Origin of the sequence: Candidatus Methanocrinis alkalitolerans, assembly GCF_029167205.1 — an archaeon.
Lineage (GTDB): Archaea > Halobacteriota > Methanosarcinia > Methanotrichales > Methanotrichaceae > Methanocrinis > Methanocrinis alkalitolerans.
In genome coordinates this window covers 1-56,434 of sequence record NZ_JARFPL010000007.1, presented here as the reverse complement: position 1 = coordinate 56,434, position 56,434 = coordinate 1, and the positions used below count along the sequence as shown (strand labels likewise).

Below are 56,434 nucleotides of genomic sequence, written 5' to 3'. Positions count from 1 at the left end.
CCTCCATCAATTCATCGGGGGCGGCCCGTATCCTCCGACCGCACGTTTCCGGATGGCGATAAAAACCCACATATAGCGGTCTTTCGGATCGGGCCGAGTTGAACGACCGATCATTCGGCGGGGGCGGCTCCCAGAAGCTCCTCCACCGGTTTGGCGCCCCGTTCGGTGATCTTGGCGTTGATTTGACCGACGTCAGCAGATATGTCCCGACCGTGAACGGTCTTCCTCTTCCTCTTCCCCTGCTCGGAAGGGTGGTAGCCGGTACCGCCAGTGATGAGGATCTTCCTCCTCTTGGACCCGGGCAGGTCGCGGCGGAGGGGGAACCCTTCTCGATCGCTTCCGCCGGTGATCTCTATCGAATAGCCGGGCATCCCCACGGCGTCGCCGTCGATGACGTCGCCGATCTTTCGGCCGAGGAACTTGTTGGCGGCGGCGTCCTTCGCCTCCACCTGGTAAGCTTTCCCGCTCTTGGGATCTGAAATAACAACTCTAAAGTCCATTCTTTTTCTCTCCGCAACTGAAACAGGGGCACACTACGCCCCATCAATATATAAAACCTTATCCGGGACCCTAGGGGCTGGTCTATCGTGCCCTTTATCCTTCGGCGGACTTCTGCTGCCTTTCCCTTCCCGTCACGGGCCCCACCTCGGATATCGCCCGGTGGGAGGGTACCTCGTCGAGGTAATCGCCCTCCTTCAGGGGCCTGTCCACCACCACGGCGTAGATCCGATAGATCATCCCCCCATCGACATCGCATCGGGTGGACCAGCGACCGTCGCGGTTCGGCACCACCCTCTTTCTCACCTGGAGCTGGTCGTCGTCGTACCTCACCAGGACGTAGACGTGCCTCTTGGTCCCCAGGAGGCTGTTGGACCGCCCTTCGATGAGACCCCCCCACCGATCCTCTCCGTCCCTGGGGAAGCTGATCTTGACGGACGTTGTGAGCCGCGCCCGCGCCCAGGCGGCGATGCTCCCCGATCCGATGAGAAAAGAGAGGAGGGCGACGACGATGAGAAGCTTCCTGTAGTTCTCCTCCCAGAAGTCGTCCCCTTGAGCCGATGGCGTCGTGACGTTCGCGAGGTAGCTCGCGGGGCCGTCCGCCTCGACGGAAGGGCCATCCCCCGCGGGATCTGAGACGTCCTGGCCGGCCTGCGCCTCGGCCGTCGCGACGGTCGCCGCCCCTCTGGGGGTGAGGGTGACGGCAACGCTCCTGGTGGCATCAGAGAAGTCGACGACGTTGAACCAGTTCCAGTACCCCTGGAGATGGACCTCTACCAGATGGCTCTTGGGCTCCACCGTGGCGAGGAGAGGAGTGACCCCATAGTAGATCCCGTCGATGTAGACCTCGGCCCCAGAAGGGTCGGAGAGGACGGGGACCCTGACGTAGGAGGGGGTTACGTATCCGTCCCGGACCCTCGACCCCCCGGTCCCGTCGAGGGCGACCCTCTCCTCGGGGGCGTCTTGGGAGTATGCCCCCAATCCGGCCTCGGAGGTGGGTGCGGAAGAGGGCGCCTCCCGGATAGGAGAGGCCTGCGCCGACGACGGATCGGCGGCGCTATCCTCCTGCGCCGAGGAGGTCGAACTCCTCTGAGCCTGCTCGATCAGCTCGTCGATGTCGACGGGGCCGTCGCTGGAGTAACCTATCCTGTAGATGGGTCGCGGTCCTGATCCGAGGTTGATGGCGTCGCGACTTTCGGCCTCGAGGCCGTCCGCGACGCCGACAAATACAGGACCGAAGACCGCATAAAGGGCCAAGAGCAAGATCAGAAGGCGAGCTTCGCGAATCAACGTCCCCACATCCGAACCCTATGCACAGAAGATCTTATACTCTATGGTTGGATTCACCGCAGCTCTCTCATCCTGCCGTAATCCTGGAGAGACGAGATGGGCATCGTCGTGATCTCGGCCCCCAGCTCTTCGGCCGCCACCACGGCGTTGACCCCGCCGCAGAGGGCGAGCCCCATCTTCCCGGCGCCGACGGGGCATCCCATATTCGGCTCCCCCGGACCGCTCATCCTCATCAGCCCCCCGATCCCGGCCCCCTTCGCCCGGTCCAGAAGATCCCGGACCTCGTCGACGGCGGCCACCGGGATCTCCCTCAGGTTCGCCAAAATTGAGCCGCTGCCGGTGGTCGCGGCTTCGCTGACCCTGGAGGTCTTCCGGGAGATGAAGACCCTCATGGGATCAAGAGACGAGCCGGCGTAAGCTATCAGGTCTGTGAACTCGGAGAGGTCTCCATCCTTCACCTCCACGAAGCCGGCGAAGGTGGTATTGACGGGGATGCCCCGGGAGAGGAGCATCCCGTCCACGGTGATGCTGCAGACCGTGGAGATGCCCAAAAAGCCCCGGGGGATCGAGACTGTGCCCATCTCCTCCCCCTCATCCTGGATGAGGACCCTTCTGCTGACGGCGAAACCTGCGTCGAATACCCGGATCATCGTCTCCAGGGCCAACTCGTAATCCCTCTTATGCAAGAGGCTCTCGTTTACCACCACCATCTTCCCGTCGGCCTTCCAGTCGGCCTTCACGCCGGAGTCAGGGTCGAAGCTCGACCGGTACATGTACTCCTCGATCCGGGTGTTGACGAAGCCGATCCTGTCGTCGACGAGGGCGTCGGAGAGCTCCCTTCGTCCCAGAGAGGTGAGGGTCCGGCCGCTGTAACCCTCCTTCTTTGTGAACCCCAGTTCGTCCATGATCTTGAGGTTGTACCGGACGGCCCGTTCCCCGACGTCGTAGCCCCTGTTGGAGAGCTCGTCGGAGATCGCCCTCGCTCCGATGGGCTTATCCGACGCGTTTATCACCCTCAGGATCTCGATGAGCCTTCGCTGGCTGGCGTGGGGCTTGGGGAGGAGCTTCATATCTAATCTCTTGACCCCTGGCGGGGAAGCGGATATATACCTTATGCGGATAGACCTCCAGGCCGTGGGTGAGGGACGAGGGCGGCCCGGAAGTCCCGTGGGGTAGTGGTCAATCCTGCAGGCCTTTGGAGCCTGGGACGGTGGTTCGAATCCGCCCGGGACTATTTTTCGCCCTCGGACCTCCCGCCAACTCCCGCCAACGGCCTCTCGCGGGGGCGCCGGCCCGAAGGCTGCTGAAGGAGGGCGAAGGCAGGCCAAGGCGACGGCGGAGGAGGAGGAGAAGGAGGCGTACAAAACGTACATATAGGGGGGCCTAGTCTGATGTTGTTGATGGGAGCGCTCCGGTAGTGTAGTCCGGCCAATCATTCCGGCCTTTCGAGCCGAAGACCCGGGTTCAAATCCCGGCCGGAGCATGGTGCCTTTTTTCCTCCGCCACATCTGCGGATTTCAGCGCACTAATTTCAGAGCACCTCCTCGGTCAGGCAGTTATTTGGCCGAAAGACTTATCTCTTTCAATTAGAAGTTTCCTACTACGGACGTCTGTCTATTTACTTATGAGAACAGACTGACGAACACGCAGAACAACAGGAGGGAATTCCCATAAAGAGAGAACTAGCGGTGTTGTTGGTCCTCGGCATGGCCCTGGTGGGCATGGCGGGCGCGGCCAACTACATGTACGAGAAAGCGAACATAAAAGGGGTCGGCTACAAGAACGTGGAGATCATCATCCAGACCCAGACCGGCCTCAACGGGAACAAGCTGGTGGAGAAGGAGTCCGGCAGCGGTAACGTCATCACCCAGAGGATGGAGCTGGAGGCCCAGAGGGATCCATTCAACACAGACGTGCTGGAACTTGTAGAGTGTTGTCCCGACTACATCAACTTCACCAAGGAGGCGGAGTTCGAGTACATGCCTGTGAGCTACCAGACCGGCACCTACGACCAGAAGTGGATCGAGAAGCTCTGCGTCCAGAACTACTACATCGGAGCCGTTGTGGTAGAGATGTACACCCACGCCGAGCACCTCCAGAAGAACACCGAGGTCAAGACCAGGAAGCAGTGCTGTGATAATTCCACAGGCGACCTTAGCTACGGAGCTGGCGAAGAAGATGGGTGCGGCTGCTGCACCGGCGCCCTCGAGGCGAACTTCAACTCCAACGTCATCGGCGTTGCTCACCTCGGATGGCTCTCCAAGGACCCCATGGTCAACTCCAAGGGCAGGCACGACGAGTACGGCCGGTCTGTTGAGGACCTGACGGGTGTCTTCTCCATCGAGAAGTTCATCCAGCTCTGGGGCAACGAGACCTGCGGCGCCGTCCAGGTCGACTGGCTCCCCTGCATCTGAGCAGAATCTGAGGGCGATAGTTCCCGCCCCCGCTTCTATTTTTTTTTCTGGTAATTTTTCCTCAGAGGGATACCTGCAACCAAGCTGGAACCTCCGTCTTCTGCACGGCAACGTCTCCCCCCTGCGGGCGGATCAAAACCGGGATCTTCGATCGGAATTGCCCGATTTTCGACGAAAAAGCTTAACTACCTATAGGACTGCTTAAGGCAACATCGCATGCTCAGAACGGCGTTAGCCCTTCTGCAGTGTGAGATCTCAGCGGCCTATGTCGCCGGCGAAGAGCAACGCCGGGAGAGATGCGCCGCAATTTATCGATCAACTGTATAGGTGGGAGAACAACGAGGAGAGAACTAGCTATTTTGTTGGTAGCCTGCATCGCCCTGGTGGGGATGGCCGGTGCTGCCAACTACATGTACGAGAAGGCCAACGTCAAGGGCGTCGGCTACAAGAACGTAGAGATCATCATCCAGACCCAGACGGGCCTCAACGGAAACAAGCTCGTCGAGAAGGAGTCTGGAAGCGGAAACGTCATCACCCAGAGGATGGAGCTGGAGGCCCAGAGGGATCCATTCAATACGGCTCCAACCGGTGAAGAAGATTGCTGTCCTGACTACATCAACTTTACCAAGGAGGCCGAGTTTGAGTACATGCCCGTGAGCTACCAGACTGGCACCTACGACCAGAAGTGGATCGAGAAGCTCTGCGTACAGAACTACTACATCGGAGCGGTAGTCGTCGAGATGTACACCCACGCCGAGCACCTCCAGAAGAACACCGAGGTCAAGACCAGGAAAGACTGCGTTGAAGGCGGAGATTGCGGCAACTGTACCGGCGCTCTTGAGGCGAACTTCAACTCCAACGTCATCGGTGTAGCTCACCTCGGGTGGCTCTCCAAAGACGTGAACGTCAACTCCAAGGGCAGGCACGACGAGTACGGCCGGTCCGTTGAGGACCTCACGGGCGTCTTCTCCATCGAGAAGTTCATCCAGCTCTGGGGCAACGACACCTGCGGCGCCGTCCAGGTCGACTGGCTCCCCTGCATCTGAGAGCGGAAGTTCCCGCTTCCTCTTTTTTTTCCGGCGTCGATATCCTGACTTGCTCCGCAGGCCGCGTATTTCTCGGTTCTTTCGCTGAAAGTTACGTTGGAACATGGGAATCGAGCCGAAAAGATTTAAAAACCCTCGGATCGGATTTTTATCCGCAAAACCGACTTTATTTTGAGAAAAATCCCTTAAAAGTTCCGAATATCCTCGATAGATTTATATGCGAGGAAATTCAAGGAGATATCGCCCCGGGCAAAGTGCCCGGAGACGGATCAAAACCAGGCGCTGGGCGAAGAGCTCTCAACGGGGGTTGTGAGGCTTTCTGCCGGATGCGTCCCGGTTTGTTCAAACCCGCAACGTCAGCCTTCCGCAGGCGGCTCGCAGTCAGGAACCATTGAGAACCTCACCAGAGGAGCGGAGCCTTGATCTGCAAAACGGCCGCCATAATCGGGGGCCAGCGGTGCTGGGATATGAACGAGGGTATAGAACGAAGTTCGGAGGTGGGATTGTAATATGAAAAGACTACTAGCTATTCTGTTGGCGGCCTCCATCGCCCTGATGGGGATGGCAACAGCTGCCAACTACATGTACGAGAAGTCGAACATCAAAGGCGTCGGCTACAAGAACTCAGAGATCATCATCCAGACTCAGACCGGCCTTGCCGGAAACAAGCTCGTCCAGAAGGAGTCTGGGTCCGGGAACGTCATCACCCACAGGATGGAGCTGGAGGCCCAGAGGGACCCCTTCAACACGCGCCCCCAGGACGGGCCGTGCTGTCCAGACTACATCAACTTCACCAAAGAGTCGGAGCTGGAGTACATGCCCGTCAGCTACCAGACCGGCACCTACGACCAGAAGTGGATCGATAAGCTCTGCGTCCAGAACTACTACATCGGAGCGGTGGTAGTCGAGATGTACACCCACGCCGAGCACCTCCAGAAGAACACCGAGGTCAAGACCAGGAAAGACTGCGATGACAGTCTCGTGGGAACCCCTGACTGCGGAACCTGCACCGGAGCTCTCGAGGCGAACTTCAACTCCAACGTCATCGGTGTAGCTCACCTCGGATGGCTCTCCAAGGACCCCAAGGCCAACTCCAAGGGCAGGCACGACGAGTACGGCCGGTCCGTCGAGGACCTCACGGGCGTCTTCTCCATCGAGAAGTTCATCCAGCTCTGGGGCAACGACACCTGCGGCGCCGTATCCGTAGACTGGCTCCCCTGCATCTGAGGGAGGAAGCCCCCGCTTCCTCATCTATTTTTTGATTCTTTTTCCAGATCGGTCAGCTCTTCTCAACTCTGATCATCAAACCGCTGAACCTTCTCCCGGATGGCGAAGAATCTCGGGATTATCTGTCCCAGGCCCTGCATAAATTGTTCGTCAATAACGGATTTCATTATCATGAGAGGGCGAAAGAACCCGTTGCCTCCTCGATAGATTTATATGCCATCAACCTGAAGATGAGTTTGTGCCTGGCCAGAAGAACTCAGACACGGTTCGAGTCGTTGGTGCAGGCTGCAAGCTCCTTGGGGGGGGTAATGCAGCTTCTGCTTGTATATCCCTGCTTGGCGGACTTGGATTAGTCCCGTCTTGCCTTTTCTGGTGGGACCAGACGAATCCGGGCGAGCCCTGCGTCCATGAGGAGCAAAGTTCCGCCACATCGAGATGCCGCCGCACTTTGCGGTCGGCGATGTGGGCAGTTGAACGAGGGTATAGAGTTAAGAACGGAGGTGGGAACTGAATGAAGAGAGAACTAGCTATTTTGTTGGTGGCTTGTATCGCCCTGGTGGGGATGGCAGGCGCAGCCAACTACATGTACGAGAAGGCCAACGTCAAGGGCGTCGGCTACAAGAACGTAGAGATCATCATTCAGACTCAGACGGGCCTCAACGGAAACAAGCTCGTCGAGAAGGAGTCTGGAAGCGGTAACGTCATCACCCAGAGGATGGAGCTGGAGGCCCAGAGGGACCCATTCAAGACACCAATATCGGATTATACTGAATGTTGTCCCGACTACATCAACTTCACCAAGGAGGCCGAGTTTGAGTACATGCCCGTGAGCTACCAGACCGGCACCTACGACCAGAAGTGGATCGAGAAGCTCTGCGTCCAGAACTACTACATCGGAGCGGTAGTCGTCGAGATGTACACCCACGCCGAGCACCTCCAGAAGAACACCGAGGTCAAGACCAGAAAGCACTGCTGTGACGAGGAGGAGTTAGAAGGAATTATAACCGAGCAGGGTCAGGAGGGCAGTGCAGCCGGCAAGTGCGGATGCTGCTCCGGCGCTCTTGAGGCGAACTTCAACTCCAACGTCATCGGTGTAGCTCACCTCGGGTGGCTCTCCAAAGACGTGAACGTCAACTCCAAGGGCAGGCACGACGAGTATGGCCGGTCCGTTGAGGACCTCACGGGCGTCTTCTCCATCGAGAAGTTCATCCAGCTCTGGGGCAACGACACCTGCGGCGCCGTCCAGGTCGACTGGCTCCCCTGCATCTGAGCGTAACATCTTGGGATTCGGATGCGCCTCGCATCTGAATCAACCCCGCTTTTTTTATTTGCCATTTCCTTTGGGCCGTCTCCGGACCAAAACACTGAAATATGAGCCCTGTATTAAATAGATAAAGAGTTCGTCTCGCTGAAAAGAGAGACAAACGACTTAAACTCAGAAAAGGAAGGGGGTGTAAGTAAATGAAGGGAGTATTAGCAATATTGGTAGCTCTAGCATTGGCTTGCGTACCTGCAGTGGCCAACCCGCCACTCGAGGAGCCAACTCAGTACCAGCAGTTTTGTGAGCGCCAACTGGTCAGCGGGACCGGTTACATCGACGTGGCCACCTCCATCGTCGACAAGAGGATAGCCCTTGAGTACTACGACATGATGACAGGTGACGGCACCATCGAGATGGACGCCGTCCACGTCTACTCGCAGGAACCGAACCGTCTTATAAGAAAGGTGCCCAACTACGCCTATGATTGGGAGGACCCCGACAACAAGACCAACGCGACCAGAGACGCGAAGTTGAACTTCTATGAGAACACCAAGATGACCTACGACGCGAAGAACGCGCCCCTCCAGGGCGGCAAGTTCGTCAACTCCAAGGCCTTCTACGGTGGCATAGGTGCCAACATCCAGGAGATGTTCAGCGTCAACCAGATGGAGAAGGACCAGACGGTCTTCTTCGGCTCCACCAACAACTCGACCATCACCCACACCGTCGGGCTTAGCACTCTGAACAGCTTCAACGGTACCTGGGGGACCGACTCCAGCATGCACAAGATCTTCTACAAGGACATAAAGAGCCATGAGCTCTTCAGCGGCGAGTTCGAGGTCCAGAAGGAGATCAAGTTCCACGAGAACCCGGTGCCTGAAGACAAGTTCTTTAGACCATGCGCGGGAGTAGACTGCTAAACGGCAGTCTATCCTCTTTTCTTATTTTCGCGACATAAGAAGGGTCGAACGCCGATTCGGACGGGGCGCCTTCGTCGCAAAGAACTCGTCATGGGGGTTAAAGAGTGAGAAAATATCTGATGATCCTGCTGATCCTGCTCCTTCTCGCGGCCCAAACCGCCTCTGCCACCGTAGAAGAGACGAGGCTGGGACCGGAGTCGACTTGGAGCCAGCAGCCCACCCCGCAGTCCACCGCCCCAGGGTCGGTCTGGCCCTCGGTGCCGCCGGCAACGGGCGAGCTGCGGGTTTCAGTCGACCTCGTCGGCCCGAAGTCCGGACAGGCGCCCACTTACTCCACGCCAGGAAAGGCGCTGGAGTACATCGTCACCGTGGAAAATCTGGGATGCTCAGAAGTCGATGCAAAGCTCACGGTGAACCCCAAGAGCTGCAGACCAGGATGGTTCGGATGGGACGAGACGGTCCTCACCATTCCACCTGGAGGCATCGGAACTGAGCAGCTCCTGGTGACGCCGGCTATGACCGCCTCTCCAGGATCTTACGAATTCGCGGTCGTGGCCACGGCCGCCAACTCCAAGTCCGGATCTGACGAGGCCGGGTTCAAGCTTCAGGACTACGACTACGTCTCAGAGACCTCCATCAGCGGGACCGGCCAGTTCACCATGAACAAAGACGTCAGGTCCATGAACACCGGGGTCAAGTCGAACAAAGACGTATACTTCAGCGGCAGCGTGGACACTTTGATGAAGAACGAGTACCTGGTGGAGAGGGCTAAGGGCTCAAACCCCAACTTTCAGGGGTTCGACGCTGTGGAGAACTACGTAGCAGATAACCCCGGCGACGCCCTGATGGGAACCGAGGTTGTCAAAAGCTCCCTCGTCTTCGGTGGGGTCGGCGCCAAAGTCCAGGAGAGCTACAACCTCCAGGGAATGGAGTACGAGGTCCAGAAGATCGACCTCCACCACACCGGACCCGACAGGAGGGCTGAGTTCCAGACCGTCGACAACTTCACCGGATATTTGGCCATCGACGCCAGGCAGTCGATACCGGGCCAGAGGTCCACCAGAGAGCGCGAAGAGTTCCTGGGGGCCTTCGAGATCCAGAGAAGGCTGATATTCAAGGACGAACCGGGCCCCGCCTTCAGCTGCCTTGACGGCTCATGCTTCAACTTCGCCGAGAGGTTCAATGCCCTCTCGCGTTGGGCATGAGCACGTATTTTATTTTTATTATAAAAGTAGCGCCGAGGGAGGGATTCGAACCCTCGAGTCCCGAAGGGACACAGGTTTAGCAAACCTGCGCCATACCAGGCTTGGCTACCTCGACCTGGCCTCCCCTTGATCCTCTCGATATTTAAATTCTACGTCGGGGGCGGCCCATTTTCCCATCGGCCGAGGGATTCCTCACATCGTTTCAGAATCATCGGCTTCTCCATGGGGAGATCCGTCTCCGGCTTTGGGACCCCCTACACAACGGAGAAGATCTTTGCTGGTTATTATCCCCACAAGAGCGCCACATTCGACGACCGGGAGCCTCCTTATGTGGTGCTCCAGCATCATCTCGGCCGCCTTCCTGGTGGTGGCGTTGGGGCCGATGGTTACCAGAGGCGCCGGGGTCATTATCTCCCAGATCATCACGTCTCTGGGATCGATCCCTTTGGCGAAGACCTGCTTGAACATCCCCCGGGTTGTGACGATCCCCACCACCTGCTTCAGGAGACCGCCCTCTACCACGAGGACGCTTCCCTTGTTCTCCCGAACCATCATCTGTATAGCCTCGAAGACGGTGGTCTCTATACCCACCGAGAGGATCGGGTAAGTCATCAGATCCCGGACTTTCATGAGGGCACCCAACCTTCCACCAACGTTGAATTTCTTTTGCAGCTTATATTAAACTTGTTGAGGGAGGGCTGCCTCGGGATTGATAGGGGGGACGGCGGCGAGGGTTTAGTCCCGGGGGCCGGGACGGATCCGCCCCTCTTTGAGGGGATGGACCCGTTACACCGGATCGACCGCATCCCTCCTGCAGACCTGAGATCGGGACCTAGTTCATCTCTGAGGCCAGAGGCGGTCCCATCTCACCTCCAGCCCTACGGCGGGCTGGTCGAGGCCGAAGCTCCGCAGAACCTGAGGGTGGAACTCGCCGAAGGACCCGACCCTCACCCCACCCACCAGAAGGTCTCCCCTCCTACCCTCAAGGAAGGCCCCGTCTCCGGAGACGGCTATCTCGGCCTCGAGGGCCAGCTCTCCGAAGAGGGCGTCGACGACGGACCTCACCTCCGCGAAGTCGGCGCCGCCGTGGATGGAGGCCGCCGCCAGATCCTGCCTGGTCCGTCCGCCTTCGAGGACGTCTCCAACGGCGAAGATCCTCTGAGGGAGGGGATGGTGCTGGTTTATTGCGAAAATCTCGAGGAGGCTTGGGAGGATCGATGTCCTGACCATGGTGTGAAGCTCGCTTATGGGGTGAAGAACCCTCGTCGCCTCCAGGTCCAGTATCGGCCGCCTCATCTTCTCGAAGTTCGCCATCTCCGAGGTGAGGGTGAATGGCATCGTCTCCAGGTAGCCGAGGCCCACCATGATCTCCCGGAGATCGGACTTTCTCGCCTCCAGGGGGTGGGGCTCGCCGACGGTGACGGTCTTTGGCAGTTTCGCAGCCAGCCTGTCGTAGCCGTATCCCTTGGCCGCATCCTCGAAGATGTCCCAGGAGTGCATTATGTCCGCCCTGTAGGCAGGGACAGATACCTCCAGGACCCCCCGGCTCCTGACCCGGACCCCGAACCTCATCTTCTCAAGGCAGGCCGCCAGCTCCTCTGCCGAGAGGTCGAAGCCGATGAGGCCGTTGGCGTCATCGACTCTGACATCCCAGATCGCGGCAGAGAGGTCCGGAAGGATGAGATCGCCTTCGGGCCTCTCCACCCTGACCGACTCGATACGCCCTCCCCTCTCTGCGAGGGCGGTTACGACTATGTTCAGAGCCTTGTATACGACGGGATCAGTCCCGGTGACGTCGATGAAGAGGTCCCTGGTGTCGTCCTTCACCCTCGTCAGCTCGCCGTTTATGATCGGCGGGAAGGATAGGACGTCACCCTTAGCGTCCACTATGAGGGGGTATCGGTCGAACCCCTCAAGGATCGAGGCGTAGCTGACCCCCTTGGGGTGGCGCTTCAGGATCTCCTCCATGGAGAGGCTCTCGTCGAAGTCCAGGGGGACGAACTCGAAGGAGGGGTCGGCGGCGAAGTAGGTGAAGGGGGAAACGACCCGGGAGATGTCGTGGACCCCTATGGCCACCTTCCTCCTGTTCCTGCCCAGGCCCCAGTGGAGGTCCTCCTGCAGGTCCATCAGGGACTCTATGGCGGGGTCGCTGAACTGGAGGCCCCTCACCACGGCGCAGCCTATGAGGGGCCTTACCTTCTCGACGGAGGGGTCGACTTTGACGGAGATGTCGCCTGGTTGGACCCCATACTCCGGAAGTCCCCCCTCCAAATCCAGGAAACCCCGGAGGGCTCTTGCCACCCCCTCGGAGCTGTAGAGGTCGGGCCTGTCGGGGAAGAACTCGACGTCGACGTACTCCAATTCGTTGCTCTTTCCTATATCTGCGCCCATCATGGCCATCCTCGCCATGAAGAGATCCCTGGAGGCTCCCACCATCTCCTCCAGATCCTCATAATACAATCTCACTACCGGCACGATCCATCACATCCTCGCCGAGAGGGGCGTCTCCCTCAGCCATCCGACGTCCGATTGGTAGAGGAGACGAAGATCCTTCAACCCCAGCCTGAGCATGGCGAGCCGCCCCACCCCAAGCCCCCATGCCAGTACCGGATGGTCTATCCCGAAGGGGGCGGTCACCTCCCTCCTAAAGACCCCGGCGCCCCCCAGCTCCACCCAGCCGAGCCCCTCTATGTAGACTTCGGGCTCGACGGACGGCTCGGTGTAGGGGAAGTAGCCGGGGCGAAACCTCACCTCATCGAAGCCCATCTTTCCGTAGAACTCCTTTAACACTCCCAGGAGGTTTGCGAAGGAGAGGTCTTCGTCCATAATAACCCCCTCCAGCTGCTCGAACTCGGGAGTGTGGGTCGGGTCGATCGCCTCCCTCCTATAGACCCGGTCTATCGAGAAGGCCTTCACCGGGGGTTTCGGATGGTCCGCCAGATACTTTATCGTCACCGAAGTGGTATGGGTACGCAGAACCTCCCGGCGGGCAACCTCCGGGTCCCAGACCCCGCCCCAGCCGGTGGAGCCCACGTCCCCGCCTCTCTCGTGCATCTCCTTGACGGAGGCGTAGTCGGGGATGTTTGCCCTGGTGTCGAGGTAGAAGGTGTCCTGCATCTCCCTCGCCGGATGGTCCTGGGGCTGGAAGAGGGCATCGAAGTTCCAGAAGCTCGACTGGACGATCTCCCCCTTGATCTCGGTGAACCCCATCTCCAGCATGATCTCCCTCATCCTGGTGAGGAGCCGCTGGTAGGGGTGGACCTTCCCGGGGTATACCCGCTCCGCGGGGAGGGCGACGTCGTAGGGGCGGACCTCGTATCGAGCCCCCTTATAATCTACATATTTCCCTTGCCAGACCCCGCTTTTTATCATGTCCGGGGTTATCTGATTTATATGAGAGATTATGTCGTAAGAATCTTCGAGGCTCACTCCAACCTGAATGTCGTATGAGTCTTTGAGGCTCGTTCCAACCTTCGTTTTGAGAACAGATACTCCTTCATTGGTGGCCCCGAAGGACCACGACTTCTGGGCCCTCGACTCCACAAGCCTCCTGCTCTTCAAAACCTTGAGGGCATCCTCATCCAGGGCCGAGCCGCTCGTCTCCCCCTGGAAGGATAGGGCCGCCAGGATCTCCTCGTCCTTTCCTGGGGGCGCATCTTTCTTCGGCGTTATCTTCCCCGCCTCGACGTTCGCCCAGCCCTTCTTTTTGAGCCAGCCGATCCCCACCTTCAGGGCGGGGTCCTTGATCTCGGATAAGAAAACCCCCTCCGCCCCGGCGATCTCCAGGAGCCTCCTTTCAGGAAGGCCGATCTCGGCGTACCGGGCCCCCTCCTCCGTCAGGGTGTAGACCTCCTCGACCCTTTTATCGAGGCTGACGAGCCCCATCTCGGCGAGCCCCTCAGCCGAGGAGATGACGGAGACCTCCTTTATTCCCAGCCTCTCGGCGATCCTTTTGGGATCACTGAGCCCCTCGTGTATCTCTCTCAAAACCTGCCTATCCCTGGGAGACAGTCTGGACAGCTTATCCTCTTGCGATGGCATGATGTTCATCCCGTGAAATCGTGATCTTCAAGGGTAGGCAGATGCGGGAACCATATATTAAACCTGCCCGCCCCGAGGAATCGAATTTGATGGAGGGAGGAGGGGCATGAAGGTGCCCGATGAAAACGACGGAAGGATGAAAAAAAGAGGACGAGAAAGTTCAGGGGGATGGATAGTTCTCCAGCTCCTCCAGGGCATCCAGCACCCCCAAGACTGACATCTCCATGAACCTCTCCCCTTTCTCTTTGGTCGCCTTGGAGGGGTCGCCCATCACCCCGTTGCCCATCAGGTGCCTCACGTCCTTCATGATCAGATACTTCGGCCTCGGCGGAAAATGCTTATCAGGAAGACCTCCCACCAGGTCTTCCCGGATGACCAGCATCCTCGAGGTCTCGATCTCCCCGGCATGGCCGTCCCCTGGGGTCTCGACCTGGGAGGCGTCGATGAGGTCGAAGTCGGAGACGAGGCTCACCCGGAGGTCTTTGGCGGCGACGGCCCCCTCGGCAGCCTCCTTGAGGGCTGCAAGGTGCTGGCCTCCGGCGTGGCCCGTCAGGATGAGTACCCTCTCGAACCCCGAATCTGAGAAGGCGAGGAGGAGGTCGAAGGTGAGGGCCCTCAGCGCCCCGGGGCTGATGGAGATCGTCCCCGGAAAGCCCCGGGTCGACCTGCAGACCCCGTAGTGGACGGGAGGGGCGACGAATACGGGCCTTCGGCGGGAGACCTCTTTTGCCACCTCCAGGGCCTGGATCGTATCGGTGAAGGTGGGGAGGTGAGGGCCGTGCTCCTCGGTCGCCCCCACCGGCAGGATCACCGTCCTCGTCTCCTCAAGCCCGGCCTCGATCTGTGTCCAGGTCATCTCCTCCATGAGCATCATATCTCGATCGAACTCCCGACGATGACGGCCCCTTCAGGGACCCGGACGTCGTACCGGACAGCTCCAACCTGGAGGGTATAGGGCCCAGCAGGTCCGGTCTCGAAGTTGGTGGACCAATCTTCTGGACCTTCCGTGGAGTAGGGGACGACGAGGGAGAACTCGCCATCAGAGTCCGCGACTGTAGACTGCTTGTAGACGAAGCTTCTCCCGCGGTTGGTGGTGATGGGAACGGAGATGACCGCTTCCGTACCGGGGGAGGCCTCCCCGGAGATCGTCGCTCCAGGAACGTGCTCGAAGATCTTGACGTACTTCTGGCCGCTGGTGGTGACGGAGGACTGGGACTCGTAGACGAGCCTGTAATGGCTGAGGGCCTCCAGGGGGACTGAGGTCATGATGGGGCTTTGGGAGACGACCTCCGCCGCAGCGTACCCCCGCTGGAGGCTCTCGTCGACGCTATCGAGGAGCTCCTGGTAGTCTCGAGATCTCTTCTGAGGCTCGACGGAGATGCCCCCCGCGCCGTCAGAGCGGAAGGCTACGGTCCACCCCTCCTGAACTTCAGCCTCGGTCCCGTCGAAGAAGTGGAGCCTGGCCACCATACTTCGGAAGTAGGGGGTCCTGTATATGGTGATCGGCTGGCCGTCCTGCCAGTAGCTGAACTGGAACTCGCCTGGATATATGTTGGACCAGGCAGCCATGGCGTGGAACTTGCCCATGGCCATCTCGACGTCGGTGACCACGTACCGTGCGTTGGAGTAGGGGGACATGTCGACGTCAAGGGCGGCCAGGACCGCCTCGGCCTCGGCCTCGGTCTGGGCGAGGAAGAAGGGGGACGATCCGGGTCTCTCGGTCTCTCTATTCCCTATCCCTTGCTGGAAGGGGTTAGAGTTCGGCAACCGGTGGCCGATGGTCTCGATCCAGTGGCCGTAGTCCCACCAGGAGATGGTCCCATAGGCAGAATCGGGGTAAGCAAACCTCTCGCCCGCCGGGGGCCTTTCATAGATGGCGTAGAGATCCATCCCCGGATAGGGGGTGTTCTCTCGGAGCCATACCAGGGAATCGTACCAATCGGATCCGATGGGATTGACATGCCGCTCCGATTGGAAGCTCCCGATCGAAACCCCCTGGACCGCCCCGAACATGGCTGGATAGACGAAGAGGGCTGCCACGATGACGACGGCTCCTGCGTTCATCAGAAGACGGTTCCGGTCTAACTCCTCCTTCGACGACCCTCTCGCCATCCTGACGATGGCGCACTCCACCTCCGAAAATCGGGTCTTCTCCAGAAGGACCGATCCCAGGTACCCGGTGAGGAAGGCTACGTTGACGGCGTAGTAGTATGCGAACCGGTTCTGAGCCAGGGTGAGGGAGAGCATCATCACCGTCCAGACCAAGATGAGCATATCTCCGCTCCTACCTTCATCTCGGAGGTATCGACGGAGGAGGAGGGGCAGGGCCAGAAGGGTGAGCCACATGGGAGAAAGGATGGATATTAACCCGGGGAAGTTCCTCTGGACCCCGTACCTCTCCAGTATCGTGGAGGCCTCTGATATGGTGGCCGCTCCTCCCGTATAGGGCTGGAATATCTTCAAGCCCGACATGAGGGTTCCCGTGAACTGAGGGACCGCCACTGCGAGGACCACAAAGACGACGGCGATGGACCCGATTATGACCAACGGGAAGTAGCGCCTCTCCATCCGCCTCTTGCCCAGCTCCGTCGAGACGAAGGAGAGGAAGAGCACGAATAATATCCCCATGATCAGGATCACCGGCTGAAATAGGGAGTAATAGACGGGACTGAACCCGTTCTGCACCCTGACGAAGGGAAGGACCAAAATGAGGGCGATCAAGAAGGCGATCGCCGTCACGATCGCGAGATGATCCACGTTCCTCCCCCTCAGATGGTCGACTGTGCTCTGGATGGCGACGAAGGCGAGGATGAAACCCACGAAGACATGACCCGCCGCCCAGGAGTCTATGTAAAGCCCCAGGAAGAGGCCCGCCAGAATAGCATAGAGGAGCGGCCGTTTTACTTCTGCGAGATCCCGGCCTCGGAGGGTGGCAAAGGTGAGTTTGCCTGAGCCAGACCTGACCGCCAGGATGAAGAACAGGATCGCCGTGGCGCTGAAGAGGACCTCTGCAACGTGGTGGTCGGTGAACCCGATCACCGATCGAGAGAGGAGCTGGCCCGGCAGAACGGCGATCATGACCGCTGCTATCAATCCAGCCGCCCGACCCCCCAGCTCCCGCCCTAAGAAGTAGACGGGGAAGACGAGAAGGGCCCCCAGGATGGCGGGGAAGACCGCACCCACCACCTCGACGGTGTGCATGCTGGGGTTTCCGAGCCCTGTGATGTAAGAGAGGACGGCGATCCCCCAGCTCATGAAGGGGCCGAAATGGATGGCCGTCCCCTCTGGAAAGAACGTGAGCGGATCGAACCACGGCCTCTGGAAGTTGAGGACGGTGCTCTTGGCCAGCATCATGTGATACCATGGGTCGTTGCCGTCGAATAGGACGGCATCTCCGACGAAGACGCGGGGCATGGGTCGATAGACCCTCAGGTAGAGCGAAAAGAGGAAGACGAAAACCAGGCCCGCGTAGACGTAAAGGTCGGGGACCCGCTCCAGAACCCGCCTCTTCGGGGCGGGTAGATCCTTCCCCTCCGCCCCCTTCTTTTTCTCCTTCACCGATTTCTTGGTCATCGTGCCGGAAGAAACTTGTTCCATCCAGATAAACATTTTGAAGCGGGGTTAAAGCTTAAAACCTTTGGAGCGTCTATCGGGTATCGGAGGGATTTTGTGAAGAAGATGACAGAAGTTGTGGGACTTGGAGGAATGCTGAACGGATTTAGGGATCTGGTTAAGGACGACGAGAGCATCACCTTTGTCGGTACTCCCGGTTTTTGCACCCCTTTCGCAGCGTTCCTCGCCTTCCCCATCAGGGAGAAGAGGCTCGCCTTTGTGCCGGGCCTCGAGGCGGATAAGACGAGGAAGCTCGTGGCAACAGAGTACGGGATGGAGCTGGGAGAAGCCACCAGTCCCGACGCCGACGTGGTGGTGATCCTGGGAGGGATGGCGATGCCCAAGATCGGTGTGACGATCGAGGAGATGGCCGCCCTCCTCGGAAAGATCGAGCACCAGAAGCTCATTGGGGTCTGTTTCATGGGGATCCTCGAACATGCGGGCTGGTGCGGGACCCCGGCCTTCGGCTTCGACTACGTCATGAACACAACCCTCATGGGTGATATATCCAGCCCGTAATGAATGACCCCCCTTAATATGAGGGATCCTCATTATGAGGGATCCTCGGGGGGGCTGAGATGAATAGTCCTCGAAATGAGGTAAATAAAGGAAAAATTGGTTTCTGGTGGGCCCGACGCGATTCGAACGCGTGACCTCACGGTTATCAGCCGTGCGCTCCAACCATGCTAAGCTACGGGCCCGGCAGCTTTTCTGATTGAGCCACCCCTTAATAACAGTTTCCCTAGAAGGGGATTGGAAAGAAGGAGATATCGGCTCGCCGCATACGCATCTTTCTGCATCCCGCCTTCAGGTCCGACCCGACCACGAGGGACTGAAGGGTAGGCACCGGCCTTTCGACAGACTTAAATCTTCAAGGGATGAGGACCAGGAGGTGATATTGGGATGGCCGAAGCTGAAATTGATGATAGAGAAGATCTGACCGGGCTCTACGACCTGGCGATACCCATCGGGATGCCCTTGAGCGTAATCCAGGATCTGGTGGACAAGTTCGAGCTGGATCCCGTCAGGCGGAACGCCAAGGTCGGCATTTTGGACGGCGAGACCGAAGAGAGGGAGATCCTCGTCCTCCGCGGTGATCTCGATACCGTCAAGGCGGCGGAGAAGTACATGTTCGAGGCCCTCGACCGGAGAATTTCGAGGTGGGAGAAGAACGACCGATCCGATCGCTACAGGGAGATGTACGATAAGAACGCCGAGAAGCGGATGCATATGGTGAAGGAAAGGATCGAAGAAAGGAAGGACGAAGAGATATCCTTCTGATCGAGGAGATGAGGAGGGCGGAGGAGAAGGAGATCCTCCATCATTGTGGGCCCTCATCATCCGCAAAGTCGTCTTCTCCGGCCCGGAGATCTCAGAGAACCCCCATCATCTTGTGGGCCTGGGGTATGACCAAAACATCTCCTCGATGCTCCGATGCAGCCTGGTGGATGAGCATCAGCTTCTCTGGGGACGGCCTTCCTATCCCCGAAGCTGGCTGGAGTACAAACGTCGCCTCCACCCCCTCAAGGCGGGGGCATAGCCGGTCGATCTCTTCGATGGGCGTCGATTCGAGGATCACGACCTTGGCGATGGTGACCGCCCCCGCCCTGGAAGCGGCCTTGATGCAGCCAAGCTCGTTCTCGACCAGACGGAGCCAGTCTGCAGGAGGGCAGGCCCTGTGGCTTGGAAGCTTAACGTCGACGGCCGCAAAGTCGATCCGGTCGACGACCCTCAAGAAGCGTCTCTCTGAAAAGCCGTTCGTCTCGAAATATACGGGGAGGCCCTCGGCGGCGCAGCATCTCGCCAGGGCCGCTGCGAACTCCGGCTGGCAGAGGGGCTCGCCCCCTGTTATCGATACGCTGTGAGTTCCGGAAGCCCAGAGGCCGAGGATCTCCTCATTCGCCCAGCTCGAGGTGACGGGATTATTCCTCCGCAGGAGAAGGCCCGATCCAGGATCGCGTTCCACCTCGCAAAATTTGACCTCGCGCCGGGACTTCGCCGAATCACAGTAGGAGCAGGAGAGGTTGCAGCCAGCTGTCCTGACGAAGACCTGCCTCCTTCCGACGAGGGGGCCCTCTCCCTGAAACGAGGAGAAGATCTCGGCGAGGACGCCGACCTCATCGGTATACAGTGGGATCATCGACCCCGGCCTCCATAAATCCACGCCTCCGATGCTGACAGGATTCGCACTCTCCGCAGTGGACCGTCCCCTCCCGGTAGCAGGACCATGTCAGGGCCATGGGCGCCCCCAGCTCCGCCCCCATCCTGACGATGCCGGGCTTATAGAGGTGGAGGAGGGGGGCCTCGATCTTCGGGGGCCGGCTGAAGGAGGCTACAGACTTCTCCAGGAGGAGGTTGAACCGGTCGACGAACTTCGGCCTGTTGTCCGGATAGGACTCCCCCTCTTCTGCGTTGAATCCGACGTAGATCCCCTCGGCTCCGATCTCCTCGGCGTAGGCCGCCGCCATCGACCCGAAGACGAGGTTTCTGCAGTAGACCCAGGTGGAAGGCGTCGGCTTCGGGCCTCTGATATCCACTTCGTCCCCGGTGGGGATGGGTGAGCCGGCGGTCGTCAGAGGTGCATGGTTATAGAAGAGGTCAGTCCTCGCGAACCTGACCTCGGATGCGCCGAGGGCCTTCGCGATCTCCTGGACAGCCCTTTCTTCCCTCCCCTCAGCCTTCTGGCCGTAGAGGATGTGGATGATGGAGATCTCGAAGCCCTCATCCAACGCCTTGGCCGCCGCCACGGTGGAGTCGAGCCCTCCAGAACAGAGGCAGACCGCCTTCGGCCTCATTCGGTCATCACCCATTTGTTCCTCCCCTCCCAGAGCTTCACCGAGACGAGTCTGGCGTGGGATTCGAGGAGGCGGCTCTCCAGGCCGGCCTTGATGTATTCTGCGATCCTCTCGGCGGTGGGGTTGTCGAGGATACCGTTCAGATCCCGGTGGTCCAGCTCATCCAGGACCGATTTTAAGATGCGCTTCAGATCGTAGAAGTCCAGGAGAAATCCCGTCTCTTCGTCCACCGGCCCTTCAAGGATCACCTCAACGTCGTAGGTGTGGCCGTGGATTTGCGCACACTTGCCGTCGTAGCCGGGGAGGCGGTGGGCGGCGTCGAACTCCAGGGATAGACCCATCTTCATCCTCCATCGCCCTCCCTCAGCCTCCCCTGGCGGCGGTCTATCTCGTCGAGCTGGTCGAGCATCTTCCTCAGGGCAGTCCTGACGGCGTCGGAGAAGTTGACGAACTTTCCGTCGTCGCCTACGTGGCAGTTGACGTCGTCTATGATGTGTTGCGGAATCTCCACCGATATCTTGGGCAATGTAATCCTCCAGTAATCTTCAGGTATTATTGCAAGAATATCAGAGGATTATTAAAGCTTTCCCGGTCAGGGCTCTGCACCATCCAGGATCTCCGGCGGAGCTCCTGCCAGGGCCACCAGCCCCTCGGCCTCCATGAAGTGAAGCCTTCCGGGGACGACGAGGATGTGAAGGGGCCCCCCGAAGTCGCGGTCTGCGAGCCTTGGGAGCCAGTCGGCGATGACGACGGCATCGTCGGATCCCGCACGAGCGACGCCGACGCCTAAGGATGCGTTGAGCTGGCTCTCCCCGGCGATCTCCTCCATCTCCAGGAGGAGGGCCGCCCCCTCTCCCGCGGTCATGTATCTATCCGGCTGGATGTCCAGGAAGAGGAGGGTGTGAAGGTCCCGGTGGAGGTTCTCGACGACGACGTCATAGGGGCTCGTGGCGACGATCCTCTTGCTCCCCGCAACGTAGGGGTACGGTATCGATGTGGACCTTCCGAACCGGTAGTTCTGAAGGCCGGTGAGGCCGGAGACGGCGGTGACGATGGAGGAGGAGTGGATGATCCGGGTCACGATCCCCATCCTGAGGGCCCGGAGCCGGAGGTCCAGATGGGTCGTCGAGATCATGGGGTCTCCTCCCACCAGGAAGGCGACATTCTTCTCCCGGGCTTCGCCGATCCACCCTTCTGGGTCCACCTCCACCTCCTCCCGGCTCAGGATCCGGACCTCTTTTCCGTAGAATTCTGCTAGCCTCTCCGGGGTGGCGCCGGCGAGGTGAGAGGTGTAGAACTCCGCATATACCAGATCCGCGTCCCTGATGGCCTCCAGCCCCTTCACCGATACGTCCATCTCGTCGTAGAGCCCCAGTCCGACAAAAGAGAGCATATTCGCCCATATCCGCCATGCGGCTTAAAGAAAGCGGCCGGACGGAAAAAAAGGGCAGGCAAAGGCTATATGGATTAGACTCCGAATGAATTCTCATGATCGGCAGGACGACCCAGGTTGTGGATTGCCGAGAGAGCATGGGGCTTGCCAAGGGCGGCGGCCTCGCCCAGCGCGGAACCCTCTCCGAGGCCTCCAGACCAGACGTGATCGCCATCGCCATGTCCCCGGGGCGGAGGCACATAACCAAGCCCGTCTGCGAGATCACCTACGGCCTCCGACGGGAGGGAATCCAGACGAGCGTCCTCGTCCTGGAGGCGGGAGCGGGGGTCCCCGACAGCTTCCCTTCGGCCTCCAAGGGCTTCGGCCCCACCTTTGGCCTCACCCCCAAGGAGATCGAGCAGATCGAGAGGCATAAGATCGCAGTCATCCACCTCGGCAACATCAGGTCTCACGTCGTCTACAAGGCGAAGGACGTTCTGGCCCTGGCGGAGGTCCCGGCAGTGATCGTATGCCAGAGCCCTGTAGACTTCGAGGACTTCGCGAAGGTGGGGGTGAAGACGAGGCTGGTGAAGCCCCCAAGGAACAAGGTCGAGACCCTGGGGACGGTCGTCGACATCGTCTACGGGGTGACCAGAGGCGCCACGTGCCAGAGGACGAAGCTGAACCAGCTGGCAAAAGTCTTAAACCACCACCTGGCCCGGATGGAGAGGGAGGAGAAGAGGAGGCGGGAAGAAGAGGAGATGCCCGAGGCCGAGAGGAAGGCGAGGGCCAAGAAGAAGGCAGAAGAGGCGAAGGCGGAAGGCGGGATGAGCACCTCTTTCTTTTAGAAGAGGTCTGATAAGGAGACGGACGGAAACGCGGACGATGCGGCTTTGAAGGTCATGACGATCTGATCGGAGACGATCGCGGGCCAAAATCCTGGAGATGGAGACGAAGATGAAGCTGGTGATACTTCTGGGAGACGGGATGGCGGACCATCCCATCGATGTGCTCGACGGAAAGACCCCCCTCGCGGCGGCAGAGACCCCCAACATGGACAGGATAGCCCGAGATGGGAAGGGCGGCCTCGCCGCTAACGTCCCGCCGGGGATGCCGCCGGGAAGCGACATCGCGAACCTCTCGGTGATGGGCTACGACCCAAAGAGGTACTACAGCGGCCGCGCCCCCCTGGAGGCGGCGGCGATGGGCGTTCCTCTCGGCCCAGAAGACGTCGCCTTCCGGTGTAACCTCGTCACCGTCGACCGAGATCGAAGGATCATGGTCGACTACAGCGCCGGGCACATCACCTCCGAGGAGGGGCGGGAGCTGATCGAGGCCCTCAAGAAGGCCCGACCCGCCACCAGGCTCCACCCCGGCGTAAGCTATCGAAACCTCCTCGTCCAGGGCGGCGACGAAGGGCTAAAGGCGATCTGCACCCCTCCCCACGACATCACAGGCCAGCCGATCGACGGCCACCTCCCGAGAGGAGAGGGCTCCGCCGCTCTTCGGGATATGATGGAGTCATCGGTCCCCGTCCTCGAAAAGCATCCCGTCAACCTCCAGCGCGCAAAAGAGGGCAAGAGCCCCGCGAACATGATCTGGCTCTGGGGGCAGGGGAAGGCGCCGTCGATGCCGAAGTTCCGCGATATATGGGGGATGGAAGGGGCGGTCATCTCCGCCGTCGACCTCCTGAAGGGGATGGGGGTCTATGCAGGCCTCGAGGTGATAGACGTGCCCGGCGCGACCGGCGTCCTCGACACCGACTACGAGGGGAAGGTGGCGGCCTGCCTCAACGCCCTCGAACGGGTCGACTTCGTCTTCCTCCACGTCGAGGCCCCCGACGAGATGAGCCACGACGGCCTTCTCGACGGTAAGATCGAGGCGATCCGCCGCTTCGACGAGCGGGTCGTCGGCCCGGTCCTGGCGGGGCTGGAGAGGTCCGATCATGAGTGGCGGGTCGCCGTCCTCCCCGACCACCCGACCCCCCTCTCCATCAGGACCCACACCGACGAGCCCGTCCCCTTCGCTATGATCGGCTCGGGAATCGAGCCCGACGATATGAAGGCCTTCAGCGAGGAGGAGGGGGCCCGGGGCGGGTGCGGGACGGTCGAGGGGTGGCGGCTGATGGGTATGATGGTGGAGCGGGATGAAGGATGGCCAAATTAGATGTGTAGCGAAATAGCACATATTTATTATTTAATTTTAAATCCAACCATACTCGATTCAATTAATCTAAATGATTTGGGTAAGATTATGTTGCCAGTTACTGGCACATTGCTTGGACTTGTATATGCGGCTCTAATATATTGGCTGCAGAAAGGATTTTCAAGGCTAGAACATACACGTACCCTTTTAGAAGATTTGTTGGTGGCAAATGGCAAAATTCTCTTGGATTTATTAGTAGGCGCTAGCGTTGTTAGCCTTTTCGCGATAATCGGATCGATCAAGTTGATAAGCGTGGCTTTTTGGATTTTCGCTATTGTATTTTTGGTAGATCTTCTAAGAGCTACTGCTGAACAAGGTTACATTGCGACTATTTTCTCCGCCAAATATATTCCAAAAAATTATGGTGCGTTTAGGCAGAGCCTAAGAAAAATAAGAAATGCTGGATTTGAAGGATGGGTTAGGGTATCGATGTTATTCCTCGTTATTATCTGTTATCCGATATTGCTTAGCTTCGGATCTAATACACGATTTTGGATATTAACTGAGAATAGCGCGATTGTATTTATTTGTACATCATCCGTAGTAGCCTTATTACAAATTAAATCGCTTCTCACACTGGCATTTGATGTTCGAAAACAAATTGAGAGCAAATTGATGAGCGAAAATGAAGATAGAGCAACGAAAATTGAAGAGAAAACTGTAATTTGGAGCGAACAAAAACTGAAAATGGAAACTATGATAATCATTGAAAGACTAGAAAGCATTGGTGTTGTTTCGTTGGACCGATCTGAAGATCTATTATTAAAAAGTTCTTGGACATCTAGGGATTTAAACGATAAACCAGTATTAAAAAGCGCACCTTGGGTTAAAGAATCCGGAAGTTGCCATTTTAATATTATTATTCCATATATAGATTCTGATGCTCTGACAAGAGCTTTTATTTACAGGTGGTCACGAAGCATACTTGTAACGTTATCTAATTCGAAAACGGAAGTCCGGCATTATAGTCTTTCATTTTTCCGAAAAGAAAATGGAAAAGATAACTATTTTGGTATGATTCGAGCAAGCAGAGAAGACGTAACTAAGACATCATCACAGAATTTATCAGATGAAGAATTTATTAAAAATTTGCCTGGGAGATATCTATCTCCTGCCGTAGCAGAGTTTTAAAATATAAATATATAATAGTATTAATTCATATGAAGAGCTGGCTCAAGATGTCCACATCGAAAGCCAGCTGCCTCTGTGCTTGAGCGACAAAAAACTACGCGTACCCCGTGCAGAAGGCTCCGCCCTCGCGGACTTCCCCCGATTTGGAGAATAACGCCCACATATGAACCCCCCCTCTCCTTTTACGAAACGCAATACCCCGAATGGAGCCCGCCTGGCCGCGCCCCTCGACCCGCAACCTATAAGCCCTTACAGCCCTTACAGCATTTACATGGGCGAAGCGGCCGATAAGAGGATTCCGGTGACCCGGGAGGTCTGGGAGGATTTATCAGACCTCAAGAGGCCGGGAGAGACCTTCGCGGGCCTCCTCGCAGAGATGATCGAGCACGAGAAGGAGCGGCGGCTCTTCCTCGATATGGAGAGGATCGAGAGGGAGGGAAGCTTCGTGGAGCTTCGGCTTTGACCTACCAGCTGCTGATCGAGGAGAAGGCCCTGGAGTTTCTCCGATCCCTCCCGGAGAAGAGCAGGCGGCTTGTGGCTGATCGATGTCTTTCTCTCGCCTACGATCCCTTCCCTGGAGGCGAAAGGGGCGACCGGGAGGCGCTCCATCTCTCTGGCCATAAGAAGCTCTATCGCCTCCATGTTGGAAGGTCCTATACCGTCTTCTATCGGATATCTGATGATGAGAAGGTCGTTACGATCCTCGCCATCACCACCATTGAGAAGGCGCACAAGATGTACGGGCGGCTCTGAACCCTCCATCTCCATCTTCTCCGGATAGGATCTGTTTCAGAATTACCGTACCTGTTAACGTTCTGAAATTGGCCGGATGGAGCCAGCTCCTGGTTTCCGCGCCGCCCGGCACCCGCCCCGCGATACCGCCCGTGCGGGCTTCGCCTGGCCAAGTCCGATAGAATCATCGTATGAAAAATAAGTTATGCCATGAAAATAATCGTATTTGGGTGAAATATGGCCGCTCGAAGAATTACAATCGACGTGCCCGAAAAGGTGCTCTTGTCCGAAAAGACCGACGAGAAGGCTTTCGGTCGTGAGCTTCGGATCTTGGCCGCAGTCAAGCTCTATGAGCTTGGTCGGCTCTCCTCGGGACGAGCTGCGGAGCTCGCCGGTATGCCGCGAGTCGAGTTTCTGCTGACCCTTGAACGCTACAAGGTATTCCCTCTCGAAGCCGAGCTCCGCGACCTGGAGAATGCTAATGCCTGAGGTCATCAGCAACACCTCCCCTCTGCTCTACCTCTACCGCATAGGCGCTTTGGCTTGGTTACCAAAGCTCTTCAACGAGGTATGGATCCCAAAGGCGGTAGCGATAGAGCTGGCTGAAGGTCGGCGCAGAGGCTATGACGTTCCAAGTCCGCGTGATTACTCCTGGATCCAGATCGTCGACCCAAAATCCCCGCCTTCCGAATGGCTCGCGCTGGAACTGGGCCCTGGAGAAGTTGCAGCCATATCCCTGGCCCTAGAGAATCCTAACAGAATCGTCTTGTTGGACGACGCTTTAGCGAGGCGGATTGCCCAGGCAGCCGGGTTGAACGTCTGGGGAACGCTCAGATTCTTGCTGGAGGCGAAATCTGAGGGTCTGACAGAAAGCATCGAACCTCTTGTAGATCATTTGGGAGATACTGGCATGTGGCTCTCAGAGAGCGTTAGGAATAGGATTTTGGCTTTGGCTGGTGAAAACACAGGCCACAAAAGTCGCTAGTTGATATCGCCTGCAAACAACAACTCGGATGCCACGGAATACCGAGCGTCCTTATTTTTCTAGCCTGGACTGCCCCGCGCCGCCCGGCACCCGCCCCGCGATCCCGCCCGGCGCCTCCACCATGCTGTGCGACGCTCCGCGCCCTCCGGGCGGGATGGCGCCCTCCACGCGGTGTCCCATCGACCGACAGAGAATAAACTTAAATAAAAATGGGGCTCAGAGTAGAGGATGAGGAGAATGAAGACGGAAATTGAAGAGCAGAAGAAGGGTCAGAGTTGCAAAACGGACCTCTTGCCCCCGGAGATACGTGACGAATACCGGGAGGTCACCAGGAGCCATCAGAAGCTCTTGGAGCGGCTGGCCGATAGATAGATCCGCAAGAGGCGATGCACCGTTGGAGGCTCACAGTCTCCGACTTATCCTCATCAATCACCCAGTTCCATTACTTCTCAAGAGATTTCGAATTACTACATCGATCCACGCCCGATATTCCGGGCTGAAGGAGCTCCTAGATGGAGGATGGAGCCAGCCCGGTAGTTTTCGCGCCGCCCGCCAGCCCTCCGCCCTTATTACTCACCTGCAGACATAGATCTGCCTCGTCAGGCTCCTGTGGACCCGCTCCCGATGGACCTCCAGGACCACAAACCCCACCTCCTCGATCAATTCGCCGACGGGCCGGTCGTCGACGAACACCATCCTCCTGCCGGGGATCAGGACCCGCCGCAGCTCGGCGAGGCTTCCGGCCAGGAGCTCGTCTCGCGACCCCGCCTGGATGAGGGCAGACCTCCCGTAGGGGGCGTCGGAGACGGCCGCCTCGACGGATCTGTCCTTGAGGGGGAGGGTCATGGCGTCCCCGACGATGAGGGTGCAGTCGAGCCCCGCCAGGTTTGATTGTGCGCCCCGGACGATCCTCCCCTGGACGTCGAGGCCGACGCCCCGGACCCCCATGAGCCCCGCCTCCACCAGGAACCCGCCGGTCCCGGCGAAGGGGTCGAAGAGCCGCTCGCCCTCTCTGGCGCAGGAGAGGTTGACGAGGGCTCTTGCGAGCTTCGGGAGCATCGTCCCTGGGTAAAAGAAGGGCTTGAGGTGGGGGCGCCGGGCCCGAAACCCGGCCCTGTCGGTCCGGGCGACCTCCCTGCCCAGGAGGACCCGGTCTTCGGTGACGATCGCCCGGATCTCGATCTGGGGGTCTGCCAGGTCGGCTTTGTATCCCCTTTTCCACAGAACAGAGCCCACCATCCTCTCCACCTCGTCGCTTCCGAGGGGAACCTCGCCGAGCCGCTTCGCCCTGACCCTGTAGGATCTATCGGGAAGGTCGAGCTCTGCGGCGGCCCTGGCGACGCCTTCTGCAGTCGGCTCGGCCTCGGCCGCGACTTCGATGATCCGGTGGACCATCGCCATCCTCACCCCGAGGCGGGAGAGGTCCAGGTCCCGGGCCTCGACGACGAGGCACCGGGCGGATTCGGAGACGATCCCATATCCGGCCGAGGTGACCTCCAGGAGGGAGAGCGCCTCGCTCTTGGGGATCGTCGGGTGCTCCCCCGAGAGCTCGAAGGCGTATCGGGCCGCCATCTCAGATCCGGGACGGTTCCAGGTATCTGTTGACCCGCTTGTAGTCGAACTCTTCGGCGTCGAGGACGTTCTCCAGGAAGTTGAAGAGGGCCCTTCTGACGTCCCCGGTGAGGAGGGGGTACCAGGTGGGGCTCGCGACGACTACCATCCGGAAGGCGAAGAAGGGGGCGATCACCGAAAGGAGCTCCTCGTCCCCCGTTTTGTCGAGGTAGTTCTCGAAGAATAGTTCGAATAGGGCCTGTAGGCCGCCTTCGAGCCTCAGGCTCTTCTGGACGGAGTAGAAGATGTAGTTGGTCGTCATCGCCGTGACGTCGTCGGCCGCCTCTCCCCACTCCCCCCGGGACCGATCCAGGACCGAATATTCCGTCCCCGACCGAAACATCACGTTCCAGGGGTGAAAGTCTCCATGGGTCTGGCAGAGCCTGTCGGTCTTATCCCGAAGACGCCACCTCCAGTCGATGCACTTCTTCTCGATAGCTGAAAGCTCCCCGGGCTCCAGGAAATCGGGGTCTGCCGGGTAGTCGTCGAGGATACCCATGATGCACTCGCCGTGGCCGATGGTCTCCCTTATCTTCCGACGGTAGAGGGCGGGAGAGTCCTTCTTTACGCCATGGATCTCGGCGAGGTATGTGGATAGGGCCTCGGCCCGTCTCATGTCCAGGTCCATCACCCCCTCCTCCTTCACCCGCTCCAGGTCGAAGAAGTACTCTCTCCCGTCGATCTTCTCCATCAGGATGAAGAACTCTCTTGCGTTGCCGCAGGATGTGAGCCTACCACCATCATCGAAGTATCCGACGTCCATCGACCTCGCGTGCTTCGGGAGGCCCCCGAAGGCGGAGTGCTGCCAGAGGAGTACCTGGGCCCGGTCGGAGAAGTGGTCGTGGCCGAACCCCTCCTGGACCCGCATCGTCGAGAGGACCGCAGACCTCGCCACTCCTCCTGCGGAGTACTCCAGGAGGACGGGGCTTCCGTAGCCGAACCCTTTGACGTCCTCTGTAGTGGGGATCGTCTCGCCCAGGGTTCTCATCCCCACCAGTTCGGCGTCCTCCCCCGCGAGTCTTTGGAGGTACGCTTCCACCGCACCTCTCTTCAGGTCCATATATCCTCCACCTCCTCCCTCAGGTCCCCATATCCCAGCTGTGGAGGTACTTCTCCTGCTCTGGAGTCAGGGACTCGATCTCGATCCCCATCGCCGCGAGCTTCAGGGCCGCCACCCTCTTATCTATCTGTGGGGGGACGGGGTAGACCTTCCGGTCGAGATCCGGGCCGTTCTCTGCTATGTAACGGACGCAGAGCGCCTGGTTTGCGAAGCTCATGTCCATCACCTCCGGCGGGTGGCCGTAGGCTGCGGCGAGGTTGATCAGTCGGCCTTCAGCCAGGAGATAGATCCTCCGGCCGTCGGACATTTTGTACTCGGCGACGTTCTCCTGGACCTCGGCCATCCCCGAAGCCATCTCCTCCAGGGCGGGGATGTCTATCTCAACGTTGAAGTGGCCGCTGTTGGCGACGATCGCCTGGTCCTTCATCAGCTCGACGTGCTCTCTTCTGATGACGGAGACGTTCCCGGTGACGGTGACGAATAGATCGCCCAGGGGCGCCGCCGCGGTCATCGACATCACCCGGAAGCCGTCCATCGCCGCCTCCAGGGCCTTTCTGGGCTCCACTTCGACGACGACGACGTTCGCTCCCATCCCCCTAGCTCTTGTGGCAAGGCCGCGGCCACACCAGCCGTAGCCTCCGATGACGACGGTCTTGCCGGCGAAGAGGAAGTTGGTGGCGTTCATGATCCCGTGAATGGTGCTCTGTCCTGTCCCGTACCGGTTGTCGAACATCATCTTCGTCTCGGCGTCGTTGACGGCTATCACCGGGTACATGAGCTTGCCGGCGTCGGCGAGGGCCCGCAGCCTTATCACCCCCGTCGTCGTCTCCTCGCATCCCCCGAGGATATCGGCGGCCAGGTCCGTCCTATCCCGGTGGATGGTGGCGATGGTGTCGGCGCCGTCGTCGAGGGTGACGTTGGGGCGTATGTCCAGGGCCTTGTTGATGCAGTCGTAGTACTCCTGGTCGTTCTCGCCGTGGAAGGCGTAGACGTACATACCATCCTCCGCCAGGGCGGCGGAGACGTCGTCCTGGGTGCTGAGGGGGTTGGAACCCGCAACGGCGATCTCGGCCCCTCCGGCCGTCAGGGTCGAGAGGAGATTTGCGGTCTCGACGGTGACGTGGAGGCAGGCGACGACCCTGACCCCCTCCAGGGGCCTTTCCATCTGGTACTCCTCCCGGATCTTCTGGAGGACAGGCATGTGCCTTCTAGCCCACTCAATCCTCTTTTTGCCCTTAACGGCCAGCTCCGGATCCTTGATGACGTTATCCTTCAAGTATCACACCTCGATCGATTCTGCAGTCGGATTATCGCTTCTGAGATCTGATTATTTGGATCTACTTAAAACCGATCGGTAAAGATCGGAGGAACCTCTATCTACCTTCGAGTATCAGAAGAGATCCCCATGGCGATTGTTGCGGAGATCGAGGCGACCCTTCTGGGGACGGGGGTGGGGATACCCCATTCGGGCCGGGCCCAGGCCGGTCTGGTGTTGAAGGCCGAGAAACCCCTTCTCTTCGACTGCGGTGCAGGCGTTCTGTTGAGGCTCGCAGAGGCGGAGGTCTCTCCCCTGGAGATCGGATCCGTCCTCCTCACCCACCTCCACCTCGACCACGTCTCAGACCTCCTCCCCCTCGCCAAGGCCCGGTGGCTCCTGGGGGAGAGGAGGATGGCGGTGTATGGTCCCGAGGGGACGGAAGGATGGTTTGAGCAGGTCCGGTCCCTCTACCCTTACCTCGAAGAGCTGGACGTCTCCGTCACCGCCGTGGCGCCCGGCGACGAGTTCGCCCTATCGGGCTTCAAAATCAGGGCGGGTGAGGCGGTCCACAGCCTTCCTGCGTTAGGATACCGGATCGAGTCGGGCGAGAGGGCGATCGTCTACTCCGGGGATACCGAGCCCGCGCCTTCGATGAGGGCGCTGGCGGAGGGCGCTGACCTTCTCATCCATGAGTGCTCCTTCCCCGAGCCTTACGTCGTCACCAACCACTCGACACCTAAGTGGTTGGGTGAGAACCTCAGGGACGCTGGCGTAAAGAGGATCGTCCTCACCCACCTCTACCCCCAGACGATAGGCCGCGAGGCGGAGATGGTCCGGGACGTCCGAGCGGCCCTTGGCGACGAGGCCAGAGTGGAGGTCGGGCGGGACCTCCAGAGGATCGAGATTTAGAATATAAAAAGAAAAGATGGAGACCTATACCACAAACTTCTGGTAGCACTCCTCGCAGACGATCTTTCCTTCGGCGGTCCTACCCCTCACCTCCATGAACGCCTCGCCGCACTCCTGGCAGTCTATGGAGGGGTGGATCCGGGCCTTCTCCGGCGCGGGGATATCGACCTCCCGGACCGCCAACAGCTCCTCGTCGGGGGCGGCCAGGATGTAGTCGGTAGCCTCCTCCCGCAGCTTCATGAACCTCTCCCTCTCTTCAGGGGACATATCCCCGGAGAGGAACCGCTTCATAGCGGCGGGGTCGATCCGGGGGAGGACGTCTCTGAAGTAGATCCGCAGGGCCTTCTCGTGGTCCCGAGAGTAGAAGGTGTATACGTGTTTTCCGTGGTCCTTGAAGATGAAGTTCCCCTTCCCGAAGGTGCAGCCCAGAAGCTGCTGGATTGCGTCGACGCTGCAGGAGCTGTTCTCGACGATCGCCACCAGCTCCTCGTCCTCGGCCCTGTCATAATGGTCTTTGACGTACTTGGCCACCCGGTAGCCTATGGCTATGCCGGGGCAGGAGTGACCGTGAAATTTCACCGCATCTTGGAAGTCTTCGTCCATCTCCTCACCTCAATCCGAATTAACAGGGCCGGGTTATGAGCTGATACTACGTGACTACTCCCCGCCCTGAAGGGCGGGGCTTCTAGCTTTTGGCAGAGACTGTAGCCCCAGTCTCAGAATGTTTATCGCCGCATTCTCGTCACGGTCCATGACCGGCCCGCATTGAGGACATCCATGGACCCGATCCGATAGCGACTTCGGCACTTTAAGGCCGCACCTGGAACATAGCTGACTTGTGTTCCGAGGATCTACTAGAACCACCATCGAACCGGCGCTCTCAGCCTTGTACGATGTGGTTATCACTAGCATCCTCCAGGCAGCGTCTGATATGCTCTTAGCCAGGCAGTGGTTCTTAAGCATGTTCGTGATACTCAGATCCTCGAAAGCAATCAGCCCGAACCTTTCGACCAGGTTGTGACTGACCTGATGAGCAAAATCGTATCTGCGGTTGGCTATCCGCTCATGGGTCCGCGAGACGACTTTGAGAGCTTTCCTCCTCTCAGGAGTTTCCTTCTCATATTTGGATAGTCGTCTTTGAGCTTTGGCCAACGCCTTCTCCTCAGATCGAAAGAACCGGGGGTTATCGATCTTCTCTCCGTTGGATAGCGTAGCGAAACTCTCCAGCCCCACATCGATGCCCGCCATCAACCCATCTTTCCAGGGAGGCTTCGGAGGATCGTCGATCTCCCCTGAGAAGCAGGCAAACCACTTTCCGGTCGAAGATCTCCGAACGGTTAACCTCTTGATCTTCCCTTCGATGGGTCGGTGGAGCTTGATCTTGACATCTCCGATCTTGGAGAGGTCGAGCTTCCCGAAAGACAGTTTGAATCCCAGCTGTGGATAGGTGAACGAATCGTACCATCCTTTCCCCTTGAACCTGGGATACCCCGGGGCTTCTCCTGCTTTGACCCTCCGGAAGAACGCTTTGAATGCCAGATCTACCCGTTCTTGGACGTTCTGGAGGGTCTGAGAGAATACCTCCTTCAGTTCGGGTTTGTTTTTCTTCCACTCTGGCAGCAAGTTGTGAGTCTCATACTTAGATGTGGATTTGCCTTCTTGTTCAAAAGAGTTTTTTCGATATGCCAAAGTCTCGTTATAGGTCCATCTACACAGCTCCAAGGTCTGTTCCATCTTAGACCGCTGTGCTTTTGTCGGATAGATCCTATATTTGAAGGCTTTAAGCATTACACTCACTTAAGCTGTTATGGTATTTAAAGATTCATAGCTTAAGGCGGGGTACGATTCATCCCCGGCCCGAAGACCGGGGTTTTCTCTACCCCTGCACCCCGCCTCTATAAAATGGCTTTCAGATGTCGGTCACCTCAATTATATAAGCCAAAAAATTGGTCTTAAAAAACGGGATTGTAGAAGGCTTTTGAGAGGCGCGGAGCAACAAAATCGCCGGTCTTTTATCCGACGCCCCTCTTACGGGGACTGCCGACCCATCTGGTCTTCTGCTCGCGCCTCAAACGTTAATTGTCATCTTAATCTATTTAGGTCTATCGCCAGGGGGGCTGGGAGGGTGATGTATGACGGATCGGTCCGAATTACAGGTCACCAGTTATTTTAAGCTTGAGGGGGGACCTACCCTCCATGGAGTTCGCTTTGGAGATCTCTAAGGGCGAGAAGTTCAGGCAGATCTACGCCGTGGGGGCGATGGGCGGGCACAGCCCCTACGACTTTCGGATCGCCTTCTACAACGACTCGCCGAAGGCCGTCGTCCAGGAAGGAAAGCAGCTCTCCGTCATGGAGCGGAAGGTCGAGACGGAGCTGATCCTCTCCCCCCTGGCCGCAAAGGAGCTCGCCGACTGGCTGAATAACCACATAAACGAGTACGAGCGGCAGTTCGGCGAGATCAAGAAGCCCGGCGGGAAGAAGGTGGAGGCTGGAGAGCCCGCCCCCATCCAGGGCTACATGTGAGGAGATACCATGAGGTCGAAAGAGAAGGTTCTCGTCCACAAGGGGATGGACCGGGTGAAGAGGGAGGAGTACCAGGAGGCGATCGAGTTATTCGACCAGGTCCTGGAGATGAACCCCGCGAACGCCGACGCCTGGAACAACAAGGGCGTCGCCCTCTTCCAGATGGGGCAGGCCGAGGGGGCCCTGACGTGTTACGACGAGGCGCTGAAGGCGGACCCGGAGAGCCTCGAGGCCCGGAGGAACCGGGCCTTCGTCCTCCGGGGGATGGGGCGGTTTGAGGAGGCGCTGGAGGTCTACGAGGAGATCGTCGCCGGAGAGCCGGAGGCCTGCGACTTCAGGAACCTCGCCTCCGTCCTGGTGGGGATGGGCCTTTTGGAGGAGGCGCTGGGAGCGCTGATGGAGGCTGCCCACCTGGAGCCGTCCATCGCCGTCGAGAGAGAGATCGAGGCGCTCCGGAGGGTGATGATGGAGATCGCCGTAAGGGCGCAGTTTGGCGGCTTGATCCCCGGCGAAGGGGACGGGAGCGGCCGGACCGACTGAGCCGACCGGACCGGCGAAGGCTGATATAGGGTGGGGTCGGATATATGAGAAGGGTATAAAGAAGCTGTAAAGGAGGGATCGAGGTTGAAAGGTTTCGTCATGATCAACGCAGAGCCGGGGTCTGAGAAGGCGGTCTACGACGCCCTCGCCCAGATCCGGGGGGTCCGGGAGGTCGTCCCCGTCTACGGGGAGACGGACTTCATCGCCATAGCCGACGTCGATGGCATAAACGACCTGAACATGATAGTCCTGCGGGTTCGGGAGATCCATGGCGTCACCTCCACCGAGACGATCCTGGGGATGGAGCTGAAGTTCTGATCTCACAATCTTCTCCCCTCCTGAGAGCCCTTCTATGGGAGGAGGGGCTGAGCCCATACTGGGGCCGAAACCGATAAGACGGACTGGCTCCTTCCCCTCCTCCGGATAGCCCATGGCCAAGATCTCCCCCCTGATGGACCAGTATTTCGGCATGAAGGAGCGGTGCGGCGACGCCCTCCTCCTATTCCGGATGGGCGACTTTTTCGAGACCTTCGGTCCCGACGCCGAGGTGGCGGCCCGGGTCCTGAATATCACCCTCACCTCGCGGCAGAAGGACCGGGAGGGAAACCGGATTCCTTTGGCCGGGATCCCCTACCACGCCCTCGACGCCTACCTCCCCAAGCTCGTCGCCGCCGGCTATAAGGTCGCGATATGCGAGCAGGTGGAAGACCCCAAGAAGGCGAAGGGGCTAGTCAAGAGGGAGATCGTCCGGGTGATCACCCCCGGAACGATCATAGAGCCCTCGATGCTGGAGGAGGGGGCAAACAACTACCTCGCCTCCGTCGTCGAGGAGGGGGGGCGAATCGGCCTCTCCTTCCTCGACGTCTCCACCGGGGAGTTTCTCGCAACAGAGCTCTCCGGCGACGGCCGCCTCTCGTCGGAGCTGGCGAAGTTTCGCCCCTCCGAATGCCTCGTCCCCAAATCCGCCGACCAGATCATCACCGATCTCGTGGGGACGGCGGTCCAGAGGATAGAAGATGACGACTTCTCCCTCGACGGGGCGAGGGCCCTCCTGGCGGGCCACTTCGACGAGGAGGCCCTCGATAGATGGGGGCTTCTCGACCTGCCCCTGGCCGCGAGGGCCTGCGGGGCCGCCCTCTCATACCTCTCCTCATCCCACATCCCCACCCTATCCCACATCGCCGAGGTGAGGATCTATTCCCCCGAAGAGTTCATGGTCCTGGACGATACGACGCTTCGTAACCTCGAGATCTTCCGGAACATCAGGGAGAGGACCAAGAGGGGGTCGCTCTTCGAGTTCATCGATCTCACCGCCACCCCCGGAGGTTCGAGGGCCCTCCGGAAGTGGCTGCAGATGCCCCTCATCTCCTCCGAGGAGATAGAGCAGCGCCTCGACGGGGTGGAGGAGCTCTTCGCCGACCCCCTCAGGAGGGGGGACCTGGCGGAGGCGCTGAAGGGGATGGGGGACCTGGAGCGGATCGTCGCCAGGACCACCTGCGGGATCGCGTCCCCAAAGGACCTTCTGGCTCTGAAGGGGGCGATAGAGCGGCTTCCCCGGATCGTCCAGCTCCTGGAAGACGCGAAGTCGCAGATGCTTATTGAGTTGAGGGGTCGGCTCGAGATCGGCCCCCTCGGGGAGGTGGCGGAGCTCGTCGGAAGGGCGATAGAAGACGATCCTCCAACGGGGATCAAAGAGGGGGGGGTGATCCGGGACGGCTACGACCCCGAGCTGGACGAGATTCGGTCGCTCTTGCGGGAGGGGAGGGGCTGGATCTCCCGGATGGAGAGGGAGGAGAGGGCCCGGACGGGGATCAAGTCCCTCCGGGTCGGGTACAACAACGTCTTCGGCTACTACATCGAGGTGACGAGGCCGAACCTCGCCGCGGTGCCGCCGGAGTATATAAGAAAGCAGACCCTGGCGGGGGGAGAGCGGTTCATAACCCCGGAGCTGAAGGAGATGGAGGAACGGGTCCTCTCCGCCCAGGAGAGGTCGTCCTCCCTGGAGGAGGAGCTCTTCTTGAAGATCAGGTCGCAGGCGGCCTGCAGGGGGCGGGAGATCCAGGAGAGGGCCGCGGCCCTGGGGGAGATGGACGCCTTCATAGCCCTGGCCACCCTCGCCGCCGAGAGGGGGCTCATCCGCCCCGAGCTGAATTTGAGGGGGGAGATCTCCATGAGGTCCTCCCGCCACCCGATCCTGGACGCTTCTATGCGGGGGGGGTTCGTCCCCAACGACGTCCACCTCGACGGGAGGGGGAACCGATTCCTAATCCTGACGGGCCCCAACATGGCAGGAAAGTCGACTTTCATGAGGCAGATCGCCCTCGCCGTCATCCTCGCCCAGATAGGCTCCTTCGTCCCCGCCTCCTTCGCCTCCATATCCCCCGTCGATCGGATCTTCACCAGGGTCGGGGCCTACGACGATCTGACCTCTGGCCAGAGCACCTTCATGATCGAGATGACGGAGGTGGCCAAGATCCTCTCCTTTGCCACCTCAAAGAGCCTGATCCTCCTCGACGAGGTGGGGAGGGGTACGAGCACCTTCGACGGCCTCGCCATCGCCTGGGCCATCGCCGAGGAGATCCACAACAAGGTCCGGGGAAAGGCGATCTTTGCGACCCACTACCACCAGCTCACGCAGCTGGCAGGGGTCCTCTCCGGCGTCAAGAACTACAACATGGCGGTGAAGGAGGAGGGGGACTCCGTAGTCTTCCTCCGGACCGTCGTCCCCGGCGCCACCGACAGAAGCTACGGGATCCACGTCGCAAAGCTCGCCGGCGTCCCCGGAGAGGTGGTGGCTCGTGCAAGAGAGGTTCTCCGGGAGATCGAGAGGGAGGCGGTGATCGAGCCCCTGAGAAACGATCGGCGGTCCAGGAGGGCGGGGCCCCGTTACACCCAGCTGATATTCTTCGACGGTCCCGGAGGAGGTGGCGGTGGCGGCGACATTGAAGGTGATGGTAACAGTAACGGTGAAGGCGCCGTCGACGTCGAGGGCGCCCCTCCGGCAACGCTCTTCGAAGATGGACGAAATCGGGACGCTGCGGCCTCCCTCATCGAGGAGATCAGGGACCTGGACCTGAACCTCCTAACCCCCATCGACGCCCTGAACAGGCTCTCGGAGTACCAGAGGAGGCTAGTGGGGGAAGATGGGAAAAATTAAGCTTTTGGACCCCGAGGCCGTCTCCAAGATCGCCGCCGGGGAGGTGATCGAGAGGCCCGCCTCCGTCGTCAAGGAGCTCGTCGAGAACTCCATCGACGCCGGGGCGACGAAGATCCTGGTGGAGGTCGTCGACGGGGGCAAGCGGCTCATCAGGGTCACCGACGACGGCTCCGGGATGGACCGACAGGACGCCTCCATCGCCTTCGAGAAGCACGCCACCAGCAAGATCTCCGGCGCCTCCGACCTCGATAGGATATCTACCTTGGGCTTTCGGGGCGAGGCGCTCTCCAGCATCGCCAGCGTCGCGGAGTCCGTCGACCTGGTGACGAAGGTCAGGTCTTCTGGGGTCGGAGTCGCCGGGACCCACGTCAGGGTCGAGGGGGGGAGGATCGCGGAGGTGGGGGAGGTGGGAGCCCCCGCGGGGACGACGGTGGAGGTCACAGACCTATTCAGACAGATCCCTGCTCGGAGAAAGTACCTCAAGAGCGGGAGGGCGGAGCTGGCGAGGATCACCGAGGTCGTCACCTCTTACGCCGTCATATGCCACCGGATATCCTTCGAACTCTTCTCCGGCGATAAAACGGTCTTCAAATCCGTCCGGTCGGAGAGCTGGAACGATCCGATCCTGAGGATCCTGGGAAGGGAGGTCGCCCGAAACCTCATCTCCATAGAGGCGGAGTCGAAGTCCGTCTCCGTCACCGGGTCTGTCGGAAGAGAGACGATCACCAGGTCCAGCCCCGACTGGATCATGACCTACGTCAACGGCCGGCTCGTCAGGTCAAGGGCCCTCACCAGGGCCGTCGCCGAGGGGTACAGGACCCTCATCCCCACGGGCCGCCACCCCGTCGCCGTCGTCTCCATCAGGATCGACCCCGCAATGGTGGACGCCAACGTCCACCCCGCAAAGACGCAGGTGAGGTTTCTGAAGGAGGAGGAGGTGGCGGCGATGGTCACCGACGCCATCAGGGCCGCCCTCATGAAGGCGGGAGGTGCGGAGCCGCCCAAGACGGCGAAGGGGGCCGCCCCGACGGACCTCTTCGTCCCGGAGGGCGGGACGAAGGCTTCGGCTCCCGGCTTTGAGGCCGCCGGCCCCGTCGTCTCAGGAGAGGCGGGGACGGCCGATGGATCCGATCCCGGTGGCAGAGGGCTCGCATCGGATCTTCAGAGGACCCTCCCCCTATATTCGGGGAGGGGGAGGCTCGACCTGGAGATCGAGGCGGAGCCGCTCCCGGGGGGACTGCGGCTCCTCGGTCAAGCCCTCTGCCTCTACATCGTGGCGGAGGGGCCAGGGGGTCTCGTCCTGGTGGACCAGCACGCCGCCGCCGAGAGGGTCCGCTACGAGAGCCTGACGAAAAAATACGATTCCGGCACCATATCCCAGGAGCTGATCGTTCCGGTCACCCTGGAGCTGTCGCCGAAGGAGGCGGTCCTGCTGGAGGAGTGGGGAGAGGTCCTTTCGGAGATGGGCTTTGACGTCCAGCCCTTCGGCGGCAACGCTTATCAAGTCCGGGCCGTCCCGGCGATAGGGGTGAGGCTCGAGAGCCCCGAGGCGGTCCACGACGTCCTGAGGGATCTCTTCGCCCTGGGGAGGGTCGGGACGGAGGCGACGGCAAAAGAGGAGATCCTCAAGCTCCTCGCCTGCCGAGGCTCCATCAAGGCGGGGCACGATATGGGCTGGAAGGAGATGCACGACCTCCTCCGAAGGCTATTCGCCACCGACAACCCGCGAACCTGCCCCCACGGGAGGCCCACCACCGTCACCCTATCCTTTGCCGAGCTGGAGAAGATCTTCGGCCGGAGGTGATGTGGAGGCGGGTTTCGGATCCTTCATGAGGGCTATCTTAGGCCTCGACATATCCTCCCCGGCCCTGTATCCATGTAGCTCCTGCAGGTCGGCGGCGATGGCGTGCATGATCCGTGCGTTGGGGATATCCATGGGACAGAGCTCCTCGCACTGGCCGCAGTTTATGCAGCTCTCCGCAACATGGGCGTACCTCGTCAGGTGGAACTCGATTCCCGGAGGGATGATCCCCGGAAACGCCGTCATGTAGGGTCCGGTGGTGTTGAAGAGGGCGGGGCAGACCTCGATGCAGGCGTAGCACTTGATGCAGCGGGCCGTCTCCTCGACTATGAAACTCATCCGGTCGGAGCTTCCCTCCAGAAGGGCGAAGTCCTTCTTCTGCTCCTCGTCGGAGAGGTTGACGATCAGATCTTCCCTCCTCTTTCGAGCCTTGATGCAGGCCCCATCGGGTACGCCTACCCCGATGGCTCCGGCGGCCTTCGCCCTCTCGACGAGGTCTCTTCCCCTCTCAGAGCAGACCTCGACGAAGGTCGCCTCCCCCACCAGCTCTTCTCTCACCCCCCAGTTGCCGCAGGCGAGGTCAGCCCCCCTCGGGACCTTCATCTTGCACCTTCTGCAGTTGTCTCTGCGGCCGTAGCCCCCCTTTTCCAGCTCCGGTATCCGAACGGCCCGGTGCTCCCCGCCGACGGTGATGTGAAACCTCCCCTTGTGGATCGTCTCCTCCTCGACGGTCCCGGGGTCGACACCGAAGACTTCGGAGATCATCCGCCTCATCATGGAGGGGGCGATGGATCCGCCGCAGTTGAGGCCTATCAGGAGGAGGTTGTCGATATTCACCATCCCCCTCTTCGCCTGCTCAATGGTCCCCATGACGTCGCACCCCTTCATGACGGCGGCGACCTTAAACCCCTCCGCGCCTGCGAGGTACTTGCCGAAGAGCTTCGAGAGGAGGAGCGTACCCCCGTGGATCGAGCCCGCCGTCTCCTCCACATCTTGTGGGTCGGTGATCAGGACCGGCCTTGCGTCGTAGAGGTCTAGGCCCCTCTTAACCCCCAGGACGGCGTCGACGATCCCCTCTTCCAGGGCGAACTTGAGGAGGGCTGTGATGGCCCCCCCCGACTCTCCCCTCTTCCGGAGGTTGGGGTCGCTCGCCCAGGCGTATACCATATCTCCCTTGCCGATCGCGTCATCTCCCCGGATATTACCGCCCCCTCATCTTCTCCACCTTAACAGCACATGCCTTGAACTCGGGAATCTTCGAGACGGGGTCGAGGGCTCCGTTCGTCAGGAGGTTTGCGGGACACTCCCGGAAGTGGAAGGGTATGAAGACTACGCCCTCTTTTATCTCCCCCGTCACCCTCGCCGGGACGGCGATCTCCCCCCTCCGGGAAGAGACCAAGACGACCTCGCCATCCTCTATCCCCATCTCCCTTGCATCCATCTCGCTAATCTCCACCCAGCCGGTCTTCACCTCGGTGTCGAGGCTCTCCGAGCGGCGGGTCATCGAACCGGCGTGCCAGTGCCAGAGGGACCTTCCGGTGGTGAGGATGAAGGGGTAGTCGCCGGTGGGGACCTCGGCGGGGGGCCTCCATTCGACGGCGGAGAATACGCCAAGGCCGTCTTGGGTGGCGAACCTCTCCCGGTGGAGGATGGGGGTTCCGGGATGGTGGGGAGCGGGGCAGGGCCACTGGAGGGCGTGGGGCTCCTCGAGACGGCGGTAGCTCATCCCGGCGTAGGAGGGAGTCGCCCTGGCGATCTCCTCGAAGATCTCCTCCTCGCTCCCGAAAGAGAACTCCTTCTCATACCCCATGAGCACCGCGAGGTCGGAGATGATCCTCCAGTCAGGCCTCGCCTCCCCCGGCGGATCTACCGCCTTCCTCAACCTCTGGACCCGCCGATCGGTATTGGTATGGGTCCCGTCCTTCTCGGCGAAGGAGGCGGCCGGGAGGACGACGTCGGCGAGCTCTGCTGTCTCCGTCATGAAGATCTCCTGGGATACCATGAACTCGAGGTTTTCGAGGGCCTTCTTTACTCTGGCCAGGTCGGGGTCTGTCATCATCGGGTTCTCCCCCATCAGATAGAGGCACTTTATCCTCCCCGCCCCCTCCGCCAGGATCTTCATCATCTCCGTGGAGGCGATCCCCGCCTTCGGATCGCCGATGTCGCCCGCCCCCCATACTCCCCTCATCCTCTCCCGGGAACCCTCGTCGGTGACCCTCTGATACCCGCTGTAGACGTTGGGGAGGGCTCCCATGTCGCAGGCCCCCTGGACGTTGTTCTGGCCCCGGAGGGGGTTGACGCCGGAGCCGGGCTTTCCGACGTTTCCGGTGAGCATCATCAGGTTCGCGATGGAGAGGACGTTGTCGACCCCCGTGGTATGCTGGGTCACCCCCATCGAATATATGAGGGACGCCGGCTTGATCGTCCCGATCCACTCCGCCGCTCTTTCGATATCAGAAGCGTGGACCCCGGTGATCTCGGCGGCGTTCTCCAGGCTGTAAGCCCCTTTATTCACCGTCTCCAGGACCGATCCGAATCCCCGGGTCCTCTCCTCGATGAAATCCCGGTCCTCCCACCCGTTCTTTATGATCTCGCGGATGAGGCCGTTCAAAAGCGCCACGTCCGTCCCGGGGCGGAGGGGGAGGTGGAGGTCCGCCGCCTTCGCCGTGGGGGTGAGCCTCGGATCGGCGCAGATGATCTTCGCCCCCCTCTTCTTCGCGATGACGAGCCTTCGTCCAATCAGGGGGTGCTGCTCGAAGGCGTTGCTCCCTATGACGAAGATGCATCTTGACTCCTCGATGTCGAAGATCGAGTTGGTCATCGCCCCCGACCCGAAGACCTCCGAGAGGGCGGAGACGGTGGAGGAGTGGCAGAGCCGGGCGCAGTGGTCTACGTTGTTAGTCTTTGCGACGACCCGGGCGAACTTCTGCATCAGGTAGTTCTCCTCGTTAGTCGCCTTCGCCGAGGCGAGGAAGAATATCTCCTCGGGGCCGTAGGCTGATAGCCTCTCCGCCACCAGCCCCAGGGCCTCCTCCCAGCTCGAAGGGACGAAGGCGCCGTCCCTCTTTATGAGGGGGGTCGTGAGCCGGTCGCGGCTCTGGATGAACTGGTGGGAGTACCTTCCCTTCTGGCAGAGTTTCCCCTCGTTTATGGGGTGGGCCTGCCACGGCTCCACCCCCATCACCCGCCCCCCACCGACCACAAGATTGAGGCCGCATCCAACGCCGCAGTAGGGGCAGGTGGTGGGAACGAACTTCATATCAGGAGTCAAATTGGGTCCCCCTCGAAGAATGATATCTGTCTATGCATCGATGCCGAATTGGCCAGATCTTCATCGACCATGAGCGTTCCGAGGATATATCTTCAACCCCCGGTCTGCACCTTCCATCCGTAAGGGGCCTCTTTTTATCCCCTGGCGCCAACGGTCCTTCATGGATCTGGAGGGATTTGCGAAGAGGTGCCTATCGAGGGGGGACGAAGACGTCCCGGAGAGACTCGCCGGGATGATCCTGGAGGTGAAGGGGGCGAGGATCTCAAGAGAGTACGCCGGGGAGCTCGCAAAAGCCGTCGTAGAGGAAGCGAGGGCGACGTTGGATCCGAAAGGCGAGGTCTTCGACCTATCGGAGGCAGGGGTCACCATGGGGGAGTTTGGGGTCGGGTCCCGGGGCTCGGGCGACTTCTACGCCCACGAGAAGATCGCCGAGGTGATCGGGGAGACGGGAGCCGTCGTCGACTCAAGGCAGCTCGACGACTCGGGGGCCGTGGAGGCGGGAGGAAAGTACATCGTCCTCACCGTTGACGGGATGCACTCCCGCCTCAGCGACTACCCCTTCCTCGCGGGCTTTCACGTCACAAGGGCGACCCTGAGGGACATACTGGTCATGAGGGCCCGCCCCGTCGCCATGTTCTCCGACATCCACCTGGCCGACGACGGGGACGTCAGCCGTCTCTTCGACCACCTGGCGGGGATCGCTGCCGTAGGAGAGGTGGTGGGGGTGCCCCTCATAACCGGCTCTACCCTGCGGATCGGGGGGGACATGGTGATAGGAAATCGGCTGACAGGCTGCGTCGGAGCGGTGGGGGTATCAGATCGGCTCTCACCGAGGAAGAACGCCGCCCCTGGGGACGTCATCCTGATGACGGAAGGGGCCGGTGGGGGGACGGTCTGTGCCGCGGCCCTCTACTATGGCCACCACGAAGTCGTCGAGGAGACGATCAACGTCAAGTTCCTGGAGGCGGCTTCGGCGCTCCTGGATGCAGACGTCGAGATCCACGCCATGACCGACGTCACCAACGGCGGCATCAGGGGGGATGCTAAAGAGATCTCCAAGACCGCGGGGGTGAAGCTCGTCTTCGAAGAGGAGATGATGAGAGGGCTCGTCAACCGGAGGGTCTTGGAGATGCTGGAGGCGCTGGAGATCGACTACCTTGGGGTCTCTATAGACGCCCTCCTCATAATCGCCCCCCCCTCCTCCGCCGAGGAGCTCATGAAGGTCGTCAGGGGCACCGGGGTCGATATCGATATGATCGGTAGGGTCGAGGAGGGGTGCGGCATAGAGCTACACACCAGAGACGGGATAAAGGACTTTGAGCCCCAGTTCCGGGAGTCTGCATATACCCCCATAAAGAAGGTGGTGGACGAGGGGCCCGTCCGGGACTTCGCCGAGATGAGCGAGAAGGTCGACATCGCAGCCGAGAGGGCGATCGACAAGAAAAGGAGGTTCGTCGAGAGGATCAGAGCCCAAGGGGGGGGTGCCTCCGGCGGATCATGATGCGGTCTTCCTTCTCCAGATCCGGTGGAGGGGCGGTGGGCCGAAGAGGGAGGGTTTGCCCCTGGTTCTGACCAGGGAAATCGCTATAACCTATCGGTGCACTAACTTCTCAATGCGGGAAATGAGATGGTCAAAGACTTCAATGATGCTGGTTCTCCCACCGGGAGGCCCAAAGGGGTGATCTCTTGGTTCTGATCGAGGATCCGATACAACGTGCTTATCTCTCCAAGCTCGTAGGGGAAGAGGGGCTCCACATAGTCGAGTGCATGCCCGACGACGAGGTCACCGACGAATACGTGGCGGAGATCACGGGGATCAGCCTGAACGCCGTCAGGAGGACCCTCTATCTCCTCTACGAGCACCGCCTCGCGAAGTACAGGAGGGAGAGGGACCCCGAGAGCGGCTGGCTTACATATCTCTGGGCCCTCTGCATGGAGAATATGGATCGTGCCCTGGAGTCGGAGGCAAGAAAGCTCTTAAGAAAGCTGGAAGAGCGGCTCAGCTACGAGAAGAACAACATATTTTACGCATGCGTCGGCGGATGTGCCCGTTTCGTCTTCGACGAGGCGAGCGAGAACAACTTCATATGTCCCTTCTGCGGAGCCGGCCTTGAGTACATGGAGAACGACAGGATAGTTTCGACGATCGAGAAGAGGATGGGAGAGCTGACCGCTGCCCTGTAGATCCTATTCCTTCCGACGGTCGCCGATGATCATAAAGTCTCGGGGTCGTTTCCCATAACCGCCGTCCACCACCATCGGGACATGTCCGCGAGGTCGCGGGAGAACATCCCGGAGAGCCTGTATTCTCCGGACCGGACGGCGATGAGCCCCGCCCCCAAGAGCTTGTTTCTCATGAAATAGAATGCAGATCTGGAGACGTCCAGCTCTTCCATTATCCGTTTCCAGTCCCTGGTTTTTAGCGGTTCGCCCTTCTCTTGGCCTACCTCCACCATCGTCAGGAAATCCCTGCCGCGGCGGGCGGTCTTCTCATCCTGAAAGAGCCGGAGCATAAGCTCCAGGTAGGGGTCTTTGGAGCGGGTTATCCAGTGTTCCGACTTGGATCTGATCTTCAGGGTGGTCGCAGTTCTTGGAGCGTTTTTGACCTGGGTCATGACTCGCCGGGAACGGCGGTGGCGTTGAGGACCGACCTGACGAGGTCGGTATACTCCTCTTTAAGGATGTAAACCGTTGGCAGACGGTAGGATTTCTTATGTGCCCTCAGGATACCCAGCTTGGAGCAGATGTATCCCAACAGGGACGCTACGACCTTCCTTGATGTCTCAAACTGCTCTTTGACCGCCTTGTAAAGGGAGCTTACGGTGATTTCGCCCGATTCTAGGATGACCCCCAGAACGAATCGCCTTCTTCCATCCGTGTCCAGGTCGAGGAACTGGACCAGACGGCTGGCGATCTCAGATTGCATCGAACTCATATATCATCACCACCGTCCACGTACATGCGGACAGCGAATTGCGGCTTGGCAATATATAACTTACCATGATGGAGCGCGCGTCGGCGGATCTCTCGACCCAAACGCCCGCATCCCGATGAGATGGATGGTGAGAGATTCTCCGTTCAGCAGTTTGCCCCAACTATAAATAACCATAGAATATCATAATATATAAGGTATTTGTCTATAAGGCAGAAAAAAGGCGTCAAAATCCCGGATGGGGGTCGGATATCAGATGGGGGCGAGATGGTTGAACCCGCTCGAGACCGGATACTCCTTCGAGGAGGAATTTGGGGATCTCATAGAGCTGAACTGCTACAGGGTCGAAAATATCACAAAATCCAGCGAAGGCTGGGCGGAGATCGTCGCCACCAGGACCGACGAGGTCGGCCATAAGGTAACCTATAGCATATATTGTAAAAGAACCGATGGGTTGGTCGACGATGCCGACGTAGAACGGGTCGCCAAAGCCGCGGGTTCGCAACCGGGGAGGATCATCGTGGTCGTATCGCCCTCTTCTGGGTTCTCCAGGTCGGCGGCGGATTTGGCCCAACGGCTGGGGGTTAGGCTCTGGGGTCCTGGGGAGATCGAGCGGCTCCGAAGGAACGTCGCCGAGAAGAGGGGTTTATGCAGAAGGGAAGCGATGGATCGGTCGGATATGCAAGATGATGGGGCGGGTCGGAGATCCAAGGCTGGCATCGTAGCCGTACTGCTCATCCTTTCCATAGCCATCCTTTATGTCAAAAGTTACGGTTTTGATGCAGCCCCCATGGAGCGGATCATTGAGGATCTCTCAGATGTTGTGTATCGAGGCGGCCTGGGCGACCTCGAAGTCTCGGAGATCCTGGATCTCGGCGACGAGACGGTTAGAAGGGGCTTTGGAGCCCTATACGGGTGGTTCGAAGCCGTCCTGGAGGGGTTCCACAACCCTTAACAAGGTTCTCCTACAAAACCGAAATCCGGGTGATGGAACTCCCCTTTTGCAGATCTACGGCTGAGGCGGTGGCGGTTTGTTGGATGCGGATTACTGGTACAGGAAGGGTGGCGGAAGCTACAGCTCCGGCGGTTTCAACGAGGCGATAGGCCACCTGGAGAGGGCGATAGAGAAGGAACCCCTCTTCTTGGAGGCCTGGAGTCTCCTGGGCGAGGCTCAAAGGAAAGAAGAACGATATCATGAGGCAGTTGCATCTTTCGAGACGGCTCTGGAGATCGAGCCGGATCACGCTCCGAGCTGGAGAGGAAAAGCGATCGCCTTGAACGAGCTGGCAAGGCACGAAGAGGCGCTGGAGTCTGCAGATAAAGCCCTCGAGATCGATCCGTCGGATCTGAGGTCCTGGATCGTCAAGGGCTACGCCTTCCACAACCTTAAAGAATTCCAAAAAGCTGCCGAAGCTTACGATATGGCCATAGAGATGGACCCTCTGGGACCTCGGGCGGGGAGGGCATGGAACAACAAGGGGGCAGCCCTCGACAACCTTGGCATGCACGAAGAAGCCCTGAAGTGTTACGACGAGTCGATCCTCATCGACCCCTTCGACTTCTACACCTGGAACAACAAGGGGGTCTGCCTCATCGCCCTCAGCCGGCCTGAGGAGGCGGTGGAGTGCTTCGGTAAGGCTGTGGAGATCTACCCCGCGTACACCACAACAGCCTGGCAGAACATGGCTCTAGCCCTCAGATCTCTGGGAAGAGATGATGAGGCAAAGGAGGCTATGGAGAGGGCGAGGGAGCTGAACCTCGAATGAGGCCGGATCCCGAGCTCCCCCCACATCGGCCGGGATCTGAGGAGATGCCGGGCGTTTGTCACCAAGAATGTATTTGGTCAGCATTTGAGAAAGTCCGAGACGTCCCAGAGCCCCGAAGGAGGAGCATTGGACCATAGGAGCCAGTTGTCGCTCTCTTCGGCCAGGTCGGAGATGGTCCCCAGCGATAGCTCTATCGGCGGGACGGGCAGCCCCGGGCTCGCCTCGATGCGGATCCATTCGTCGCCACCGTCGGGATATCTCGACCAGCTGTTGACGTCATCATCCTGGTCGTTCAGGGCCGGGGTCCTGTCGACCTCCACCCCCCTGTCGTCTCTCAGGATCACCAGTTCGTCGCTGTTTTGCAGCCAGTACCCCCCAGCCGTCACCACGAAGAAACCTCCCGCCGGGACGATCGTCCCAGCCTCCAGCAGAATGATGGACCCGCCGGCGGTCGTCAAGGTCCAGTTGCCTACATCTGCATCATCCCATCCGTCGTTGTAAAGCTCCACCCACTCGTAGTCAGCGTCGCCGCCTTCGGGGTTCGCCTCCACCTCGTTTATGACCACCCATGAAGGCCACCATTCTGCAGGATCGAACTCGTCCTCCTGGAAGTCATGAGCTTCGGCGTGGCCCGCGTCCACCAGGAGCCTGTTGAAGGGATGGGTGAGGTTGATCCTGCCGTCCGGCTCTTCGAGATAGACGACGCATATGAGCCTCCCCTTAGGATCCCGGCCAGCGACGCTCAGATCGTCGATGTCCAGCCAGACGGTTCTGTTCATTAGATGGGCCTCTGCAAACTCTTTTGCTGCCTCTCTCCCGGCAGATTCGATCTCCGAGATGATGACGTCCGCAAGCTTCACCGTCACCACACCTGGTCCAGTTCGGGGGTCCTCCTCCACAATCAGGACTTCGAAGACATCACCGCTATCTACGCCGATCACCGTCCCTGAGGCCTCCTTCGGCACCGCCGCCGCGATTGTGGTGAGGAGGGCCAAAAATAGGATAAAAACGATATAGATATCCGTCCTCATAGTCAACGCCTCTTGTTGATAGATCTGTCCCCCACCAGAACGAGCCTTGTGAGGGACGACTTTATAGAATCCGGATAAATCTGCTTCCCCTTCCCGCCGAGGTTCAAAAGGAGGCCGACCGCCAGGATGGAGGCGACCACCAGAGGAACCCTCCACCCCGGAAGATTCTCGTTCTCTTTTAGCTTCTCTTGGTAGCCGTTCTCGTCCCAGAACTGGAAGGGAGATCTCTTCATCTCGGTCTCAACGTAAATCCTCTTTCTTGAGAGGGCGAAGAGATCCTCGGTCTCTTCATCGAGGGTGGGTACCAGCAGCCCTTTGTTGTGCCATGCATACGGGTGGAGCGGATCAAGATTTATCGCCCTGTCGTAGCAGTCCTGAGCCTCCAGATACCTCCCCAGCTGGTGGAGGGCGGAGCCCTTGTTGTTCCAGGCGTTGGGGTTCAGTGGATCGATCAGTATGGCCCTATCGTAGCTCTCGATCGCGTCCCCAAACCTTTCGAGCTTTGCTAGGACGGTTCCCCTGTTGTTCCAGGCGTCGGGGTTCAGTGGATCGATCAGTATGGCCCTATCGTAGCTCTCGACCGCCTCCCCAAACCTTTCGAGCTTTGCTAGGACGGTTCCTCTGTTATTCCATGCGCCGGCGTCGTCGGCATCGAACTCGATGCCCCTATCGTAGCTCGCCAGCGCCTCTTGATACCTTCCCAGACCTGATAGGGCAGCCCCTCTCTCAAGCCAGATCTCAGCGTCGAAGGGATCGAGCTTCGTCGCCCTCTGGTAGCATTCGAGGGCGTCCTCATATCTGCCCAGGCCGCTGAGGGCCAGCCCCTTGTTATACCAGAGGTCTGGGTTATAGGCGTCGAGGTCGATCGCCCTCTGGTAGCTTTTGACCGCCTCTTCGTATTCACCTCTGCCGACCTGAGCGTTGCCCATCTCGGACCAGTCGGCGGAAGAGATCTCTTCTCCATGGACCTGGGAGGGCGAGATCAAGATGAAGAATATGAGGATGGGGATGCACTTTCTGGATCGGAGAAGATGGGACAAGACGTCGTTTCTTTCGCCTATCCTCGGCGCCGGGATAGGACGGCATCTTCCCGTCGTCTCAGTCGCAGACATATGGTCCTGTTGAAGCTCCATTTTAATCCTCGTCCTGGAACCCAGCCGACGACACCGGTGGCCACTCTGCCGGCGAATCTCGCGATCGGATCATCCGAAGGGGCTGGAGGGGGTCAGGCCGAACCCTCCCCCAACGTTCGATCCGAAGTCCATCTTCTCAAACTCCATGATGGGGGCGGGCATCAACGTCCCATTTTCGTCGATGGCCACCTCCCGGCCGGATCCGAATCTTTCAAGCCCCGTCTCAAAGTTGAACCCCTTGCCGAAGGTGTCGAGCCTCGGTCCCCTCTCGCCATCGCCGAAGGGGAGGTTCAAATTCGAGAGCGTGGCTTTTGTCTGGTTCGTCTCGTCTTCTGGGCCCGATACGGTCGTGTTATCTTCCGAAAGGTTCCCTGTTTCCTCGGTCGTCGAAGGCGGGGCTGCCTTGAATTCGAGCCTTTTAACTCCCTCTATCTGCGGCGTCGTATTCCCTGTCGAGGCGGCGTCAAAGATGCCGGTCGTCGCCGCAACCTCCATATCTGGGGAGTGCTCGCCGGAGGCGGGAACCTTCCCGATGTCCCACGATCCGGAGTCCTCCGGGGTTGTGCTCTTTACAGGACCCTCTTCGACGATCTCCTCTCCGGCGGAGGTATCCCCTGGAGTCGGATCTGGCCCCTTTTCCGCCGCCGAAATCACCGGAGTCTCCAGATCCGTCCCGGTTTTGGTCTTCTGCTCATCTTCGGGGTCGGTTACGGTCTCGGTCAACAGGTCATCTGTGGCCTCGTCTCCGGTCTCAATCTCTGCCCCCTTTTTGGGTCTGATGGCTGCTGGTCCGTCCAGGATCGGTCCGGGCCCTTTCTCTGCCACCGAGACCTCCATCGGCTCTCGGTCCGTTCCATCTTCAGTTGCAGGCAAATTTTCAGGTCCGATGGCGACGGTCCCCGCCGCCGTCTCCTCCGGGATCAGTTCGGGGCTCGTTTCTGCCACCTGACGGTGGGGAGCGTATGCTGGCCTCTCATCCTCAGGCTCTTCTGGGACGGTTCTGGATGGAACTTCGAAGCCTTCCTTCTCAGTCTTGCTGGCGATGAGAGGAGGCTCTTTTCCCTCCTTAGAGGAGGTCTTTTCGGGCGCCGCGTCTATCTTCGCGGAATAGGTCGTAATATCTGGAGCAGCCGGTGCCGTCTCCCTTCGGTTTCCCTCATATTCTGAAGCTTCGGAGTTTGCCTCTTTTTCTGAGGCTCCGTCGGTCTTCGGGCCGCTGGAGGCCAGTTTCGTCTTAGACGCCCCTCCCGCATCATCCGAGATGGAGGTGTCTCCTGTTGGATCAGAGCCCGCCGAAGTGGGTCGGGAGGTCGTTACGGCGGCCCCCGAGGACGACCCTTTGCCCCCGCCGCCGGAGGGAGCGAAGAATGAGAGAGCTCGAGAGGCGCCGGATCCTGCATCACGAACGGTCCGGGGCGAGCTTTCCATCGTTTCCATCGGGGGGACGATGACGGGGCTCTTGGAGGGGGTAGCTCTCAGATTGGGATAGGAAGTGCCTTCTGCATACCCTGAGATCGGATCGGAGGAGAGGAGAAGGCCCAAGCCAGGAGTGAGGAGGATGAGGCCCAGTGCCATGAGAAAACTCCAGACCCGGACCTGCTTTTTTGGGGGGACGTTCAGCCGCCTCAAAATCTCCATATCCCGCAGCTTTCTGCTCTGGACGCTCCGGGTCGTATAGATCTTGTAAGCGGAGTACGCCGTGATGACCGAACCTGCGATGGTGGCTATAAGGGCTAGCATGGTTCCCTCCCCAATTCGAGCTCTTATTCGAGCCCTTAGTTGATATATATTGTAGATATATATCAGTTACGCATAATGTTGTGACTACTCCCCGCCCTGAAGGGCGGGGCTTCTAGCTTTTGGCAGAGACTGTAGCCCCAGTCTCAGAATGTTTATCGCCGCATTCTCGTCACGGTCCATGACCAGCCCGCATTGAGGACATTCATGGACCCGATCCGATAGCAACTTCGGCACTTTAAGACCGCACCTGGAACATAGCTGACTTGTGTTTCTGGGATCTACTAGAACCACCATCGAACCGGCGCTCTCAGCCTTGTACGATGTGGTTATCACTAGCATCCTCCAGGCAGCGTCTGATATGCTCTTAGCCAGGCAGTGGTTCTTAAGCATGTTCGTGATGCTCAGATCCTCGAAAGCGATCAGCCCGAACCTTTCGACCAGGTTGTGACTGACCTGATGAGCAAAATTGTATCTGCGGTTGGCTATCCGCTCATGGGTCCGCGAGACGACTTTGAGAGCTTTCCTCCTCTCAAAAGTTCCCTTCTCATATTTGGACAGTCGCCTTTGGGCTTTGGCCAACGCCTTCTCCTCAGATCGAAAGAACCGGGGGTTATCGATCTTCTCTCCGTTGGACAACGTAGCGAAACTCTCCAGCCCCACATCGATGCCCACCATCAACCCATCTTTCCAGGGAGGCTTCGGAGGATCGTCGATCTCCACTGAGAAGCAGGCAAACCATTTTCCGGTCGAAGATCTCCGAACGGTTAACCTCTTGATCTTCCCTTCGATGGGTCGATGGAGCTTGATCTTGACATCTCCGATCTTGGAGAGGTCGAGCTTCCCGGAAGACAGTTTGAATCCCAGCTGTGGATAGGTGAACGAATCGTACCATCCTTTCCCCTTGAACCTGGGATACCCTGGGGTCTCTCCTGCTTTGACCCTTCGGAAGAACGCTTTGAAGGCCAGATCTACCCGTTCTTGGACGTTCTGGAGGGTCTGAGAGAATACCTCCTTCAGCTCTGGTTTGTTTTTCTTCCACTCTGGCAGCAAGTTGTGAGTCTCATACTTAGATATGGATTTGCCTTCTTGTTCGAAAGAGTTTTTTCGATATGCCAAAGTCTCGTTATAGGTCCATCTACACAGCTCCAAGGTCTGTTCCATCTTAGATCGCTGTGCTTTTGTCGGATAGATCCTATATTTGAAGGCCTTGAGCATTACACTGGCTTATGCCGTTATGGTATTTAAAGATTCATAGCTTAAGGCGGGGTACGATTCATCCCCGGCCCGAAGACCGGGGTTTTCTCTACCCCTGCACCTCGCCTCTATAAAAATACTTTTTGTAGCTCAGGGGAAACCTCTAACCTTTAAATCGACCTGATCCATTAGGATAGAGGCTTTTAGCATGAGAGAAGACGAGAAGTTCCAGATCATATGGGAGAACGCCCAGAGGATGCCTGAGATGGAGAAGTTGATGTTCTATGAGCTCGAACGAAAGAAGCTCGTGGCGGGCTTCCTTTTGGCGGCATTCTTCTTTGCAGGAGCGGGGCTGATCTATGCGGGCAAAGCAGTCAAAGGCACTATCTTGATTCTGGCGGATTTGGCTCTGCTTGCCGTATTCTTCTCCCTCTTGGGGTTTGGACCTTACGGCTCCGCGGAGGCCGTCGGGGTCGCGAAGTTCGTCCCTCTGCCCTTGATCCTGGCCCTTTACGCTTACGCTATATGGGACGCCCGCCGGACGATAGAAGATTACAACAAAAGGCTTTACCTGACGGTCTTCGACAGGTACCCTCCTTAGGGCTCTTCGATCCTGACGGCGACGTTTCAAAGCTCGCCCCCCGATGATAAAATCATCGGAGATCGGCGGCGCGAACCGAACCACCGATCTTCAACATCATGGTTTTAGGCTAACCGTCCCTTCCCATCAGGTCACCTGGACCGTCACCGTGCTCTCGGCGGTGCACCCGCCGACGGTGGCGCGGATGGTGAACGTCTTGAGGCCCGCGGATCCGAACCTCGATTCGAGGCTGTATGTTCCCGTCGAGACTTTCCGGAGGGCGCTGCTGGTCAGGACTGCGTCGGCGGGGCTCCAGGTCAGCCTATAGCTCGAAGGGTCGATGAGCTCTCCCGTCGCCCCGCGGAACTTGACGGTGAGGGTGTAGGGGCTGTAGGCCCTGGTGGCGCTGAACTGCATGGCGGCCCAGCAGCCGGCCGTCGAGTCGAGGGACTGTGCGGGCTGGACGAATATATTACGGCTAGCGCCGTCCTGGTGGACGTAGGACACCCAGAGGAGATCGTCGAAGGGGCTGGAGGCGAGAGATGGCCAGATCTCGTCGCCGGAGGTTTCGGTCACCTCAACCCTCTCGATCAGGTTCCAGGCCGGGTCGAACCTCTCCAGGTAAAGGTCGTAGCTCCCTTCCTCCTGAGAGCTGTAGACGAGGTTGAACTCGCCGTTCTGCCAGAGGAAAGATGGGTAGTCCTGGCTCGAAGGGCTTGTGGTTATCCTCCTCTTCTCGATGTAGTTGAGGCTCCTGTCGTAACTCTTGACGAAGATCTCCTTGTTTCCGGTCTCTTCCGAGACGTAGGCTACGCTGATTCTGCCGTCCTCCCCGTATGTGATCGACGGCCTGTCCTGGTAGCTCGTCTCCGTCGTCACCCTCACCTTCCGGATCGAGGTCCAAGCGGAGTTGAACCGCTCGATGAAGATGTCGCCGCCGAAAGATGAGCCCGTCTCCCAGGACTGGTAGGCGAGATAGAAGTCGCTGTCCACCCGTATTAGGGAGGGGCTGTCCTGGTCGGCGGGCGAGGAGGTCAGCCTCCGGGTCTCGATGAGGTTCAGATCTCGGTCATACTTCTTGACGAAGATATCCCAGTTACCCGTCTCGTCGGAGACGTAGGCGACGTAATAGTAGCCGTCGGAGTAGATCGCCGACGGCGTGTCCTGGTAAGTCGGGTCGTTGGTGGCCCGAACCTTCTGGATCTGGCTCCAGCCTGGGTCGAACCTCTTTAGGAATATGTCACCTCCGAATAACGGCCCCGCCTCCCAGGACTGGTAGGCGAGAAGGATCCCATCATCGGAGAAGACAAGAGACGGCCTGTCCTGGACCGGGTCGCCGGAGGTGAGCTGGCGGACGCCGCCGGGGCTGACGAGCTGGTAGCCGGTGTACCCCCTGGCGCTGTCGTAGCTGGTGGCCGGGGCATGTTTTCCGTCCCTGACGTAGACGTAGACGCTGTACTCGCCAGCGTCAGCCGGAGCCGTTGACCACGTCCATGTGGGGCTCGCAGACCAGTCCTGGACGATCCTCCATGCGCTGCCGGTGGAGGGGCCCTTCAGCCAGAACCTGTATAGGAGGGGGTCCCCCTCCGGGTCGGACGCCGAGGCGGTCCACGCGATCGTGGATCCTGCCGTCTGGGGGCTCGGCCTGTTGGGAGATAGGGCGGTGACCACCGGAGGCTGGTTGATCAGGACCGGGGAGGTCAGGCGGTATCCACCGTAACCTCTGGCGCTGTCGTACCTGGTGGCAGGCTCGTGTTTTCCGTCCCTGACGTAGACGTAGACGTCATAGAGGCCAGCGTCAGCCGGAGCCGTCGACCACGTCCATGTGGAGCTCGCGGACCAGTCCTGCACGACCGTCCAGACGTTCCCGGTGGACGGTCCCCTCAGCCAGAACTTGTATAGGAGGGGGTCCCCCTCCGGGTCGCTCGCTGCTGCGGTCCACGCGATCGTTGATCCCACCATCTGGGGGCTCGGCCTGTTGGGAGATAGGGCCGTGACCACCGGAGGCTGATTGATCAGGACCGGGGAGGTCAGGCGGTATCCGCCATACCCCCTGCCGCTGTCGTAGCTGGTGGCGGGAGCGTGTCTTCCATCTCTTACGTATACGTAGACGTCGTAGAGGCCGGCGTCACCGGGGGATGTCGACCACGTCCAGGTTCTGCTGGTGGACCAATCCCTTACGACCGTCCAGGCGTTCCCGGTGGAGGGTCCCTTCAGCCAGAACTTGTAGAATATGGTGTCCCGATCCGGGTCTGTGGCGGAGGCCGTCCATGTGATCGTCGATCCTGCCGTCGTGGGGCTCGGCCAGCTTGGGGTTAGAGCCGTCACCGTCGGAGGCTGGTTGGCAGGCCTTATGGTGATCAGCTGGTAGCCCCTGTATCCCAAGATGTCGTCGTATCGGCCCGCAGGCTGGTGTTTTCCGTCTCTGACATAGACCGCAAAGTCGTACTGGCCAACGTCACCGGCAGAGGTCGACCACGTCCAAGTTCGGGTGTTCGACCAGTCCCTTACGACCTTCCAGGCGTTCCCGGTGGAAGGTCCTTTCATCCAGAACCGATAGAGTATGGGGTCGCCGTCGGGATCGTTCGCCGTGGCTGTCCAGGTTATCCTGGTCCCCGCGATCTGGGGGCTCGATCTGTCGGGGTCGAAGCCGGTCAGCTTCGGAGGGCGGTTGGGGGTCGGGGCCGGGTTCACCTTGAACGGCGTTATCTTGAAGGCGTCCCAGCTGTCGGTTCCTGCGTGCTTTCCGTCCCTGATCCAAACGTTGATCTCGTAGTCGCCCTGCTGAGATGGGGTCCAGTCCCAGAAGTTTGTGGTTCCCCACTCTCTCACGGTCTCCCAGGCACCGCCCGTCGACGGTCCCTTCAGGTGGAACTTGTAGTATATCGTGTCTCCTTCAGGATCGGATGCCGAGGCCGTCCACCTCACCGTCGTTCCCACGTTCTGGGGGCTCGCCTTGTTCGGTGTCAACGAGTTGAATACCGGCGGCTGGTTCGGCCCGGTTATAACGAAATCCGCGATCTTGAACGAGTCGTAGCTCGATGCGGGGGCATGGTTACCGTCTCTTACCCATACGTTGACCTGGTTTGCTCCAACGTCAGCGTTGGTCGTCGTCCACGACCATGTATTGACCGTGCTCCACCCTCTCTTCTCGACCCACGCGTTCGCTGTAGAGGGTCCCTTCAGCCAGAACC

At 59.4% G+C, this 56,434-nt stretch carries 53 protein-coding genes, 4 tRNA genes and 1 pseudogene; 29 read left to right on the top strand and 29 right to left on the bottom strand.

The window, feature by feature from the left end:
* Window positions 1–110: 110 nt before the first annotated feature.
* The 3 genes from P0O24_RS03395 to P0O24_RS03385 form a co-directional block, all read right to left on the bottom strand.
* Window positions 111–500, bottom strand: a complete 390-nt coding sequence (locus P0O24_RS03395; protein WP_316968326.1) for a 30S ribosomal protein S6e — start codon at window positions 498–500, stop codon at window positions 111–113.
* 94 nt (window positions 501–594) lie between these two features.
* A complete protein-coding gene (locus P0O24_RS03390) occupies window positions 595–1,788 on the bottom strand; it encodes a PEGA domain-containing protein (protein ID WP_316968325.1) in 1,194 nt (397 codons plus the stop codon).
* Window positions 1,789–1,841: 53 nt separating this feature from the next.
* Window positions 1,842–2,858 carry a DUF128 domain-containing protein gene (locus P0O24_RS03385; protein ID WP_316968324.1) on the bottom strand — a complete coding sequence of 339 codons (1,017 nt, stop codon included), beginning with the start codon at window positions 2,856–2,858 and terminating at the stop codon, window positions 1,842–1,844.
* Window positions 2,859–2,949: 91 nt separating this feature from the next.
* Between P0O24_RS03385 and P0O24_RS03380 the strand changes: the two genes are divergently transcribed.
* The 8 genes from P0O24_RS03380 (at window position 2,950) to P0O24_RS03345 (ending at window position 9,861) form a co-directional block, all read left to right on the top strand.
* A tRNA-Gln gene (locus P0O24_RS03380) sits at window positions 2,950–3,022 on the top strand.
* 174 nt (window positions 3,023–3,196) lie between these two features.
* Window positions 3,197–3,271, top strand: a tRNA-Glu gene (locus tag P0O24_RS03375).
* Window positions 3,272–3,458: 187 nt separating this feature from the next.
* Window positions 3,459–4,202, top strand: coding sequence for a hypothetical protein (locus tag P0O24_RS03370; protein ID WP_316968345.1), 744 nt, complete (start codon window positions 3,459–3,461; stop codon window positions 4,200–4,202).
* Between the two features lie 389 nt (window positions 4,203–4,591).
* Window positions 4,592–5,248, top strand: coding sequence for a hypothetical protein (locus tag P0O24_RS03365; RefSeq protein WP_316968344.1), 657 nt, complete (start codon window positions 4,592–4,594; stop codon window positions 5,246–5,248).
* Between the two features lie 510 nt (window positions 5,249–5,758).
* Complete coding sequence (locus P0O24_RS03360; RefSeq protein ID WP_316968323.1) at window positions 5,759–6,475, top strand: hypothetical protein; 717 nt, start codon at window positions 5,759–5,761, stop codon at window positions 6,473–6,475.
* 511 nt (window positions 6,476–6,986) lie between these two features.
* Entirely contained in the window at window positions 6,987–7,745 is a 759-nt protein-coding gene (locus tag P0O24_RS03355) for a hypothetical protein (RefSeq protein ID WP_316968322.1), read from the top strand.
* A gap of 191 nt (window positions 7,746–7,936) precedes the next feature.
* On the top strand, window positions 7,937–8,656 hold the full coding sequence (locus tag P0O24_RS03350) for a hypothetical protein (RefSeq protein WP_316968321.1): 720 nt from the start codon (window positions 7,937–7,939) through the stop codon (window positions 8,654–8,656).
* 119 nt (window positions 8,657–8,775) lie between these two features.
* The gene (locus tag P0O24_RS03345) at window positions 8,776–9,861 is read left to right on the top strand and encodes a COG1470 family protein (RefSeq protein WP_316968320.1); all 1,086 of its coding nucleotides are present in this window, start codon (window positions 8,776–8,778) and stop codon (window positions 9,859–9,861) included.
* 30 nt (window positions 9,862–9,891) lie between these two features.
* Here the strand turns inward: P0O24_RS03345 and P0O24_RS03340 are convergent.
* The 6 genes from P0O24_RS03340 to P0O24_RS03315 all read right to left on the bottom strand — a co-directional run bounded on the left by P0O24_RS03340 (window position 9,892) and on the right by P0O24_RS03315 (window position 17,475).
* Window positions 9,892–9,976: transfer RNA gene (locus tag P0O24_RS03340), tRNA-Ser, on the bottom strand.
* 77 nt (window positions 9,977–10,053) lie between these two features.
* A complete protein-coding gene (locus P0O24_RS03335) occupies window positions 10,054–10,491 on the bottom strand; it encodes a CBS domain-containing protein (protein WP_316968319.1) in 438 nt (145 codons plus the stop codon).
* 207 nt (window positions 10,492–10,698) lie between these two features.
* The gene (pheT, locus tag P0O24_RS03330; RefSeq protein WP_316968318.1) at window positions 10,699–12,336 is read right to left on the bottom strand and encodes a phenylalanine--tRNA ligase subunit beta; all 1,638 of its coding nucleotides are present in this window, start codon (window positions 12,334–12,336) and stop codon (window positions 10,699–10,701) included.
* A 6-nt stretch (window positions 12,337–12,342) separates the two neighbouring features.
* Window positions 12,343–13,902, bottom strand: coding sequence for a phenylalanine--tRNA ligase subunit alpha (gene pheS / locus P0O24_RS03325; RefSeq protein ID WP_316968343.1), 1,560 nt, complete (start codon window positions 13,900–13,902; stop codon window positions 12,343–12,345).
* A 160-nt stretch (window positions 13,903–14,062) separates the two neighbouring features.
* Window positions 14,063–14,776 carry a creatininase family protein gene (locus P0O24_RS03320; RefSeq protein WP_316968317.1) on the bottom strand — a complete coding sequence of 238 codons (714 nt, stop codon included), beginning with the start codon at window positions 14,774–14,776 and terminating at the stop codon, window positions 14,063–14,065.
* The gene (locus P0O24_RS03315; protein ID WP_316968316.1) at window positions 14,773–17,475 is read right to left on the bottom strand and encodes an oligosaccharyl transferase, archaeosortase A system-associated; all 2,703 of its coding nucleotides are present in this window, start codon (window positions 17,473–17,475) and stop codon (window positions 14,773–14,775) included. Before P0O24_RS03315 ends, P0O24_RS03320 begins: the two co-directional genes overlap by 4 nt.
* 105 nt (window positions 17,476–17,580) lie before the next feature.
* Between P0O24_RS03315 and P0O24_RS03310 the strand changes: the two genes are divergently transcribed.
* Window positions 17,581–18,033 (top strand): DUF2124 domain-containing protein, encoded by a 453-nt coding sequence (locus P0O24_RS03310; protein WP_316968342.1) that lies wholly within the window; start codon window positions 17,581–17,583, stop codon window positions 18,031–18,033.
* Between the two features lie 104 nt (window positions 18,034–18,137).
* On the opposite strand, the gene P0O24_RS03305 is transcribed toward P0O24_RS03310, so the two are convergent.
* Window positions 18,138–18,215: transfer RNA gene (locus P0O24_RS03305), tRNA-Ile, on the bottom strand.
* A 202-nt stretch (window positions 18,216–18,417) separates the two neighbouring features.
* On the opposite strand from P0O24_RS03305, the gene P0O24_RS03300 reads away from it, so the two are divergent.
* Window positions 18,418–18,795 carry a hypothetical protein gene (locus tag P0O24_RS03300; RefSeq protein WP_316968315.1) on the top strand — a complete coding sequence of 126 codons (378 nt, stop codon included), beginning with the start codon at window positions 18,418–18,420 and terminating at the stop codon, window positions 18,793–18,795.
* A 91-nt stretch (window positions 18,796–18,886) separates the two neighbouring features.
* Here P0O24_RS03300 and P0O24_RS03295 read toward each other — a convergent pair whose 3' ends face one another.
* The 5 genes from P0O24_RS03295 to dph5 all read right to left on the bottom strand — a co-directional run bounded on the left by P0O24_RS03295 (window position 18,887) and on the right by dph5 (window position 21,702).
* Window positions 18,887–19,654, bottom strand: coding sequence for a 7-carboxy-7-deazaguanine synthase QueE (locus P0O24_RS03295; RefSeq protein WP_316968314.1), 768 nt, complete (start codon window positions 19,652–19,654; stop codon window positions 18,887–18,889).
* Entirely contained in the window at window positions 19,632–20,324 is a 693-nt protein-coding gene (queC, locus tag P0O24_RS03290) for a 7-cyano-7-deazaguanine synthase QueC (RefSeq protein ID WP_316968313.1), read from the bottom strand. The genes P0O24_RS03295 and queC overlap by 23 nt, the downstream gene beginning before the upstream one ends.
* Window positions 20,306–20,656: a 6-carboxytetrahydropterin synthase QueD gene (gene queD, locus P0O24_RS03285; protein WP_316968312.1), complete on the bottom strand. Its 351-nt coding sequence runs from the start codon at window positions 20,654–20,656 to the stop codon at window positions 20,306–20,308. Before queD ends, queC begins: the two co-directional genes overlap by 19 nt.
* A complete protein-coding gene (locus tag P0O24_RS03280; protein WP_316968311.1) occupies window positions 20,653–20,835 on the bottom strand; it encodes a ribbon-helix-helix domain-containing protein in 183 nt (60 codons plus the stop codon). Before P0O24_RS03280 ends, queD begins: the two co-directional genes overlap by 4 nt.
* A gap of 66 nt (window positions 20,836–20,901) precedes the next feature.
* Window positions 20,902–21,702 (bottom strand): diphthine synthase, encoded by an 801-nt coding sequence (gene dph5 / locus P0O24_RS03275; RefSeq protein ID WP_316968310.1) that lies wholly within the window; start codon window positions 21,700–21,702, stop codon window positions 20,902–20,904.
* A gap of 95 nt (window positions 21,703–21,797) precedes the next feature.
* Between dph5 and mcrC the strand changes: the two genes are divergently transcribed.
* The 8 genes from mcrC to P0O24_RS03235 all read left to right on the top strand — a co-directional run bounded on the left by mcrC (window position 21,798) and on the right by P0O24_RS03235 (window position 27,106).
* Window positions 21,798–22,529, top strand: coding sequence for a methyl-coenzyme M reductase I operon protein C (mcrC, locus tag P0O24_RS03270; protein WP_316968309.1), 732 nt, complete (start codon window positions 21,798–21,800; stop codon window positions 22,527–22,529).
* 109 nt (window positions 22,530–22,638) lie between these two features.
* Window positions 22,639–23,847, top strand: coding sequence for a cofactor-independent phosphoglycerate mutase (locus P0O24_RS03265; RefSeq protein ID WP_316968308.1), 1,209 nt, complete (start codon window positions 22,639–22,641; stop codon window positions 23,845–23,847).
* A complete protein-coding gene (locus tag P0O24_RS03260; protein ID WP_316968307.1) occupies window positions 23,848–25,017 on the top strand; it encodes a hypothetical protein in 1,170 nt (389 codons plus the stop codon).
* A 271-nt stretch (window positions 25,018–25,288) separates the two neighbouring features.
* A complete protein-coding gene (locus tag P0O24_RS03255) occupies window positions 25,289–25,480 on the top strand; it encodes a hypothetical protein (protein ID WP_316968306.1) in 192 nt (63 codons plus the stop codon).
* Entirely contained in the window at window positions 25,477–25,770 is a 294-nt protein-coding gene (locus P0O24_RS03250; RefSeq protein ID WP_316968305.1) for a type II toxin-antitoxin system RelE family toxin, read from the top strand. Before P0O24_RS03255 ends, P0O24_RS03250 begins: the two co-directional genes overlap by 4 nt.
* Window positions 25,771–25,986: 216 nt before the next feature.
* Entirely contained in the window at window positions 25,987–26,238 is a 252-nt protein-coding gene (locus P0O24_RS03245; protein ID WP_316968304.1) for a UPF0175 family protein, read from the top strand.
* On the top strand, window positions 26,231–26,734 hold the full coding sequence (locus P0O24_RS03240) for a DUF3368 domain-containing protein (protein WP_316968303.1): 504 nt from the start codon (window positions 26,231–26,233) through the stop codon (window positions 26,732–26,734). Before P0O24_RS03245 ends, P0O24_RS03240 begins: the two co-directional genes overlap by 8 nt.
* Window positions 26,735–26,971: 237 nt before the next feature.
* Window positions 26,972–27,106, top strand: a complete 135-nt coding sequence (locus P0O24_RS03235) for a hypothetical protein (protein WP_316968302.1) — start codon at window positions 26,972–26,974, stop codon at window positions 27,104–27,106.
* A gap of 201 nt (window positions 27,107–27,307) precedes the next feature.
* On the opposite strand, the gene P0O24_RS03230 is transcribed toward P0O24_RS03235, so the two are convergent.
* The 3 genes from P0O24_RS03230 to P0O24_RS03220 are packed head-to-tail and all read right to left on the bottom strand — an operon-like array spanning window position 27,308 to window position 30,681.
* Complete coding sequence (locus P0O24_RS03230) at window positions 27,308–28,306, bottom strand: THUMP domain-containing protein (protein WP_316968301.1); 999 nt, start codon at window positions 28,304–28,306, stop codon at window positions 27,308–27,310.
* A gap of 1 nt (window position 28,307) precedes the next feature.
* On the bottom strand, window positions 28,308–29,405 hold the full coding sequence (locus P0O24_RS03225) for a phosphotransferase family protein (RefSeq protein WP_316968300.1): 1,098 nt from the start codon (window positions 29,403–29,405) through the stop codon (window positions 28,308–28,310).
* Window positions 29,406–29,424: 19 nt separating this feature from the next.
* Window positions 29,425–30,681 (bottom strand): adenosylhomocysteinase, encoded by a 1,257-nt coding sequence (locus P0O24_RS03220; protein WP_316968299.1) that lies wholly within the window; start codon window positions 30,679–30,681, stop codon window positions 29,425–29,427.
* A 129-nt stretch (window positions 30,682–30,810) separates the two neighbouring features.
* On the opposite strand from P0O24_RS03220, the gene P0O24_RS03215 reads away from it, so the two are divergent.
* A complete protein-coding gene (locus tag P0O24_RS03215; protein ID WP_316968298.1) occupies window positions 30,811–31,572 on the top strand; it encodes an MBL fold metallo-hydrolase in 762 nt (253 codons plus the stop codon).
* Window positions 31,573–31,596: 24 nt separating this feature from the next.
* On the opposite strand, the gene P0O24_RS03210 is transcribed toward P0O24_RS03215, so the two are convergent.
* Together P0O24_RS03210 and P0O24_RS03205 are read right to left on the bottom strand one after the other, a co-directional pair.
* Window positions 31,597–32,175 (bottom strand): FmdE family protein, encoded by a 579-nt coding sequence (locus P0O24_RS03210; protein ID WP_316968297.1) that lies wholly within the window; start codon window positions 32,173–32,175, stop codon window positions 31,597–31,599.
* 54 nt (window positions 32,176–32,229) lie between these two features.
* The gene (locus tag P0O24_RS03205) at window positions 32,230–33,360 is read right to left on the bottom strand and encodes an RNA-guided endonuclease InsQ/TnpB family protein (RefSeq protein WP_316968296.1); all 1,131 of its coding nucleotides are present in this window, start codon (window positions 33,358–33,360) and stop codon (window positions 32,230–32,232) included.
* A gap of 408 nt (window positions 33,361–33,768) precedes the next feature.
* Between P0O24_RS03205 and P0O24_RS03200 the strand changes: the two genes are divergently transcribed.
* The 5 genes from P0O24_RS03200 to mutL all read left to right on the top strand — a co-directional run bounded on the left by P0O24_RS03200 (window position 33,769) and on the right by mutL (window position 39,596).
* On the top strand, window positions 33,769–34,095 hold the full coding sequence (locus P0O24_RS03200; protein ID WP_316968295.1) for a DUF3467 domain-containing protein: 327 nt from the start codon (window positions 33,769–33,771) through the stop codon (window positions 34,093–34,095).
* Between the two features lie 9 nt (window positions 34,096–34,104).
* Window positions 34,105–34,635 (top strand): tetratricopeptide repeat protein, encoded by a 531-nt coding sequence (locus P0O24_RS03195; RefSeq protein WP_316968294.1) that lies wholly within the window; start codon window positions 34,105–34,107, stop codon window positions 34,633–34,635.
* Window positions 34,636–34,719: 84 nt separating this feature from the next.
* Window positions 34,720–34,953 (top strand): Lrp/AsnC ligand binding domain-containing protein, encoded by a 234-nt coding sequence (locus P0O24_RS03190; protein ID WP_316968293.1) that lies wholly within the window; start codon window positions 34,720–34,722, stop codon window positions 34,951–34,953.
* A gap of 112 nt (window positions 34,954–35,065) precedes the next feature.
* Entirely contained in the window at window positions 35,066–37,792 is a 2,727-nt protein-coding gene (gene mutS, locus P0O24_RS03185) for a DNA mismatch repair protein MutS (protein ID WP_316968292.1), read from the top strand.
* Complete coding sequence (gene mutL, locus P0O24_RS03180) at window positions 37,779–39,596, top strand: DNA mismatch repair endonuclease MutL (RefSeq protein ID WP_316968291.1); 1,818 nt, start codon at window positions 37,779–37,781, stop codon at window positions 39,594–39,596. Before mutS ends, mutL begins: the two co-directional genes overlap by 14 nt.
* Here the strand turns inward: mutL and P0O24_RS03175 are convergent.
* Both P0O24_RS03175 and fdhF read right to left on the bottom strand, forming a co-directional pair.
* Window positions 39,555–40,760 carry a Coenzyme F420 hydrogenase/dehydrogenase, beta subunit C-terminal domain gene (locus P0O24_RS03175; protein WP_316968290.1) on the bottom strand — a complete coding sequence of 402 codons (1,206 nt, stop codon included), beginning with the start codon at window positions 40,758–40,760 and terminating at the stop codon, window positions 39,555–39,557. The two genes, mutL and P0O24_RS03175, sit on opposite strands and share 42 nt — an antisense overlap.
* Window positions 40,761–40,794: 34 nt before the next feature.
* A complete protein-coding gene (gene fdhF, locus P0O24_RS03170; RefSeq protein WP_316968341.1) occupies window positions 40,795–42,852 on the bottom strand; it encodes a formate dehydrogenase subunit alpha in 2,058 nt (685 codons plus the stop codon).
* A 172-nt stretch (window positions 42,853–43,024) separates the two neighbouring features.
* On the opposite strand from fdhF, the gene P0O24_RS03165 reads away from it, so the two are divergent.
* Together P0O24_RS03165 and tfe are read left to right on the top strand one after the other, a co-directional pair.
* Complete coding sequence (locus P0O24_RS03165) at window positions 43,025–44,365, top strand: AIR synthase-related protein (protein WP_316968289.1); 1,341 nt, start codon at window positions 43,025–43,027, stop codon at window positions 44,363–44,365.
* A gap of 185 nt (window positions 44,366–44,550) precedes the next feature.
* Complete coding sequence (gene tfe, locus P0O24_RS03160; protein WP_316968288.1) at window positions 44,551–45,048, top strand: transcription factor E; 498 nt, start codon at window positions 44,551–44,553, stop codon at window positions 45,046–45,048.
* Between the two features lie 29 nt (window positions 45,049–45,077).
* Here tfe and P0O24_RS03155 read toward each other — a convergent pair whose 3' ends face one another.
* Complete coding sequence (locus tag P0O24_RS03155) at window positions 45,078–45,479, bottom strand: hypothetical protein (protein ID WP_316968287.1); 402 nt, start codon at window positions 45,477–45,479, stop codon at window positions 45,078–45,080.
* Window positions 45,476–45,799 carry a DUF2551 domain-containing protein gene (locus P0O24_RS03150; protein ID WP_316968286.1) on the bottom strand — a complete coding sequence of 108 codons (324 nt, stop codon included), beginning with the start codon at window positions 45,797–45,799 and terminating at the stop codon, window positions 45,476–45,478. The genes P0O24_RS03155 and P0O24_RS03150 overlap by 4 nt, the downstream gene beginning before the upstream one ends.
* 268 nt (window positions 45,800–46,067) lie before the next feature.
* Here P0O24_RS03150 and P0O24_RS03145 point away from each other — a divergent pair, with 268 nt between their 5' ends.
* A complete protein-coding gene (locus P0O24_RS03145; RefSeq protein ID WP_316968285.1) occupies window positions 46,068–46,751 on the top strand; it encodes a restriction endonuclease in 684 nt (227 codons plus the stop codon).
* A gap of 79 nt (window positions 46,752–46,830) precedes the next feature.
* Complete coding sequence (locus tag P0O24_RS03140) at window positions 46,831–47,562, top strand: tetratricopeptide repeat protein (protein ID WP_316968284.1); 732 nt, start codon at window positions 46,831–46,833, stop codon at window positions 47,560–47,562.
* Between the two features lie 77 nt (window positions 47,563–47,639).
* Here P0O24_RS03140 and P0O24_RS03135 read toward each other — a convergent pair whose 3' ends face one another.
* The 4 genes from P0O24_RS03135 to P0O24_RS03120 form a co-directional block, all read right to left on the bottom strand.
* The gene (locus tag P0O24_RS03135) at window positions 47,640–48,593 is read right to left on the bottom strand and encodes a lamin tail domain-containing protein (protein ID WP_316968283.1); all 954 of its coding nucleotides are present in this window, start codon (window positions 48,591–48,593) and stop codon (window positions 47,640–47,642) included.
* 2 nt (window positions 48,594–48,595) lie between these two features.
* On the bottom strand, window positions 48,596–49,705 hold the full coding sequence (locus P0O24_RS03130; RefSeq protein ID WP_316968282.1) for a tetratricopeptide repeat protein: 1,110 nt from the start codon (window positions 49,703–49,705) through the stop codon (window positions 48,596–48,598).
* 90 nt (window positions 49,706–49,795) lie between these two features.
* Window positions 49,796–51,466, bottom strand: a complete 1,671-nt coding sequence (locus P0O24_RS03125; protein ID WP_316968281.1) for a hypothetical protein — start codon at window positions 51,464–51,466, stop codon at window positions 49,796–49,798.
* Between the two features lie 84 nt (window positions 51,467–51,550).
* Window positions 51,551–52,681 carry an RNA-guided endonuclease InsQ/TnpB family protein gene (locus P0O24_RS03120; protein WP_316968280.1) on the bottom strand — a complete coding sequence of 377 codons (1,131 nt, stop codon included), beginning with the start codon at window positions 52,679–52,681 and terminating at the stop codon, window positions 51,551–51,553.
* A 187-nt stretch (window positions 52,682–52,868) separates the two neighbouring features.
* Here P0O24_RS03120 and P0O24_RS03115 point away from each other — a divergent pair, with 187 nt between their 5' ends.
* Window positions 52,869–53,261: a hypothetical protein gene (locus P0O24_RS03115; protein ID WP_316968279.1), complete on the top strand. Its 393-nt coding sequence runs from the start codon at window positions 52,869–52,871 to the stop codon at window positions 53,259–53,261.
* Between the two features lie 126 nt (window positions 53,262–53,387).
* Here P0O24_RS03115 and P0O24_RS03110 read toward each other — a convergent pair.
* A pseudogene (locus P0O24_RS03110) lies at window positions 53,388–56,434 on the bottom strand (hypothetical protein); the annotation flags it as partial.

Excerpts from the sequence above, each read along its gene's own strand:
- P0O24_RS03300 (WP_316968315.1), top strand. The coding sequence starts at position 18,418 with ATGGCCGAAGCTGAAATTGATGATAGAGAAGATCTGACCGGGCTCTAC.
- queC (WP_316968313.1), bottom strand. The coding sequence starts at position 20,324 with ATGGGTGATGACCGAATGAGGCCGAAGGCGGTCTGCCTCTGTTCTGGA.
- P0O24_RS03245 (WP_316968304.1), top strand. The coding sequence starts at position 25,987 with ATGGCCGCTCGAAGAATTACAATCGACGTGCCCGAAAAGGTGCTCTTG.
- P0O24_RS03150 (WP_316968286.1), bottom strand. The coding sequence starts at position 45,799 with ATGAGTTCGATGCAATCTGAGATCGCCAGCCGTCTGGTCCAGTTCCTC.
- P0O24_RS03295 (WP_316968314.1), bottom strand. The coding sequence starts at position 19,654 with ATGATCCCACTGTATACCGATGAGGTCGGCGTCCTCGCCGAGATCTTC.
- P0O24_RS03260 (WP_316968307.1), top strand. The coding sequence starts at position 23,848 with ATGTGTAGCGAAATAGCACATATTTATTATTTAATTTTAAATCCAACC.
- P0O24_RS03355 (WP_316968322.1), top strand. The coding sequence starts at position 6,987 with ATGAAGAGAGAACTAGCTATTTTGTTGGTGGCTTGTATCGCCCTGGTG.
- P0O24_RS03360 (WP_316968323.1), top strand. The coding sequence starts at position 5,759 with ATGAAAAGACTACTAGCTATTCTGTTGGCGGCCTCCATCGCCCTGATG.
- P0O24_RS03225 (WP_316968300.1), bottom strand. The coding sequence starts at position 29,405 with ATGGACCTGAAGAGAGGTGCGGTGGAAGCGTACCTCCAAAGACTCGCG.
- dph5 (WP_316968310.1), bottom strand. The coding sequence starts at position 21,702 with ATGCTCTCTTTTGTCGGACTGGGGCTCTACGACGAGATGGACGTATCG.
- P0O24_RS03155 (WP_316968287.1), bottom strand. The coding sequence starts at position 45,479 with ATGACCCAGGTCAAAAACGCTCCAAGAACTGCGACCACCCTGAAGATC.
- P0O24_RS03235 (WP_316968302.1), top strand. The coding sequence starts at position 26,972 with ATGAAGACGGAAATTGAAGAGCAGAAGAAGGGTCAGAGTTGCAAAACG.
- P0O24_RS03265 (WP_316968308.1), top strand. The coding sequence starts at position 22,639 with ATGAAGCTGGTGATACTTCTGGGAGACGGGATGGCGGACCATCCCATC.
- P0O24_RS03200 (WP_316968295.1), top strand. The coding sequence starts at position 33,769 with ATGGAGTTCGCTTTGGAGATCTCTAAGGGCGAGAAGTTCAGGCAGATC.
- P0O24_RS03365 (WP_316968344.1), top strand. The coding sequence starts at position 4,592 with ATGGCCGGTGCTGCCAACTACATGTACGAGAAGGCCAACGTCAAGGGC.
- P0O24_RS03210 (WP_316968297.1), bottom strand. The coding sequence starts at position 32,175 with ATGGACGAAGACTTCCAAGATGCGGTGAAATTTCACGGTCACTCCTGC.
- P0O24_RS03335 (WP_316968319.1), bottom strand. The coding sequence starts at position 10,491 with ATGAAAGTCCGGGATCTGATGACTTACCCGATCCTCTCGGTGGGTATA.
- fdhF (WP_316968341.1), bottom strand. The coding sequence starts at position 42,852 with ATGAAGTTCGTTCCCACCACCTGCCCCTACTGCGGCGTTGGATGCGGC.
- P0O24_RS03315 (WP_316968316.1), bottom strand. The coding sequence starts at position 17,475 with ATGACCAAGAAATCGGTGAAGGAGAAAAAGAAGGGGGCGGAGGGGAAG.
- P0O24_RS03395 (WP_316968326.1), bottom strand. The coding sequence starts at position 500 with ATGGACTTTAGAGTTGTTATTTCAGATCCCAAGAGCGGGAAAGCTTAC.
- queD (WP_316968312.1), bottom strand. The coding sequence starts at position 20,656 with ATGAAGATGGGTCTATCCCTGGAGTTCGACGCCGCCCACCGCCTCCCC.
- P0O24_RS03385 (WP_316968324.1), bottom strand. The coding sequence starts at position 2,858 with ATGAAGCTCCTCCCCAAGCCCCACGCCAGCCAGCGAAGGCTCATCGAG.
- P0O24_RS03130 (WP_316968282.1), bottom strand. The coding sequence starts at position 49,705 with ATGTCTGCGACTGAGACGACGGGAAGATGCCGTCCTATCCCGGCGCCG.
- P0O24_RS03320 (WP_316968317.1), bottom strand. The coding sequence starts at position 14,776 with ATGATGCTCATGGAGGAGATGACCTGGACACAGATCGAGGCCGGGCTT.
- mutL (WP_316968291.1), top strand. The coding sequence starts at position 37,779 with ATGGGAAAAATTAAGCTTTTGGACCCCGAGGCCGTCTCCAAGATCGCC.
- P0O24_RS03350 (WP_316968321.1), top strand. The coding sequence starts at position 7,937 with ATGAAGGGAGTATTAGCAATATTGGTAGCTCTAGCATTGGCTTGCGTA.
- P0O24_RS03345 (WP_316968320.1), top strand. The coding sequence starts at position 8,776 with ATGATCCTGCTGATCCTGCTCCTTCTCGCGGCCCAAACCGCCTCTGCC.
- P0O24_RS03255 (WP_316968306.1), top strand. The coding sequence starts at position 25,289 with ATGGGCGAAGCGGCCGATAAGAGGATTCCGGTGACCCGGGAGGTCTGG.
- P0O24_RS03215 (WP_316968298.1), top strand. The coding sequence starts at position 30,811 with ATGGCGATTGTTGCGGAGATCGAGGCGACCCTTCTGGGGACGGGGGTG.
- P0O24_RS03230 (WP_316968301.1), bottom strand. The coding sequence starts at position 28,306 with ATGGCGGCCCGATACGCCTTCGAGCTCTCGGGGGAGCACCCGACGATC.
- P0O24_RS03310 (WP_316968342.1), top strand. The coding sequence starts at position 17,581 with ATGACAGAAGTTGTGGGACTTGGAGGAATGCTGAACGGATTTAGGGAT.
- P0O24_RS03135 (WP_316968283.1), bottom strand. The coding sequence starts at position 48,593 with ATGAGGACGGATATCTATATCGTTTTTATCCTATTTTTGGCCCTCCTC.
- P0O24_RS03175 (WP_316968290.1), bottom strand. The coding sequence starts at position 40,760 with ATGGTATACGCCTGGGCGAGCGACCCCAACCTCCGGAAGAGGGGAGAG.
- P0O24_RS03195 (WP_316968294.1), top strand. The coding sequence starts at position 34,105 with ATGAGGTCGAAAGAGAAGGTTCTCGTCCACAAGGGGATGGACCGGGTG.
- pheS (WP_316968343.1), bottom strand. The coding sequence starts at position 13,902 with ATGCCATCGCAAGAGGATAAGCTGTCCAGACTGTCTCCCAGGGATAGG.
- P0O24_RS03125 (WP_316968281.1), bottom strand. The coding sequence starts at position 51,466 with ATGCTAGCCCTTATAGCCACCATCGCAGGTTCGGTCATCACGGCGTAC.
- P0O24_RS03165 (WP_316968289.1), top strand. The coding sequence starts at position 43,025 with ATGGATCTGGAGGGATTTGCGAAGAGGTGCCTATCGAGGGGGGACGAA.
- P0O24_RS03240 (WP_316968303.1), top strand. The coding sequence starts at position 26,231 with ATGCCTGAGGTCATCAGCAACACCTCCCCTCTGCTCTACCTCTACCGC.
- mcrC (WP_316968309.1), top strand. The coding sequence starts at position 21,798 with ATGATCGGCAGGACGACCCAGGTTGTGGATTGCCGAGAGAGCATGGGG.
- P0O24_RS03205 (WP_316968296.1), bottom strand. The coding sequence starts at position 33,360 with ATGCTTAAAGCCTTCAAATATAGGATCTATCCGACAAAAGCACAGCGG.
- P0O24_RS03120 (WP_316968280.1), bottom strand. The coding sequence starts at position 52,681 with ATGCTCAAGGCCTTCAAATATAGGATCTATCCGACAAAAGCACAGCGA.
- P0O24_RS03115 (WP_316968279.1), top strand. The coding sequence starts at position 52,869 with ATGAGAGAAGACGAGAAGTTCCAGATCATATGGGAGAACGCCCAGAGG.
- mutS (WP_316968292.1), top strand. The coding sequence starts at position 35,066 with ATGGCCAAGATCTCCCCCCTGATGGACCAGTATTTCGGCATGAAGGAG.